At 71.9% G+C, this 43,109-nt stretch carries 37 protein-coding genes and 3 tRNA genes; 23 read left to right on the forward strand and 17 right to left on the reverse strand.

Annotated features, from left to right (window positions below; all coding sequences use genetic code 11):
• Positions 1-49: 49 nt before the first annotated feature.
• A tRNA-His gene (locus tag IE278_RS26620) sits at positions 50-122 on the forward strand.
• Positions 123-232: 110 nt separating this feature from the next.
• Here the strand turns inward: IE278_RS26620 and IE278_RS26625 are convergent.
• The gene (locus tag IE278_RS26625) at positions 233-1,288 is read right to left on the reverse strand and encodes a LacI family DNA-binding transcriptional regulator (protein WP_189775800.1); all 1,056 of its coding nucleotides are present in this window, start codon (positions 1,286-1,288) and stop codon (positions 233-235) included.
• 424 nt (positions 1,289-1,712) lie between these two features.
• On the opposite strand from IE278_RS26625, the gene IE278_RS26630 reads away from it, so the two are divergent.
• The 4 genes from IE278_RS26630 to IE278_RS26645 all read left to right on the forward strand — a co-directional run bounded on the left by IE278_RS26630 (position 1,713) and on the right by IE278_RS26645 (position 6,614).
• Positions 1,713-3,035 (forward strand): ABC transporter substrate-binding protein, encoded by a 1,323-nt coding sequence (locus IE278_RS26630; protein ID WP_189775801.1) that lies wholly within the window; start codon positions 1,713-1,715, stop codon positions 3,033-3,035.
• Positions 3,032-4,060: a carbohydrate ABC transporter permease gene (locus IE278_RS26635; RefSeq protein ID WP_189775802.1), complete on the forward strand. Its 1,029-nt coding sequence runs from the start codon at positions 3,032-3,034 to the stop codon at positions 4,058-4,060. The genes IE278_RS26630 and IE278_RS26635 overlap by 4 nt, the downstream gene beginning before the upstream one ends.
• Entirely contained in the window at positions 4,057-4,974 is a 918-nt protein-coding gene (locus IE278_RS26640) for a carbohydrate ABC transporter permease (RefSeq protein WP_189775803.1), read from the forward strand. Before IE278_RS26635 ends, IE278_RS26640 begins: the two co-directional genes overlap by 4 nt.
• Positions 4,975-5,183: 209 nt before the next feature.
• Positions 5,184-6,614 (forward strand): GH1 family beta-glucosidase, encoded by a 1,431-nt coding sequence (locus tag IE278_RS26645; RefSeq protein ID WP_189775804.1) that lies wholly within the window; start codon positions 5,184-5,186, stop codon positions 6,612-6,614.
• Between the two features lie 162 nt (positions 6,615-6,776).
• On the opposite strand, the gene IE278_RS26650 is transcribed toward IE278_RS26645, so the two are convergent.
• The 3 genes from IE278_RS26650 to IE278_RS26660 form a co-directional block, all read right to left on the reverse strand.
• Positions 6,777-8,264, reverse strand: coding sequence for a glycoside hydrolase family 18 protein (locus IE278_RS26650; protein WP_189775805.1), 1,488 nt, complete (start codon positions 8,262-8,264; stop codon positions 6,777-6,779).
• 134 nt (positions 8,265-8,398) lie between these two features.
• Complete coding sequence (locus tag IE278_RS26655; RefSeq protein ID WP_189775806.1) at positions 8,399-9,871, reverse strand: sensor histidine kinase; 1,473 nt, start codon at positions 9,869-9,871, stop codon at positions 8,399-8,401.
• On the reverse strand, positions 9,868-10,599 hold the full coding sequence (locus IE278_RS26660; RefSeq protein ID WP_189775807.1) for a response regulator transcription factor: 732 nt from the start codon (positions 10,597-10,599) through the stop codon (positions 9,868-9,870). The genes IE278_RS26655 and IE278_RS26660 overlap by 4 nt, the downstream gene beginning before the upstream one ends.
• 110 nt (positions 10,600-10,709) lie before the next feature.
• On the opposite strand from IE278_RS26660, the gene IE278_RS26665 reads away from it, so the two are divergent.
• Positions 10,710-11,273 (forward strand): hypothetical protein, encoded by a 564-nt coding sequence (locus tag IE278_RS26665; RefSeq protein ID WP_189775808.1) that lies wholly within the window; start codon positions 10,710-10,712, stop codon positions 11,271-11,273.
• Between the two features lie 126 nt (positions 11,274-11,399).
• On the opposite strand, the gene IE278_RS26670 is transcribed toward IE278_RS26665, so the two are convergent.
• A complete protein-coding gene (locus IE278_RS26670; protein ID WP_189775809.1) occupies positions 11,400-12,260 on the reverse strand; it encodes a spermidine synthase in 861 nt (286 codons plus the stop codon).
• Positions 12,261-12,498: 238 nt separating this feature from the next.
• Entirely contained in the window at positions 12,499-12,876 is a 378-nt protein-coding gene (locus tag IE278_RS26675; protein WP_189775839.1) for a hypothetical protein, read from the reverse strand.
• A 276-nt stretch (positions 12,877-13,152) separates the two neighbouring features.
• On the opposite strand from IE278_RS26675, the gene IE278_RS26680 reads away from it, so the two are divergent.
• Positions 13,153-14,655, forward strand: coding sequence for an NsdA family TPR-like regulatory protein (locus IE278_RS26680; RefSeq protein WP_189775810.1), 1,503 nt, complete (start codon positions 13,153-13,155; stop codon positions 14,653-14,655).
• Positions 14,656-14,686: 31 nt separating this feature from the next.
• Here IE278_RS26680 and IE278_RS26685 read toward each other — a convergent pair whose 3' ends face one another.
• A complete protein-coding gene (locus tag IE278_RS26685; protein ID WP_189775811.1) occupies positions 14,687-15,283 on the reverse strand; it encodes a histidine phosphatase family protein in 597 nt (198 codons plus the stop codon).
• A gap of 207 nt (positions 15,284-15,490) precedes the next feature.
• On the opposite strand from IE278_RS26685, the gene IE278_RS26690 reads away from it, so the two are divergent.
• From IE278_RS26690 to IE278_RS26720, 7 genes are all read left to right on the forward strand, one after another.
• A complete protein-coding gene (locus tag IE278_RS26690; RefSeq protein WP_189775812.1) occupies positions 15,491-16,486 on the forward strand; it encodes a phosphatase PAP2 family protein in 996 nt (331 codons plus the stop codon).
• Positions 16,410-17,735, forward strand: a complete 1,326-nt coding sequence (locus IE278_RS26695; RefSeq protein ID WP_246570701.1) for a hypothetical protein — start codon at positions 16,410-16,412, stop codon at positions 17,733-17,735. The genes IE278_RS26690 and IE278_RS26695 overlap by 77 nt, the downstream gene beginning before the upstream one ends.
• Positions 17,732-19,375: a hypothetical protein gene (locus IE278_RS26700; RefSeq protein ID WP_189775813.1), complete on the forward strand. Its 1,644-nt coding sequence runs from the start codon at positions 17,732-17,734 to the stop codon at positions 19,373-19,375. The genes IE278_RS26695 and IE278_RS26700 overlap by 4 nt, the downstream gene beginning before the upstream one ends.
• A gap of 8 nt (positions 19,376-19,383) precedes the next feature.
• Positions 19,384-20,718, forward strand: coding sequence for an AAA family ATPase (locus IE278_RS26705; RefSeq protein WP_189775840.1), 1,335 nt, complete (start codon positions 19,384-19,386; stop codon positions 20,716-20,718).
• 115 nt (positions 20,719-20,833) lie between these two features.
• Positions 20,834-21,199, forward strand: a complete 366-nt coding sequence (locus tag IE278_RS26710) for a DUF8844 domain-containing protein (protein ID WP_189775814.1) — start codon at positions 20,834-20,836, stop codon at positions 21,197-21,199.
• Positions 21,200-21,666: 467 nt separating this feature from the next.
• Entirely contained in the window at positions 21,667-22,365 is a 699-nt protein-coding gene (locus IE278_RS26715; protein WP_189775815.1) for a bifunctional DNA primase/polymerase, read from the forward strand.
• Positions 22,356-22,429: transfer RNA gene (locus tag IE278_RS26720), tRNA-Lys, on the forward strand. Before IE278_RS26715 ends, IE278_RS26720 begins: the two co-directional genes overlap by 10 nt.
• Before the next feature lie 55 nt (positions 22,430-22,484).
• Here the strand turns inward: IE278_RS26720 and IE278_RS26725 are convergent.
• On the reverse strand, positions 22,485-23,843 hold the full coding sequence (locus tag IE278_RS26725) for a M6 family metalloprotease domain-containing protein (protein ID WP_189775816.1): 1,359 nt from the start codon (positions 23,841-23,843) through the stop codon (positions 22,485-22,487).
• A 395-nt stretch (positions 23,844-24,238) separates the two neighbouring features.
• Here IE278_RS26725 and IE278_RS26730 point away from each other — a divergent pair, with 395 nt between their 5' ends.
• Entirely contained in the window at positions 24,239-26,296 is a 2,058-nt protein-coding gene (locus IE278_RS26730) for a putative bifunctional diguanylate cyclase/phosphodiesterase (protein ID WP_246570685.1), read from the forward strand.
• A gap of 26 nt (positions 26,297-26,322) precedes the next feature.
• Here the strand turns inward: IE278_RS26730 and IE278_RS26735 are convergent, their stop codons facing one another.
• The 3 genes from IE278_RS26735 to IE278_RS26745 form a co-directional block, all read right to left on the reverse strand.
• Positions 26,323-27,432 carry an LLM class flavin-dependent oxidoreductase gene (locus tag IE278_RS26735; protein ID WP_189775817.1) on the reverse strand — a complete coding sequence of 370 codons (1,110 nt, stop codon included), beginning with the start codon at positions 27,430-27,432 and terminating at the stop codon, positions 26,323-26,325.
• Between the two features lie 275 nt (positions 27,433-27,707).
• Positions 27,708-28,439: a maleate cis-trans isomerase family protein gene (locus IE278_RS26740; protein ID WP_189775818.1), complete on the reverse strand. Its 732-nt coding sequence runs from the start codon at positions 28,437-28,439 to the stop codon at positions 27,708-27,710.
• The gene (locus IE278_RS26745) at positions 28,436-29,257 is read right to left on the reverse strand and encodes a maleate cis-trans isomerase family protein (RefSeq protein WP_189775819.1); all 822 of its coding nucleotides are present in this window, start codon (positions 29,255-29,257) and stop codon (positions 28,436-28,438) included. Before IE278_RS26745 ends, IE278_RS26740 begins: the two co-directional genes overlap by 4 nt.
• Positions 29,258-29,535: 278 nt before the next feature.
• Between IE278_RS26745 and IE278_RS26750 the strand changes: the two genes are divergently transcribed.
• Entirely contained in the window at positions 29,536-30,522 is a 987-nt protein-coding gene (locus IE278_RS26750) for a D-2-hydroxyacid dehydrogenase (RefSeq protein ID WP_189775820.1), read from the forward strand.
• A 39-nt stretch (positions 30,523-30,561) separates the two neighbouring features.
• Positions 30,562-31,980, forward strand: a complete 1,419-nt coding sequence (locus IE278_RS26755) for an amidase (RefSeq protein ID WP_189775821.1) — start codon at positions 30,562-30,564, stop codon at positions 31,978-31,980.
• A gap of 198 nt (positions 31,981-32,178) precedes the next feature.
• Here IE278_RS26755 and IE278_RS26760 read toward each other — a convergent pair whose 3' ends face one another.
• Complete coding sequence (locus IE278_RS26760) at positions 32,179-32,679, reverse strand: DUF3830 family protein (RefSeq protein ID WP_189775822.1); 501 nt, start codon at positions 32,677-32,679, stop codon at positions 32,179-32,181.
• Positions 32,680-32,776: 97 nt separating this feature from the next.
• On the opposite strand from IE278_RS26760, the gene ehuB reads away from it, so the two are divergent.
• The 6 genes from ehuB to IE278_RS26790 all read left to right on the forward strand — a co-directional run bounded on the left by ehuB (position 32,777) and on the right by IE278_RS26790 (position 37,116).
• Complete coding sequence (gene ehuB, locus IE278_RS26765) at positions 32,777-33,703, forward strand: ectoine/hydroxyectoine ABC transporter substrate-binding protein EhuB (protein ID WP_189775823.1); 927 nt, start codon at positions 32,777-32,779, stop codon at positions 33,701-33,703.
• The gene (ehuC, locus tag IE278_RS26770) at positions 33,700-34,419 is read left to right on the forward strand and encodes an ectoine/hydroxyectoine ABC transporter permease subunit EhuC (RefSeq protein ID WP_189775824.1); all 720 of its coding nucleotides are present in this window, start codon (positions 33,700-33,702) and stop codon (positions 34,417-34,419) included. The genes ehuB and ehuC overlap by 4 nt, the downstream gene beginning before the upstream one ends.
• Positions 34,416-35,066 (forward strand): ectoine/hydroxyectoine ABC transporter permease subunit EhuD, encoded by a 651-nt coding sequence (gene ehuD / locus IE278_RS26775; RefSeq protein ID WP_189775825.1) that lies wholly within the window; start codon positions 34,416-34,418, stop codon positions 35,064-35,066. Before ehuC ends, ehuD begins: the two co-directional genes overlap by 4 nt.
• Positions 35,056-35,874 carry an ectoine/hydroxyectoine ABC transporter ATP-binding protein EhuA gene (gene ehuA / locus IE278_RS26780; protein WP_373312088.1) on the forward strand — a complete coding sequence of 273 codons (819 nt, stop codon included), beginning with the start codon at positions 35,056-35,058 and terminating at the stop codon, positions 35,872-35,874. Before ehuD ends, ehuA begins: the two co-directional genes overlap by 11 nt.
• Positions 35,875-36,186: 312 nt before the next feature.
• The gene (locus IE278_RS26785) at positions 36,187-36,945 is read left to right on the forward strand and encodes an IclR family transcriptional regulator (RefSeq protein ID WP_189775826.1); all 759 of its coding nucleotides are present in this window, start codon (positions 36,187-36,189) and stop codon (positions 36,943-36,945) included.
• A 97-nt stretch (positions 36,946-37,042) separates the two neighbouring features.
• Positions 37,043-37,116, forward strand: a tRNA-Lys gene (locus IE278_RS26790).
• 56 nt (positions 37,117-37,172) lie between these two features.
• Here IE278_RS26790 and IE278_RS26795 read toward each other — a convergent pair.
• The 5 genes from IE278_RS26795 to IE278_RS26815 all read right to left on the reverse strand — a co-directional run.
• On the reverse strand, positions 37,173-38,849 hold the full coding sequence (locus IE278_RS26795; RefSeq protein ID WP_189775827.1) for an AMP-binding protein: 1,677 nt from the start codon (positions 38,847-38,849) through the stop codon (positions 37,173-37,175).
• Positions 38,850-39,013: 164 nt separating this feature from the next.
• On the reverse strand, positions 39,014-39,658 hold the full coding sequence (locus IE278_RS26800; protein WP_189775828.1) for a lytic polysaccharide monooxygenase auxiliary activity family 9 protein: 645 nt from the start codon (positions 39,656-39,658) through the stop codon (positions 39,014-39,016).
• Positions 39,659-39,796: 138 nt separating this feature from the next.
• Positions 39,797-40,642, reverse strand: a complete 846-nt coding sequence (locus IE278_RS26805) for a nucleoside/nucleotide kinase family protein (RefSeq protein ID WP_246570697.1) — start codon at positions 40,640-40,642, stop codon at positions 39,797-39,799.
• Positions 40,629-41,852: an SPFH domain-containing protein gene (locus tag IE278_RS26810; RefSeq protein ID WP_189775829.1), complete on the reverse strand. Its 1,224-nt coding sequence runs from the start codon at positions 41,850-41,852 to the stop codon at positions 40,629-40,631. The genes IE278_RS26805 and IE278_RS26810 overlap by 14 nt, the downstream gene beginning before the upstream one ends.
• A 103-nt stretch (positions 41,853-41,955) precedes the next feature.
• Positions 41,956-43,109 (reverse strand): peptidoglycan-binding protein (locus IE278_RS26815; protein ID WP_189775830.1); only part of this gene is annotated, 1,154 nt, incomplete at its 5' end.

Raw genomic sequence — 43,109 nt, forward strand, 5'->3', positions numbered from 1 at the left:
CGGTCGGTGAACCACTTCAGGTGAACCACACGCAGGATTGCCGGTCATGGTGGGTGTAGCTCAGCTGGTAGAGCACCTGGTTGTGGTCCAGGATGCCGCGGGTTCAAGTCCCGTCACTCACCCTGAATGATCAGAGGCCCGAGCCGCGAAAGCGGTTCGGGCCTCTGATGTTTCCCGGGCGCTCTCCAGGCACGACGGACGACGGCCGTCACCCCCGCGTCCGCGTCCGCGGCTACGACGAGTGCCGGGCCACCAGCTCCGTGGGCAGGACCAGCTGCCGTCGCTCCAGGCCCCGGGAAACCGCCGGGCGGCGGTCCGCGATCTCGTCCATCAGCAGGCCGAGCATCGCGCGGCCCATGTCCTCGATCGGCTGGCGCACACTCGTCAGGGGCGGGTCCATGTGGCGGGCGATCGCCGAGTCGTCGTAGCCGACCAGGGCCACGTCGTCGGGTATGCGGCGCCCCACCTCGCGCAGGACCTGCCGGGCGCCGGCCGCCATCACGTCCGAGCCGGCGAAGACCGCGTCCAGGGTGGGGCAGACGGCGAGCAGTTCCGTCATCGCGCGACGGCCACCCTCCTCGGTGAAGTCCCCCGGCACGATGAGGCGTTCGTCGACCTCGTGGCCCGCGTCGCGCAGCGCGGCGCGGTAGCCGTCGACGCGGCGCTGGGCACCGAACACGTCGAGGCGTCCGGCCAGGTGGGCTATGGTGCGGCGGCCCTGGGCCAGCAGGTGCTCGACGGCGAACCGGCCGCCGCCGAAGTTGTCCGAGTCCACGGACGGCAGCGTCTCGTCCGCCGACCTGCGACCGCTGATCACGGCCGGGATCTCCAGCTGGGCCAGCAGGTCGGGCAGCGGGTCGTCCGCGTGGACCGAGACCAGCAGCACCCCGTCCACGCGGTGGGCCGCCAGGTACTGGGCCAGCCGGGCCCGCTCCCGGTCGCTGCCCGCGAAGATCAGCAGCAGCTGCATCTCGGTGTCGGAGAGGGCCGCGCCCACGCCCCGCAGCATGTCGGAGAAGTACGGCTCGGCGAAGAAGCGGGTCTCGGGCTCGGGGACGACCAGGGCGATCGCGTCGGTGCGGTTGGCCGCGAGGGCCCGGGCGGCCGTGTTCGGCACGTATCCCAGTTCCGCGACCGCCGCCTCGACGGCCGCCCGGGTGGCGTCGCTGACCCGCGGGGAGCCGTTGATCACGCGGGAGACCGTGCCGCGGCCCACCCCGGCGCGCGCGGCGACCTCTTCGAGGGTCGGCCTGCCGCCGCTCCGGCTCCGCGCTCCGTGGACTGCCATGGTCCGCCTCCCGTCCGACACGGTTGACACCGCGCTTGGCCTGGAATCTAACAGCCGTGATCGGGGCCGGGCTCGCGGAGACAGTGCCTCCACTTTCCGGACGCCCTCCCCCGGCATGCCCGGGGCCGCTCCGAAGCCGATCCGGAGCCTTCCCGAGGCCGTCCCGCAACCGTCGGAGACCTACTCTCGCCGTCTCCGCCGACGTTAGCTAACAGCCCGATAACTGAAGACACGTCTCTGCGTCCTCTCCCTTGACACCCCCGCGCCGAGCGACGAACCTTCAACACATCACCTGTGGGAGCGCTCCCACAGTACCTGACACATACACATCCCGCACGTTCCCCGCCCGAGCCGCAGCATGAACTAACGGGCCCAACAACGCAGTTGGCCGGGGGGTCGGCACGTCAGGCAACAGGAGGACGTAATGCGCACGAGTACCCGCGGATCCCGCAGGCTGATGGCCCTCGCGGCCGTGGCCGCGCTGACGACGGGGCTGCTCGCCGGCTGCGCCGAGGACTCTGACGACGGGTCGTCGGACTCGGACGGCGGCAGCGGCGGTGGCAAGACCACGCTGACCATCGGCACCTTCGGGGTATTCGGCTACAAGCAGGCCGGCCTCTACGACGAGTACATGAAGCAGAACCCCGACATCACGATCAAGGAGAACGTCACCACCCGTACGGACGTCTACTGGCCGAAGACGCTCACCCGTCTGCAGGCCGGCGCGGGTACCGACGACATCCAGGCGATCGAGGTCGGCAACGTCGCCGAGGCGGTCCAGACGCAGGGCGACAAGTTCGTCGACCTCGGCAAGGACGTCGACAAGTCCCAGTGGCTCGACTGGAAGACGGCCCAGGCCACCACCAAGGACGGCAAGACCATCGGCCTCGGCACCGACGTCGGCCCGATGGCGGTCTGCTACCGCAAGGACCTCTTCAAGGCGGCGGGTCTGGAGACGGACCGCGTCAAGCTCGCCGAGCAGTGGAAGGGCGACTGGTCGAAGTACGTCGATGTCGGCAAGCAGTACATGAAGAAGGCGCCCAAGGACACCAAGTTCGTGGACTCCGCCTCCTCGGTCTACAACGCGGCGCTCGGTGGCGAGAGCGAGCGGTACTACGACAAGGACGGCAACGTCATCTGGGACAAGTCCTCCGGGGTGGAGAAGGCCTGGGACACCTCGATGGAGGTGGCGACCAGCAACATGTCGGCGAAGCTGAAGCAGTTCGACAAGCCGTGGGACCAGGCCTTCGCCAACGGCGGCTTCGCGACGGTGGCCTGCCCCGCGTGGATGCTGGGCTACATCCAGGAGAAGTCCGGTGACGCCGGCAAGGGCAAGTGGGACGTGGCGGCGGCGCCCACCGCGGCCAACTGGGGCGGCTCGTTCATCGGTGTGCCCACGGCGGGCAAGCACCAGAAGGAGGCCATCAAGCTGGCGAAGTGGCTGACCGCCCCCGAGCAGCAGGCGAAGGTCTTCGCCAAGCAGGCGAGCTTCCCGTCGACCCCGTCGGCGTACGCGAGCCTGAAGCCGCAGGCCGCCACCACGGCGTTCTTCTCGAACGCGCCGATCACACAGATCTTCTCCGACTCGGCCAAGACCATCCCGACGCAGATCTTCGGCGTCAAGGACCAGCCGATCAACACCGCCATCTCGGACGTCGGCATCCTCCAGGTCGAGCAGAAGGGCAAGACCCCGGACCAGGGCTGGGACGCTGCCACCTCGGAGATCAAGGACGTGCTCGGCCAGTGACCAGCTCCAAGCAGGCTCTCGCGCGATCCGCGCCGAGCGCCGACGCCGCGCCCGGCTCCCAGCCGGGCGCGGCGCGCCGTGCTCACGGTCGCGGTACACCGCCCCCGGGCCCCGGGTCCTGGCGCAGCCGGATGTACCGCTGGGACATGAAGGCGTCGCCGTACGCGCTCATCGCCCCCTTCTTCATCTTCTTCGGTGCCTTCGGGCTCGTCCCGCTGCTGTACACGGCCTGGTACTCGCTGCACAACGTGCAGCTGTCGAACCTGGACCAGCAGACCTGGGTGGGCCTGGACAACTACAAGAACCTGCTGTCCTCGGAGTTCTTCTGGAACGCGCTGCAGAACACCTTCACCATCGGTGTGATCTCGACCGTGCCGCAGCTGGTCATGGCTCTCGGCATCGCGCACCTGCTCAACTACAAGCTGCGGGGCTCGACCCTGTGGCGCGTCGTGATGCTCACCCCGTACGCCACCTCGGTGGCGGCGGCGACGCTGGTGTTCGTCCTGCTGTACTCGTGGGACGGCGGCATGATCAACTGGCTGCTGGGTTTCATCGGGGTCGACCCGGTCAACTGGCGTGAGTCCACCTGGGGTTCGCAGTTCGCCGTCTCCTCGATCGTGATCTGGCGGTGGACCGGCTACAACGCGCTGATCTACCTCGCCGCGATGCAGGCGATCCCCGCCGACCTGTACGAGTCGGCGGCGCTTGACGGCGCGGGCCGCTGGCAGCAGTTCCGCCATGTGACGATCCCGATGCTGCGGCCCACCATCCTGTTCACGGTGGTCGTCTCCACGATCGGCGCGACGCAGCTGTTCGGCGAACCGCTCCTGTTCGGCGGGGTCAGCGGTTCCAAGGGCGGCTCCGACCACGACTACCAGACGCTCGGCCTGTACATGTACGACCAGGGCTGGATCATCGGCAACCTCGGCAAGGCGTCCGCGATCGCCTGGACGATGTTCCTGATCCTGCTGATCGTCGCCGCGGTCAACCTGCTGATCACCCGACGGCTGAGGAAGTCCCAATGACGACAAGTGAACTGACGCCCCCTCAGGCACAGGCAACCCCGGCGGAGAAGGACGGACGGAACGGCTCCGGACGGCGCCGGCTGATGGGCGCGGGCAAGCAGATGCACGCGGGTCCCGTCACCTATGCCGTGCTGGCGGTCTTCGCCCTCGTCTCGCTGGCACCGCTGCTGTGGACCGTGGTGGCGGCCTCGCGCACCAACCAGCGGCTGGCCCAGACACCGCCGCCGCTGTGGATCGGCGGCAACCTCTTCAAGAACCTCGAGGCCGCGTGGAACGAGGCCTCCCTCGGCACCGCGATGCTCAACAGCCTCATCGTCGCCGGGACCATCACCGTCGGCACCGTCCTGTTCTCGACACTCGCCGGGTTCGCCTTCGCCAAACTGCGCTTCAAGTTCTCGAACGTCCTGCTGCTGCTGACCATCGGCACGATGATGATCCCGCCGCAGCTGGCGATCGTCCCGCTGTATCTGTGGATGAGCGAGCTGGGCTGGTCCAACCAGCTGCAGACGGTCATCCTGCCGACCGTGGTCAGCGCCTTCGGTACGTTCTTCATGCGGCAGTACCTGGTACAGGCGCTGCCCGGCGAGCTGATCGAGGCGGCACGGGTCGACGGCGCGAGCAGTCTGCGTATCGTGTGGCACGTCGTCTTCCCGGCGGCGCGGCCGGCGATGGCCGTGCTCGGACTGCTGACGTTCGTGATGGCCTGGAACGACTTCCTGTGGCCGATCATCGCGCTCACCCAGCAGAACCCCACCGTGCAGGTCGCCCTCAACTCGCTCGGCACGGGCTACATCCCCGACCAGGCCGTGATCATGGCGGGCGCGCTCCTCGGCACCCTGCCGCTGCTCATCGCCTTCCTGCTGTTCGGCAAGCAGATCGTGGGCGGGATCATGCAGGGCGCGATCAAGGGCTGACCCGCCGCGCCCGCACCCGAGCCCGCCCGCGTACGCACACCCGCACGCGCACCCGCACCCGCACGCCCGCCCGACGGGGGCCGAGCCGCCGCCTCGCCCCCGTCCCGCACCCCGTACGCCCGGTACCTCCTGATCCGCAGGTACCGCACCGCACACCTCTGGTCTCATCACCCGGTCTCCTACGACCTTCCTCCCATGGGAGCGCTTCCATGCCCGAGCCCGAAACGCCCGTGACCTTCCCGCCCGCCTTCCTCTGGGGCGCGGCGACCTCCGCGTACCAGATCGAAGGGGCGGTGCGGGAGGACGGCCGTACGCCCTCGATCTGGGACACCTTCAGCCATACGCCAGGCAAGACGGCAGGCGGCGAGAACGGCGACATCGCCAACGACCACTACCACCGCTACCGCGACGACGTGGCGATGATGGCGGACCTGGGCCTGACCGCGTACCGCTTCTCGGTGTCCTGGTCCCGGGTGCAGCCGACGGGCCGCGGGCCCGCCGTGCAGCGCGGCCTCGACTTCTACCGGCGCCTGGTCGACGAGCTGCTCTCGCACGGCATCAAGCCCGCCGTCACCCTCTACCACTGGGACCTCCCGCAGGAGCTGGAGGACGCGGGCGGCTGGCCCGAGCGCGACACGGCCCTGCGCTTCGCCGAGTACGCGCAGATCGTCGGCGAGGCACTCGGGGACCGCGTCGAGCAGTGGATCACGCTCAACGAGCCCTGGTGCAGCGCGTTCCTCGGGTACGCGTCCGGTGTGCACGCCCCCGGCCGCACCGACCCGGAGGCCTCCCTGCGGGCGGCGCACCACCTCAACCTGGCGCACGGCCTGGGCACCAAGGCCCTGCGCACCGCGATGCCCGCCCGCAACACCATCGCCGTGAGCCTCAACTCCTCGGTGGTCAGGCCGCTCACCCAGGACCCGGCCGACCTGGCGGCGGTCCAGCGCATCGACGACCTGGCCAACGGCATCTTCCACGGCCCGATGCTGCACGGCGCGTACCCGCAGACCCTGCTCGCGGCGACGGCCTCGGTGACGGACTGGTCGTACGTGCGGGACGGCGACCTCGCCCTGATCAGGCAGCCGCTGGACGCGCTCGGTCTGAACTACTACACGCCGACGCTGGTGTCGGCCGCCCCGGCGGACGCGGCGGGCCCGCGCTCGGACGGCCACGGCGCGAGCGAGTTCTCCCCCTGGCCGGGCGCGGACGACGTGGCCTTCCACCAGACCCCCGGCGAGCGCACCGAGATGGGCTGGACGATCGACCCGTCGGGCCTTCAGGACCTGATCATGCGCTACACCCGCGAGGTGCCGGGCCTGCCGCTGTACATCACGGAGAACGGCGCCGCCTACGACGACAAGCCGGACCCGGACGGCCGCGTCCACGACCCGGAGCGCATCGCGTATCTGCACGGGCACCTGCGCGCGGTCCGCCGCGCGATCGCCGAGGGCGCGGACGTCCGCGGCTACTACCTCTGGTCCCTGATGGACAACTTCGAGTGGGCGTACGGCTACGGCAAGCGCTTCGGCGCGGTGTACGTGGACTACGCGACGCAGGCCCGTACGCCGAAGTCGAGCGCCCTGTGGTACCGCGAGGCCGCCCGCAGCGGCGAGCTGCCGCCGGTGAGCCCGGTCGAGTGAGGGCGTAGTCACCCACGTACACGCGCGCCCCGGCCGGGTGGGGGGAAGGCCGGCCGGGGCGCGCGACCCCCGCGCGGGCATGACCTCCTGCGGGGGCGTTCCGGGGGTCGAGCAGAGGTTGAGCAGGGGTCGTACAGGGGCTGAACGGGACTTGCAGGGGGCTTACTTGTAGGCGGCGAAGGCCTTCGAGAAGGCGTTCGCGTCCTGGAGGACCGAGCTGCACGTGGCGTCGGCGGCGGGCTTGGTGCCGCCCGCGCACTGCTTGTCGCGGGTCGCGGACCACAGGGAGAGCCAGCCGAGCCCCTTCGACTGGGCGAACTTCACGAGCTGGGTGGCGTCCTCGACCGTGAAGATCTCCGACACGACGTCGTTGACGCCGATCATCGGGGTGACGGCGACCGCCTTCCAGGCGGCGGAGTCGGAGAGGCCCAGCACCGCCTTGATCTGCGCCTGGGTCGCGGTGGCGGCCTGCTCGGCGTAGGTGCCCATGTCACCGCTGTAGGCCGGCCCGTAGTCCATCGCCATGATGTTGACCGTGTCGATGCCGACGCCGTTCGCCTTGGCGTCCGCGAGGAGGCTCACGCCGTCCTGGGTGAGGCCCTCCGGCATGACCGGCAGGGTGAACGAGACGTCCAGGCCCGGGTGTTCGCTCTGGAGCTTCGCGATCGCCTTGGCCCGGCGGGTGTTGGCCGCCTTGTCCGGGAGCGCGCCGCCCTCCACGTCGAAGTCGACCTTCGTCAGGTCGTACGCGTCCACGGCCTTGCCGTACGCCGCCGCGAGGGCGTCCGCCGAGGCGCAGTTCAGCGCCAGTTCGGAGCCCGCCGCGCCGCCGAACGAGACGCGTACGTCACCGCCCTTGGCCCGCAGTGCGCCGATCTGCGCGGCGACCGCGTCGCCGCCGAGGTCCGTCACCCCGCCCCACTTGGGGGTGCAGCCGCCGCCGTCCGTGACGAAGGCGAGGTTGTACTCCTTCACGCCGGTGGCCGCGGAGTGGGCGAGCAGGTCGAAGGCGGGGTAGAGCGAGGTGTCGACGTAGGGCGCGAAGCCGGCGCCGGCGGCCGTGCCGCTGCCGGTGGTCCCGGAGGGTGTCGGGGTGGCGCTCGGAGGCTTGGTCGTGGTGGCCGTGGGGGTCGGCGTGGCCGTCGGGGTCGCGGTGGACTTCGTCGGTTCCGGTGACGGGGACGAGGTCTGCGTGGGACGGCCGGTGGGTTCCGGTGTCGCGCCGTCGTCCACCGAGCACTTGGCGCCGTCGACAAGACAGCCGGTCGGGTCGCCGGCTCCCTTCACCACGAAGCCGACGGTCACCGCCTCGCCCTGCGCGAGCCCGTCCTTGTCCCAGGACGGCGGCTTCACGGTGACGTGCCGCCCGCTCACCTGGGACTCGGCGTTCCACAGCGAACTCAGCTCCGCGCCCGACGGCAGGTCGAACTCCAGCGTCCAGTCCTTCTTCGCACCGGCGCTGTCGTTGGCCACGACGTACTGCGCGGTGTAACCCGTCGACCAGTCGCTGGTCTTCGTGTACGCGGCACCGACGCCCGCCGCCTGGGCCGTACCGGAGAACAGGAACGCCCCGCCGCCGACCACGGCCGCGGCCACCACGCCGCCTATCGCCTTGTTCCTGCCACTGGCCATGCGCCGGTGCGTACTCATCGCGTGCCTGCCTTCGCTGTACGGGGCCCCGGTTTCCGCGAACGGACCGAGGGTGGGGGTGCGGCAGCACGCTAGCGAGCCAGAACCCGGCAAAACGCCTGATCCGGACGGGACTCGTGGTTCTTAGGGTGCGCTTAAGGAAGGGATCGGGGACGGTTAAAGGTCGAGACCAATTTGGCGGGTCTGCGCCGGCGCACCGAGCCCCGGTGACCGCGCCGCTCGGGCTCGCACCCGTCCAGCTGGATCCAGATCCTCACCTCGGTGCCGCCGAGTACGGAACGGCCGATCCGTACGTCACCGCCCGTCGACTCCGCGAGCCGGCGCACGATGTCCAGGCCGAGCCCGGTCGAGCCGTCGGCGCCCGAGCCGCGGCCACGGGCCATCGCGGCCTGCGGGTCGGCTATGCCCGGGCCCGCGTCCGAGACGAGGACGATCACCGCGTCCTCGCCGTTGTGCACGTCGACCGCGAAGGCCGTGCCCTCGGCCGTGTGCCGGAACACGTTCCCGAGCAGCGCGTCGAGCGCGGCGACCAGATCGGCGCGGGCCACCGGTATCCGTACGGGCCGGTCGACCCCGGCCACCCGCACCTTGCGTCCCTCGTCCTCCGCGAGCGCCGACCAGAAGTCCATGCGCTCCCGGACCACCTCGGCCGCGTCGCAGCCGACGCCGACGCCGACCGCCGCGGTCTGCGGCTTGGCGTCCCGGGCCGTGCGGATGATCGTGTCGACCTCGCGCTCCAACTGGGCGACGGCGGCCCGGGTCTGCTCGGCGGCCGGCCCGTCGCCGAGCGAGGCCGCGTTCAGCCGCAGCACCGTGAGCGGTGTACGCAGCCGGTGCGAGAGGTCGGCCGCCAGCTCCCGTTCGTTCGCCAGGAGTTGGACGACCTGGTCCGCCATGGAGTTGAAGGCGACCGCCGCGAGCCGCAGCTCGGTCGGCCCCTCCTCGGGCACGCGCGCACCCAGCTTCCCCTCCCCCAGTTCGTGCGCGCTCTCCACCAGGCGCTGCGCGGGCTGCACCATCCGGACACCGAGCCGGTCGGCCACCGCGACCGAGCCGACGACGAGCGCGACCCCGACCCCGGCGAGGACCGCCCAGGCCGTGCCCAGGCCGTTGGTGACCTCCGCCTCGGGGACGTACACCTCGACGACCGCGATCTCGCCCGAGCTGAGCGCGACGGGCTGCAACAGCGTGGACCCGCCCGGCACTTCGGTGGTGGAGGCGCGGCCCAGCTTCCGGGTCGTGGCGATGTCCTTGTCGGCGGCACGCTGCCGCCCGATGTCGACGGCCTGCTGCTCCCCACCGGTCCCGCCACCGTCCCCGTCACCGCCGCCAGCGTCACCGCTGTCCCCATCACCGCTGTCCCCGGCGCCGGCAGGTATGTGGACGGCCATTCCCGCGTCCGAGGCCGCCGAGGCGACGACCCGCTCCAGCTCGTCCCGGTCGGTGGTGATCGAGAGCGCGGGCGCGACGGCCGCCGCCTCCCGCTCGGCGTTCGAGAACGCCCGGTCCCTCGCCATCTCCCTGATCACCAGGCCCAGCGGGACCGCGAAGGCCACCACCACCATCGTCGTGACGGCCACACAGACCTTGACCAGCGCCCACCTCATCGCGCCGGCTCCGTGCCCGCCGGACCGCGCAGCCCGCCCTGCCCCGGCGGCTCCAGCTTCACGCCGACCCCGCGCAGGGTGTGCAGATAGCGCGGCCGGGCCGCCGTCTCACCCAGCTTCCGCCGCAGCCAGGACAGATGGACGTCGATGGTCTGGTCGTCCCCGTAGGACTGCTGCCACACCTCGGCCAGCAGCTCCTTGCGCGCCACGACGACACCGGGCCGCCCCGCGAGGAAGGCCAGCAGGTCGAACTCGCGCCGGGTCAGGTCCAGTCGTACGCCGTCCAGTTCGGCCTGGCGGCGCAGCGGGTCGATGGCGAGGCCGCCGACCCTGAGCTGCGGCGAGGGCGGCGGCTCCGAGGCGGAGGACCGGGCCCGGCGCAGGACCGCCGCCATCCTCGCGGACAGGTGCTCCACCGAGAACGGCTTCGTCAGATAGTCGTCCGCGCCGTCGTTCAACAGCCGGACGATCTCCGTCTCGTCGTCCCGCGCGGTCGCCACGATCACGGGCACGTCGGTGATGCCGCGCAGCATCTTCAGCGCCTCCGACCCGTCCAGGTCGGGCAGGCCGAGATCCAGGATCACGACGTCGAAACGGAAATGGGCGACCTCGCGCAACGCCTCAAGGGCCGTACCGACACTGCGCACCGTGTGCGCGGCCTCGGTCAGATGCCGGATGAGGGCGGAGCGTACGAACTGGTCGTCCTCGACCACGAGCACACTTGCCATGAGCCGCACCGTACGCCAATCAGGCGAACCGGGTCCTGGGCCTGTGGACAACTCCCGGGCCTGTGGACGGACGGGACACGGACGGGGCTCGTGGGGCAGGATGGCCCGCGATGCGCAGAGGACTCGTACACGTACTGGCTTGGTCGCTCGCCACGGGCGCGGCGGTCACGCTGTCGTGGTGGGGTGTGCACACGGTCATGACGGGGACGGCCTACGATCCGCCGCGGGCGCTGCCGATCGCCGCGGACGGGGCCGCGCGGGGGGCGAAGCCGCTGTCGTCCTCGACGAGTCGGCCGGAGTCGCCGACGGGGTCGGCGGCCTCGCCGTCGAAGAGCCGGTCGCCGCGGGCGAGCGCCTCGGCCTCGGCCGCGCCCTCGGCTTCGCCGTCATCGTCGCCGTCGCCGTCGCGTTCGAAGCCGGCGGGTGCCGCCTCGCCGGGCGCGGGGGCCTCCGGCGAGGTGAGGAGCTACGACACCGACGGCGGGCGGGTCGTCTTCGCTCTCGGGAAGACGTCCGCGTCGCTGGTGTCCGCGACGCCCGCGTCCGGGTGGTCGATGCAGGTGTGGAAGACGGAGACGTGGATCCGGGTGGAGTTCTCGTCCGGGGCGGACCGGGTGTCGGTGTTCTGTACGTGGCACGACTCGGCGCCGCGGGTCGAGGTCAACGACTACTGAGCGCCAGGGGCGCGCTCGGGGTCGTTGCGGTCCGCGGGTCCGGTGGGGGCTCTGGTCGCGCAGTTCCCCGCGCTCCTGAAAGCCGCGAGCCTGCTGTCACCCTGGCCGACGGGGCTGCGCGGTGTCCTAGCGGAACACTGACGGTGGGGGTGCCGGGGATGCCACCGCCGAGGCGTCCGTGACCGGGTTCGCGCCGCCGGTGAAGTCCCGTAGCGTCCGGCCGTGTTCGACCCTGGCCGGGTGGGGGTCGGAGGCCGCGCGGCGGGTCAGTTCCGCGACGGGCAGTGGCTGGTCGGAGGCCACCAGGACCGCGTTGCCGAAGCGTTTGCCGCGCAGGACCGTGGGGTCGGCGACGAGGGCGAGTTCGGGGAAGACGCCGGCCGCGGTGGCGATCTGGCCCCGCAGATGCGCCAGGGGCGGCCCGTCGGCGAGGTTGGCGGCGTACATCCCACCGGCCTTGACGACTCTGCGTACGTCGGCGAGGAACTCCTCGGACGTCAGATGCGCGGGCGTGCGCGCCCCGCTGAACACGTCCGCGACGACCAGGTCCGCCCAGCCGTCCGGCACCTTGGCGAGCCCTTCGCGGGCGTCGACGGACCGCACCCGGATCCGGGCGTTCGGGTCCAACGGCAGCCCGCGCCGCACCAGTTGGACGAGTGCCGCGTCCCGCTCGACGACCTGCTGGGTGGAGCGGGGGCGGGTGGCGGCCACGTAGCGGGCGAGGGTGAGGGCGCCACCGCCGAGGTGCACGGCGTGCACGGGCCTGCCGGGCGGGGCGACGAGGTCGATGACATGCCCGAGGCGGCGCTGGTACTCGAAGCTCAGATACGCCGGATCGTCGAGGTCGACATGCGACTGCGGGGCCCCGTCGATGAGCAGGGTCCAGCCCCGCGCCCGCTCCCGATCGGGCAGCAACTCGGCAAGCCCACCGTCCACACTCTCGACAACGGCCGCACTCGCCACCCGCCGACTCTTCCCCTTACCCATCCCTCCATTATCGACCAGGAGAAGGAACCCGCCTCAGCACCAGCCCACCAAAGGGGCGCGGGGAACGGTGCAGTCTTTTGTCTTTCGGGGGCGCAGCCCGCAAGGGGCGCGGGGAACTGCGCGACCTGGCCATTGCAGACCCGCACCCTCTGCCTTCAGGGGCGCGGGGAACTGCGCGACACCCCCACCGGGCCGGCAGACGGCGACGCCCCCAAGCCGGCACCCCCTCCCCCGCACCTCAACGGCAGTTGTCCGCCGCCTCGATCAGCCGCGCCGCCTCCCCCAACGCCGCCCGCAACACCGCAGGATCGGTCGCCAGGTCCGCGTCCCCCGGCGGAAGCAGCCAGTCCGACCCCTCGACGGGCGGCTCGGGCGCCAGCCGGACCCCCCGCCCGTCGGTCCGCGTACACGTACTGCCCGGCACGTCCCAGGCGGAAGCCGTACCCGGCGGCACGAGAAACCCGAGAGTGTCGCAGTTGTCGTCGTGCAGAACGGGCCCGACCGCCTCGGCGGGAGCGCCCCGTCGCAGGATGTCGACGGCCTCCAGCCCCTGCCGGGCGGGCACGGTGACGAGATCGCACACACCCTCGGGGCAGTTGCCCTGCCTGGTCTCCATCCTGGCCTCCACCACGGAACCCCTCCTCGATCGAGCACACCACATGGTTCAACGCTGTACCGCGTCAACGGCTACGGCGAAACTCGGCCGCAAAGGATGGCAGTTCATGGCGGATCAGGGATGAGATATCCGTTTTGTAGCCAAACCCAGCGTGGTGGACTCATCACAGCGGGTACGTTCGTGCCCGCCGGAAACACAGGTGCGGCCCGATCGGTCACATGATCAACTCGCTCCGTTTCCGGCATGGTTCGACGGTTCGCGAGAGAGGGCCCGGCCATGGCGTCGTCACCGACGACCTCGTCGTCCCAGTCACCTCGACCACCTCGGCCGCCACGGCCGAATCTCGCCTTCCGGCGCCTGCGCGGACAGCGCTCGCCGGGCGAGTTCGCCGCCGCCGTGCGGCGGGCTGCCCGGGAGATCGACGAACGGGTCAGCTGCGACGCGCGCTACATCGGGCGGGTCGAGGCGGGCGAGATCCGCTGTCCCAACTACGCGTACGAACGGGTTTTCCTGCACATGTTCCCCGGCCGGACACTGACCGACCTGGGGTTCGTGCCCCGTTCGGCGGTACGTGGACGGGGGGCGCGCACCGCCGAGGTGGCGCCCGCTCCACGCACCACGAGCCCGCTGTCCGCCCCGCATGAGACGGACGGGGCGTACGAGCCGTATGTCACGACACACGACCCGTACGCGTCGTACGACCCGCACGACCCGTACGACCCGCACGAGATCGACGATCAGAACCACGAGGAGAGCGACGTGCAACGTCGCGCATTCATGAGCGGCGGTACCGCCACGGTGGCGGCCGCCTCACTGGGCCCCTGGGGGCTCGCGTTCGGCGGCACGGCCGAGGCCGCGCCGCGTTCCGTGCGCCGCGCCGGCGAGGCCGAGGCGGGGGCGCTGGAAGAGGCCGTCCGCAAGATCCGCCTGCTGGACGACCGGCACGGCGCCGACGGGCTGTACCGGAGGGCGGCGGCTCCGCTGCGGGCCGCGTACGCCCTGCTGGACGCCGGTGCGGCGCGGCAGGCGACCACCGAGCGGCTGCACACGGGCGCCGGTGAACTGGCCATCTCGGTCGGCTGGCTGGCGCACGACTCGGGGCGGTTCGACGACGCCCGCTCGCACTACGCGGAGGCGCTCGCGACGGCACGGGTGGCGAGGGACCCGGCGCTGGAGGCGCACGCCTTCTGCAACACGTCCTTCCTCGCCCGGGACGCGGGACGGCCCCGCGAGGCGGTACGGGCGGCCCAGGCCGCGCAGTACGCGGCGCGCCCCCTGGGCTCGGCCCGGCTCCTGTCCCTGCTCGCGCTGCGCGAGGCGGGCGGCTGGGCGGGGCTGGCCGACCGGACGGGCTGCGAGCAGGCGCTGACCCGGGCGCAGGCCCTGTACGGGCGGGGCCCCTGTGACTCCGATCCGGAGTGGATGAGCTTCTACGGAGACGCCGAACTGGCGGGTCTTGAGGCGCAGTGCTGGTCGACGCTCGGCGACTGGCAGCGCGCCGCCCACCAGGCACGCCGCGCGACCCGGCTCCAGGACCCGCACTTCACCCGCAATCTCGCGCTGTACACGGCCGAGCTCGCCGACGACCTGGCCCGCGCCGGGCACCCCGACGAGGCCGCCGCGGCCGGGCTGCGCGTCCTGGACCTGCTGGACGAGGTCCAGTCGTCCCGGGTACAGACCATGCTGGCGGGGACGGCCAGGGTCCTGCTGCCCCACCGCCGCGCCTCGGGGGTGTCGGACTTCCTGGAACGGCACAGGGCCCTTCCGCGACCGGCCTAGAACCCGTCCGGCGAACGCCCCTGGGTGCCGGTCACGAGGTCAGATGGCCGCAGTCGTTCCAGGTCTCGATCGCGGGCTCTCCGTAGGCCCAGCCCAGGACCGAGAGGGACGTGGGGTTGAGGCGGACCCGGGCCGCGAAGTCGATGTCCAGGCCGAGCCAGCGGGCGCCGATCGAACGCAGGATGTGGCCGTGGGCGAAGACCAGCACGTCACGCTCCCCGGCGCGGACCCGCTCGACGACCTCGTCCGCGCGCGCGGAGACCTCCGCGAGGGTCTCCCCCTCGGGCACACCGTCCCGCCAGATCAGCCAGTCGGGGCGGTCGGCCCTGATCTCGTCGGGGGTCAGGCCCTCGTACGCGCCGTAGTCCCACTCCATGAGCGCGTCCCAGGGGGTCGCCCGGTCGCCGAAGCCGGCGATCTCGCACGTCTCACGCGCGCGTGCCAGCGGGCTGGTGAGGACCTCAGCTCCCGGGAGCCCGTCCAGCGGTGACCGGTACAGGCGCTCGCCGAGCAGTTTCGCGCCGCGTCTGCCCTCGTCCAGAAGCGGGATGTCGGTCCTGCCGGTGTGCTTGCCGGACAGCGACCATTGCGTCTGTCCGTGCCGGGCCAGCAGGATGCGCGGTGCCATGAAAGGACCTTTCGGGGAAACTCGGGCGGGTGAACCGCAGAAGAACGAGGGATGGATCACTTCAATCATCGCGCACCTGCCCGAGAGGCAACCCGGCGGGCGATCTCGGCGTCTTTGAGCACCGGGGGCGCCCCCACAGGGGAAGCGCACAGACCGTACATTGGTCCGCGGCACTGCGGGCGGGGGAGCAGGAGGGGGAGGAATCGGATGCTGCGGACCGATGCACCAGTCAGCGAGGCGGCACCACGACTCCGCCTCCGCTGGTGGACCGAGCTGCCCCTGATCCTGCTGGTGTACGGGGCGTACTCCGCGGGACGGCTCCTCGCGCGCGGGGATGTGACCCATGCCGTCGACCACGGCCTGGCGATCCTGCGGGTGGAGAAGTTCTTCTTCCTGAACGCCGAGCACCCGCTGAACCGCCTGTTCACGCGTGAGCCCTGGCTCGGCATCCCGGCGGACTTCTGGTACGCGTCACTGCACTACATGGTGACGCCCGCCGTCCTGGTCTGGCTGTTCCGGTCCCGCGCGGTGCGCTACCGGGCCGCCCGGACCTGGCTGATGACGTCCACGTTCATGGGCCTGATCGGTTTCACCCTGCTGCCGACGTGCCCGCCGCGCCTGCTGGCGGCGAGCCACGGATTCGTCGACACGATGGCCCAGTACAGCGACTACGGCTGGTGGGGCGGCGAGGCGAGCGCGCCCCGCGGCCTCGGCGGCATGACGAACCAGTACGCGGCGATGCCGAGCCTGCACTGCGGCTGGGCCCTGTGGTGCGGTGTGATGCTCTGGATGTACGGCGGCACGCGGCTCACCAAGATCGCGGGGGTCCTGTATCCGCTGATCACGACGATCGTGGTGATGGGCACCGCCAACCACTACTTCCTCGACGCGGTCGCGGGCTTCGCCGTCATGGGCGTCGGACTCCTGCTCACCCGGCCGGTGCTGCGGCTCGCGGACACCTTCCGGGCACGGTTCGGAATCCGCCCCTTCGCACCGGCCCTCGGGGGTCCCCCAGCCGCTCCCCCGGTCGCCCCGCACGACACAGGTTCCTCAATTGTCAGTGCAGGGTGCCAGACTTCGCCGGGTGAGCGACTTCCCCGACAGCGCAAGGTCCCAGCCACCCCGGGTGCCGCCGAGCCGGGAGCCGAACCGGCAGTCAGTCCCGTCGACTCGGGGGACGAGACTCCGGCAGCGGCTCGCTGAGCTGCGCGGCCCGGCCGTCCCACCGCAGCCGCTGGACGCGCGCGCCCTCGCGGCGCTCGCGGCGAACCCGGGGTGCCGCCGGCGCGCGATCCTCGACGGCGCGGGCGTGAACAAGGCGGTGCTGGCGAGTGCGCTCGGCTCGCCGTCGGCCTTCGGGCAGTCGCAGTTCGCGTTCATGCGGGGCAACGCCTTCGAGGCGCGGGTCAAGGCCGACGGGGGCGCGGAGCTGCTGCGGCTCGTGCACGAGAAGCTGGACCCGGGGGCCGAGCCACCCGCGGGCGGCGCCGTTCCCGATCTGAGTGCCGTCGGCCCCGAGGGGCGCACGGCGCGTACGGCGCTGGCGCTGCGCGAGGCCACCGCGGCCGGCGGCTGGACGCTGCTCGACCATCCGCTGCTCGCGCTGGAGGTGGCGGGCTCCCCCGCCTTCCTGGAGCCGGACGCGGTGGTCGTGCACCCCGACGGCGGCTGGACGGTCGTCGAGATCAAGTCCTTCCCGATGCTGGACGGTTCGGCGGACCCGGCCAAGGTCGGCGCGGCGGCCCGCCAGTCCGCGGTGTACGTCCTGGCTCTTGAGCAGGTCGCGGCCCGCCTCGACCCCGCGCCGGAGGTCCGGCCCACCGTGCTGCTGGTCTGCCCGAAGGACTTCTCCAACCTGCCGACCGCGTCGGCCGTGGACGTCCGCAAGCAGTGCTCGGTGACCCGCCGCCAGCTGGACCGCCTCACCCGCGTCGAGGACATCGCCGACGCGCTCCCCGAGGGCACCTGCTTCTCCCCCGACCTCCCCGCCGCCGAACTGACGGCCGCGGTGGAGTCGGTCCCGGCGACCTACGCCCCGGAGTGCCTCGCCGCCTGCGAACTGGCCTTCCACTGCCGAGCCCGCTCCCGCGCCGAGGGCGCGGTGACCTCCCTGGGCCGCTCCCTGCGGGCGGAACTGGGCGCCCTGACCACGGTCGACGACGTCCTGTCCGCGGCCCACGGCCACACCGGCGACCCGACGGACCCGACGGTCGACGCCCTGCGCAGAGCGGCAGCCCTCCGCACAGAGGCCCTGGCCACCCCAAGCCCCGCCAGCGGCGTGAGCAACGCCGCCCCCAGCCCCGCAAGGGGCGCGGGGAACTGCGCACCTAGCCACGACGGCGCGGCACCTGACAACGAACCCCAGCTACCCCGCCCCTCCAGGGGCGCGGGGAACGGCGCACCCAGCCACGACGGCGCGGCACCCGACGGCCAACCCCAGGGGTCGAAATGACCCTGATCACCACCCTCGCGAGGCTGGAAGCCGTGAGCACCGGCCGGGCCCAGCCCCTCACCACCGTCCGCCACCGCCACCTCACCGACCACCCGCTGGTCCTCGTCCCGCTCACCACCGCGGGAGAGGCGGGCGCCCCCCTGGGCGCACTGGTCGGCACGGACCGCGACGCGCCACGCCTCCTCGTCGTGCCGCAGCCCCGCGACCGCGACCTCCGCTTCGCGTTCCTCGCGGAGCTCGCGGACATCGTCCTGCCGTACATCGACGCCTACGCGGACGACGTCGAGGCGGCCGAGCGCAACGAGACCGACCCGGAGACCGGCAAGCGGGTCAAGGTCGAGGTCGAACTGTGCGCGGACGCACCCCAGTTGATCGTCCCGGGCCGGGCCGGCATCGAACTCGTACGGCTGCTGGGGCGTTCCATGCGGTTCAGGCGCACCGCCGAGCAGGACCCGGAGACCCCGTATCCCGCGCCGCCGCGCGTACCGCTGCTCGGACGGTGGCTCACGCACTACGGGGAGCGGGCCCGGGTGCCGGGTTCGTCGCTCCTGACGGCCCTCACCGATGTCCTGTCCCGGCACTGGGCCACCGGCCAGTCCTCCCTGGAGGACCAGCACCTCGGCGCGCTGCTCGCCTGGATCGACCCCCCGGAGGGCGAGTCCGGCGCCGAGGCGGCGCTGCGGGCCGAGCTGCTGCGGGACGCCCAGGGCCAGCTCGTCTGCCCGCCCGCCGGACCGGCCACCGACCCGGCCTTCGACAACAAGCTGCTCGCCCCCGCCATCGAGCGCTACGACCGCGCGCGTACGGCGCTCGCCGCCGCCGAGGACGGTGTCGAGGCGGACGACCGGCTCGGTGAACTCACCGCGGCCGAGCGGCACATCCACGAGCTGGTGGCCAGCCGTACCCGCCCCACCTGGGACGCGGTGTGGCACGGCCTCGACCTGCTGCGGACGCTGCCCGAGGGTCCGCGCGCGGCCGACCGCTGGACCCGCGACCGCTGGTCGTTCACCGGCCACCGGGACCGGGTCCTCGCCGGCGAGCCGCCGCAGCCGCGCCGCGACGACGCGGTCACGGCGGCGAACAAACTCGCCACGCGCGAGCGCGAGCAGGCCCGGCTGGAGGCGCAGGAGGCCCTCGACGACCCGCTGGTCATGGCCGGGCGCCGGCTCGGGGGTGAGGCCTTCGCGGGTGAGGTCACCGATGTCGTGATGGCGTACAGCGAGGGGAAGCGGGCCGCCCCGCGCCCGCTGGTGACCGTGCGCACGGACGACCGGCCGCATCTCGGCGAGCGTGTGAAGGTCTACCGCTCGCTCGGCGGCAAGCCGCAGTCGGCGGAGTTCGTGGGGTACGAGACGGACGGTTCGGCCGGTGTTCCCGACGGCGGCGGCGACGGTGGTGGCGGCGGCGGAACCCTCGTCGTGCTGCGCATCCTCGACAAGATGGGCCGCGGCAAGGAGCCCGAGCCCGGATCCGTACCGGAGAAGGGCGATCCGGTCTGCTTCACGCTCTTCGAGCACGAGCAGCGGGGCGGCGCGAAGCTGCCCGAGCCTGAGGACACGCCGTGGACGCACGGCGGACCGCCCGGAGAGACCGACGCCGCCCCGCGGCCCGACGCCGTGACCGAAGAGGACGTCCTGTGACCAGTGCGGTGAACGCCGTGTTCGACCCGGGGGCCGAGGCCGCCCGCGCCACCGACGCGATCCTGCGCGACACCCTGCACGGGACGCACCGCGGGGTCGTGGTCGACTCACCGCCCGGCGCGGGCAAGTCCACCCTCGTCGTACGGGCCGCGCTCGAACTGGCCGAGGCGGGGCGCCCGCTGATGGTCATCGCCCAGACGAACGCCCAGGTGGACGACCTGGTGCTGCGCCTCGCCGAGAAGAACCCCGAGCTGCCCGTGGGCCGGCTGCACAGCAGCGACTCCGACCCGTACGACAAGGCGCTCGACGAGCTGCCGAACGTCCGCAAGTCCGCGAAGGCGGGTGATCTCGCCGGGCTCGACGTGGTCATCTCGACGGCCGCGAAATGGGCGCACGTCAAGGGCGTCGAGCCGTGGCGGCACGCGATCGTCGACGAGGCGTACCAGATGCGGTCGGACGCGCTGCTCGCCGTGGCCGGGCTGTTCGAGCGGGCGCTGTTCGTGGGCGACCCGGGGCAGTTGGACCCGTTCGCGATCGTCGGTTCGGAGCAGTGGGCGGGCCTGTCGTACGACCCCTCGGCCTCGGCCGTGACGACCCTCCTCGCGCACAATCCGGGGCTGCCGCAGCACCGGCTGCCGGTCTCCTGGCGGCTCCCCGCCTCCGCGGCGCCGCTGGTGTCGGCCGCGTTCTACCCCTTCACACCGTTCCGCAGCGGCACGGGCCACGGCGACCGGCGGCTCGCCTTCGCGGTGCCGTCGGACGGGTCGAGCCCCGACCGCGTCATCGACGAGGCGGCCGAATCGGGCTGGGGCCTGCTGGAACTCCCGGCCCGGCACACCCCGCGCACGGACCCGGAGGCGATCGGGGCCCTCGCGCTGGTCGTACGCCGACTGCTGGACCGGGGCGGCGCGGCGACCTCGGAGCGGTCCCCCGACGCGGCCCCGCTGACGGCCGACCGGATCGCCGTCGGCACAGCCCACCGCGACCAGGCGGCGGCCGTGCGGGCGGCGCTGGCCGAACTGGGTGTCCCGGAGGTGACGGTCGACACGGCGAACCGGCTGCAGGGGCGGGAGTACGACGTGACCGTCGTCCTGCACCCCCTGTCGGGGCGTCCCGACGCGACGGCGTTCCATCTGGAGACGGGCCGCCTGTGCGTGCTGGCGTCGCGCCACCGGCACGCGTGCATCGTCGTGTGCCGTGCCGGTGTCACCGACCTGCTCGACGACCACCCGTCCACGGAGCCGGTGCAGCTGGGCGTCACGGTGAAGTTCCCCGACGGCTGGGAGGCGAATCACGCGGTGTTCTCGCAGCTGTCTGAACACCGGGTGGCGTGGACGTCGTAAAGGAGCGTGTGCGGGGGCGCGCGTCAGGGCCGATGGCCCTCTTGCGCGGTCAAGGGACAATGGACGGTGGCCCGCCCACACGGACGGGCTGACCGCTGTACGAGGAGGAGAAGTCATGGCGGAGCCCACGCCGCGTCGGAACGAGCCGCGGCTTCGCCCCGCGCCGCTGCTCTTCGAGCCCGCGGACGCGGCCACCGATCCGGAGCACTTCTTCGACCTGGAGTCGATCGACGATCCGCGGGCGCTGCTGGCCCGTTCCACGGAGCTGGCGCTCGCGTTCCGGGCGGCGACCGATCGGGCCGTCGAGTTCCAGGCGATGGCGGCGGCGCAGCTCGCGGATCCGCGGCGGTTCGACCGGCTCACCCCGGCGGAGGTCGCTGCGCGGGCTGAGTGGACCGAGGACTATGCGAAGAAGATGGTGGAGTTCGGGCGGGAGTTGTTGCGGGGGGCCGATGCGGAGGGGTATGCGGATCCGATCTGAGGATCGTCCGCGGGGTTGCGCCGTTCCTCGCGCCCCTGAAGACAGTTCGTGCGGGTCTGTAATGGCGAGGTTGCGCAGTTCCCCGCGCCCCTAAAGGCGTCTGGTTGCGCCGTTCCTCGCGCCCCTGAAGGCAGTCCGTGCGGGTCTGTCATGGCCAGGTTGCGCAGTTCCCCGCGCCCCTAAAAGGCGTCTGGTTGCGCCGTTCCCCGCGCCCCTGAAGGCGAAAGGCGTTTGGTTGCGCCGGTTCCCTGCGCCCCTGAAGGCGAAAGGCAACTGGTTGCGCCGTTCCTCGCGCCCGCGAGGGCGAAAGGCAACAGATTGCGCCGTTCCCCGCGCCCTTGAAAAGGGAAAGGCAACCGAGTTCTGGCATATGCCAGGTGGGCAAGATACTCCACGGTGTTCTCTTCTGTCCCGGGTTCTCGCAACTCTGTGGGAGTGGGTGATCACGGCGGGTAGACATGTGTGTCATGAGCATCGATCGGAACCTGGTAAGCATCGCCCCCCACTGCCCCGGAACCGTGAACGACGCCGGCCCGGAGGTCACCGAGGCCACCGGGGTCACCCCCGAGGGCGCGGCCTGGCTCGCCTCGGCAGGAACGTATCCGCGTAGTACCCGCGCCCTCTGGGACGACCGGCCCACCGCCCCCGTGGTCCTCGCCTGCGGCTCCGTCTTCGACGTCGTCAACGCTCCCGCCCTGTTCGGCCGCCACATGCTGGACCGGCTGTGGGACGAGGGTCCGGGCTCGGGTCCCGTGGCCGCCCACCGGGGCCGGATGCTCCTGTTCGCCGCCCCGGGCACGGCCCACCGCCTGCCCTCGCTGCTGGAGTGGGAGGAGTGGGGATCGGGCGGCGCCTCGGAGCGGGGCCGGGCCATCCCGCCGCTCCTGTGTCACGGCACGGGTGACGCGGTGACCGTCCCCGCCCCGACCCCCCTCGTACCGGCGGCGCCGACCGCCCCCGACCGTCTCGGATCCCGCTGGCTGGTCGCCCCCGACACCCGCGCCCCCTGGCTGCCGGGGCCGGAGATCATGCTGTGGGCGGCGGTACGAGCTGCCCGGTCAGCGGCCCGGCGGCAGCTGTCGGAGCCCTGCCCCACGGCATCGATATCGATTTTTCCTCCCGCCGATCAGGATGCTAAGGTCTACGACGTCAGCAGGCGCCGCTAGCTCAGTTGGTTAGAGCAGCTGACTCTTAATCAGCGGGTCCGGGGTTCGAGTCCCTGGCGGCGCACAGACGGTGGAAAGCCCCTCGCGGAAGCGGGGGGCTTTTCGCGTGCCCGCGCCGCTCAGTCGGCGTCCCGTCCGGTCGAGATCGTCACCGTCCACGCCCCCGACGCCGTCCGGTCCGCCACCTCGACCCGTACGCCCTCCCCGGGCACGGTGAAGCTCTCGCCGAGGCCGACCGGCGCGTCCGCGAGAGGGGCGTAGACCGAGTCGTCCCAGCAGGTCCCGGAACCGGGGTGCGCGTCGACCACCTCGATCGGCCCGCGGCCGGACTCCGTCCCGCCCTGCACCCGGTAGACGAGTACGCCCTGCGAACAGGCCTCCTCGTCGTTGCCGGCCGGCCCGCGCACCTCGAAGGCGATGGCGCTGTCCCGTGCGGTCCGCACCACCGCCAGCTTCGTCCCGCCCGCCGTCCCGAACCCCGCCCACCCGGGCTCGGACCCCGGCGCGCCCGCCGCGGTGCCGCCCGCCGCGGCCACACCGGACCCCGCCGCCAGCGGCTCGAGCGTCAGTCGCGTGCCCCGCCCGCCCGCGTCCCGTACGCACGCCACCTGACGTGGTTCCAGCCACCCGAGTTTCCATTTGTGCCAGCCGAAGAGGTCGGGGGCGAGTCCGAACTGGCTGCCCATGAGGTCCCAGTCGCCGACGTACGTGTCCCAGTCGCCCTTGCCGTCGACGGGCCGGTGGTAGAGGTCGGGCAGATCGAAGACGTGGCCGGTCTCGTGGGCCAGGACCAGCCGGTCCGGCGGGTGCTTCTCGAACACGGTGACGATCCGGCGGATGTCCGTGCCGTCGGCCCGCAGCGGCACGTCCATGTTCACCACCTTCGTCGCGTCCGAGTCGACGCCGGGAGCGTCGGGATCGGCGACGAAGTAGACGACGTCGTAGCGGGAGAAGTCGACGTGGCTGTCCGCCGCCGCGAGGGCGTCCCGCAGATACGCGGAGCGCGACGCGGCGTTCCAGTCGCGCTGTATGGCGTACGCGGTCGACGCCCGCGGCATCCGGATCCACTCACGCAGCGGGTGCGGGCGCAGCTGGAACTTTCCGTACGAGGCCCGTTCGAAGAAGCGGCTGGTGGCCGGGAAGTAGTCGGCCGTGAGTTCGGCGGGCCTGGTCAGCGGTGCGGCGTCCGGGAAGGAGAGGAAGACCATCACCGCGTCCAGGCGGCGGGCGGGCCGCGGATAGGCGGCGTTCCAGGTGTCCACACCCTCGGAGTGGTGGGCCGCGGTCCGTTTCAGCGCGCACGGCATCGAGAGCGGCACGGCGGCGGTGGGGACGGCCAGGGAGGTGGCCGCGAGCGCCGCCATGGAGGTGAACACGGCCGCGGGCATCCGCCATCCGTGACCGGTCCAGATCTGCCCGCGCAGGCGGGGTCGGACCCCGCCACGGGTGAGCCCCTTGAGGGGGAGCAGACGCGGCACGTCGACCTCCGGATGCGGAATTCGGGATACCGCAACCAGCCTGTGATGATTTGTTCCCCTACGCCCTGTTTATCTGATCCAAAGGAGTGAGCGGGCCGACATCCGACCGAGAACATCGGGGAGCACCAGGGGGGCGCCAGGACACGCCGACACCCCGACCACTCACGGAACGTCACAAGTGATCGGCCGATGAAGGAACCTGTCCAGGTGCGGGCAGAAACGATCTGTCAGAAAGGGGTGCCCGTCCGGGACACTGGACGGTAGCTGGAAGGCCTAACGGCCAGCCTCTATGATCGGCACACTTTCCTGCGCGGACACGGCTGGAGCGGCCGTCCACCACCGGCCGACCCCCGACGAGACCTGTACGACGAACGAGTGCACAGCGGGAGCGAACGGTGAGCGGAACGTCCGATGGACCGGCGCCCACGGCAGACCTCGTTCGGTCGGCCGTCACAGAGAGTCATGCCACGAGCTCTCTTCGTGCCGGGACCCTCTCTCATGAGGAACGGGCTCGACGGGTCGAGCCCCTGGTAGAGCCCCTGAGCGACACCCCCGTCGACCTGTCGGCCGGACTGCCGGTCGGCCTCTCGTCCAAGTTCCCGGTCGGTCTGGCCGCGGGACTTCCGGCGAGGCTGTCGGCCGCCGCCCCGGCCGGACTCCCCTCGCACACGGAGGCGGGGTCCGGGGCCGGTACGGGCGTCGAGGGGCGTACGTTTCGAGCCACGTTCGCCGCCGCGCCCCTCGCGATGGCCGTCGTGGACCGCGAGGGCCGGGTCGTCACGGCCAACGACACGCTGGCCGCGCTGCTCGGCATCGGCTCCGACGGGGACGGCCTCACCGGCCGCATCGCCGCCGACCTGGTGGACCTCGCCTCGGACGCCCGTACCTGGCACGCGTACCGCGAGGTGCTCCGCGGCCGGCAGGCCCGGCTGCGCTGCACCCGGCGCCTCAAACACCCCGACGGCCACTCCCTCTGGGCGCAGGTGACGGTCAGTCCGCTGCCCGAGGAGGAGCGGGCCGTGCTGATCTCGGTCTCCGACATCAGCGGTCGCCGGGAGCTCCAGGCGCGGCTTCGGCACCTCCAGATGCACGACCCGGTGACCCGGCTGCCCAACCGCACCCTGTTCTTCGAACGGCTGTCGGCCGCGCTGGAGGCCGAGGCGTACGAGGAGTCGGGCACCGGCCGGATCGGGCTCTGCTATCTGGACCTGGACGGATTCAAGGCGGTCAACGACACGCTCGGCCACCGCGTCGGCGACCGGCTGCTGGCGGCCGTCGCCGAACGGCTGACCCGCTGCGCGAACGAGGCCGGGTACGCGAGAACCGCCACCCCGCTGGTCGCCCGGCTCGGCGGCGACGAGTTCGCGCTGCTCGTCGAGGACTCGACGGGTACGGAACAGCTCGCGGACCTGGCCGATTCCGTGCTGAAGTCCCTCCAGGTGCCCTTCGACCTGTCCGGGCAGCGGCTGTCGGTCTCGGCCTCGATCGGAGTAGTGGAGCGGCACGCGGCGGGCACCACCGCGACCGGTCTGATGCAGGCCGCCGACACGACGCTGTACTGGGCGAAGGCCGACGGCAAGGCCCGCTGGACGCTCTTCGACCCGGAGCGCAACGCCCACCGCATGACCCGTCAGGCGCTCTCCTCCACACTGCGTCCCGCGGTCGAGCGCGGCGAGTTCGCCCTGGAGTACCAGCCGCTGGTCTGCATGGAGGACGGCGTCGTGCGCGGCGTCGAGGCGCTGGTGCGATGGAACCATCCTCAGTTCGGCACACTGACGCCGAATCGGTTCATCGGACTGGCCGAGGAGGACGGGTCGATCGTCCAGCTGGGCCGCTGGGTGCTGGCCACCGCCTGCTGGCAGGCCCGCCGCTGGCAGCTGGAGCACCCGGACGCCGAGCCGATCTTCGTCAGCGTGAACGTGGCGGTGCGGCAGGTCTGGGACTCCGACCTGGTGTCCGACGTGGCGGCGATCCTCGCGGAGACGGGGCTCGCCCCGCACCTGCTCCAGCTGGAGCTGACCGAGTCCGCGGTGATGGGCTCCGCGGACCGGCCGCTGCAGGCCCTCCAGGCGCTCAGCGACATGGGTGTGGGCATCGCCATCGACGACTTCGGCACGGGGTACTCGAACCTCGCCTACCTGAGCCGGCTGCCGGTCTCGGTGCTGAAGCTCGACGGGTCGTTCGTCCGGGGCTTCCAGTACGAGAGCGGGGACCACGAGGGCGCGGACGGCGTCGGAGCGCCGCCCAACCCCGCCGACGAGGTCGTCGTCGAGGCGATGATCCAGCTCGCGCACCGGCTCGGCCTCACCGTCACCGCCGAATGCGTGGAGACGGCGGGCCAGGCGACCCGCCTGCGGCGCATCGGCTGCGACACCGGCCAGGGATGGCTGTACTCCCGGCCGGTGGCGCCGGATCGTATCTCCGCGCTCCTGTCCGCGGCGGCCTGCCCGTAGGGCCTGACCGCGCGGGGACACAAGCCCTAGGCGGGCAGCCCGTACGCGTCCGCGATCAGCTCGTACGAGCGCAGGCGTACGGCTCCGCTGTGGGCGTTGGCGGTGAGCATCAGCTCGTCGGCGCCCGTGCGCTTCTGGAGGTCGTCGAGACCGGAGCGGACCTCGTCGGCGCCGCCGTGGATGACGTTCGTGTTCCAGGAGTCGACGAACTCCCGCTCCATCGGGCTGAAGTCGTACGCCTCCGCCTCCTCCGGAGTGGGGACCAGACCGGGGCGGCCGGTGCGCAGGCGGACCATGTTCAGCGCGGCGGCCATGATCTGGCGGCGGGCCTCCTTCTCGTCGTCCGTCGCGAGCGCGGAGACGCCGATGAGGGCGTACGGCTCGTCGAGCACGGCCGACGGCCGGAAGGACTCCCGGTAGAGGTCCAGCGCCGGGACGGTGTTCTGCGCCGAGAAGTGGTGCGCGAAGGCGAAGGGCAGCCCGAGGGTGCCGGCGAGGCGGGCGCTGAAGCCGGACGAGCCGAGGAGCCACACGGGCGGCCGGTGGGGGGACTGGACACCGCCGGGCGAGGTCGCCTGGACCGGTCCCGGGACCGCGTGGATACGCGCGTACGGGTGGCCGTCCGGGAAGTCGTCGTCCAGGAAACGGGTCAGCTCCGCGAGCTGCTGGGGGAAGTCGTCGGCGCCCTCGTTCAGGCGGTCCGAGCGGCGCAGGGCCGCGGCCGTGGCGCCGTCCGTGCCCGGGGCGCGGCCGAGGCCGAGGTCCACACGGCCCGGGGCCATCGCTTCGAGCGTGCCGAACTGCTCCGCGATGACCAGCGGGGCGTGGTTCGGCAGCATCACGCCGCCCGAGCCCAGGCGGATGCGGGTCGTGTGGGCGGCCAGGTGGGCGAGGATCACGGCCGGTGAGGAGGAGGCGACGCCCGGCATGGAGTGGTGCTCGGCCACCCAGTAGCGGTGGAAGCCGCGGGTCTCCGCGAGGCGGGACAGCTCCACGGCGGTCCGCAGGGACTCGGTCGCGGTGTGGCCTGCGCCTACCGTGACCAGGTCCAGGACGGAGAGGGGGGTGGGGGCGGTGCCCTTCGCCTCCGCTCGGATGTCGCTGGTCTCGGTGGGCGTGTGGTCCGGTGCCGCCACGGTGTTTCCTCCTGTTTGGTGCGCGCGATTTCCCGCGTTGCGACAACAGGAGGGGGGCTCCGGTTATTCCTCCGCCCCCGCCGCCCCTACCCTCCCCCATCGTCCACACATGGGGGCTGCGCCCCCTCGCCCCCGCAATCGCGCTGACGCGCTCGTCCTCAAACGCCGGACGGGCTAGATATAGCCCCTCCGGCGTTTGAGGAGCGGGGGTTCGGGGGCGGAGCCCCCGAGTACGTGACGGGAACGGGTAGGGGCGGCGGGGGCGAGGAAAAGCCCTACGCCTGTACGGGGCGTTGGCGGGTGAAGAGTGCGCCCAGTTCGGGGGCGTTCACCCGGCGGTCCGTGAGGCGTAGGGCCTCCCAGACCGTTACCTGGTTGGCGGTGAGGACCGGCTTGCCCAGCTCCGCCTCCAGGGCGGGGAGGCAGGACGCCGTGTGCAGCGCGGTGTCCGGCAGCAGCACCACCTCCGCCTCAGGGTGATCGGCCGCCCGGGCCAAGGCGAACACCTCCGCCTCCCCCCACCCCCCGACCTCCGCCGCGGTGACGATCCCGGCCCCCCGCACCGAGACGACCTCCAGCCCCCCGTCCGTCAGGAACGACGAGAACAGCGCCGCCACGTCGTCCGGATAGGTCGCGCCGATCGCCACCCGCTTCACCCCCAGCTCCCCCACCGCGTGGGCGAACGAGAAGGACGTCGAGGAGGCCGGCAGCCCCGCCGACAGGGCAAGCGCGCGGACCTGGTCCTGGGCGCCCTGCCAGCCGTACACGAAGCTGCCGCTGGTGCACGCCCAGACCACCGCCTCGGCCCCGGACAGCCGCAGCTCCTCGACACCGGCGGCGAGACGGGCGGCCGAGCCCATCTCCAGGAGCGCGTCCACACGGTGGGCGTCCTCGCCGATGTCCGTGTGGACGACCTGGAGGCGGATGTCGCTGCCGAGGAGCTGCTCGATGCGCGGGTAGTCGTCCTCGGCCGAATGGCCCGGGTAGAGGAATCCGAGAGCCGTCATGCCCAACCTTCCTGTTCTTCCGGTAGTGCGGGCGGTACGGGCCGCACTCGCGCCGACTCGTCGATCAGCGCCTGGTACGGCCCCACCGCCCGGGTACCCAGGTGACGCAGTGCGGCCCACATCGTGACCTGGTTGGCCGAGATCACCGGGATGCGCAGCTCGGCCTCCAGCTGCGGGATGACGTCGTACGTCGGAAGGTTGGTGCAGCTGATGAAGAGCGCGTCGGCGGCCCCGCGCACCGCGTCGCGGGCCATGTCGACGACATCGCGATACGGGACCTTCCAGATGTGCCTGGTCAGCCCCATGTAGGCGCGTCCGGTGACGGTGATGCCCGCCTCGGCGACGTACTCCTCCAGGGACTGGGTGACGGAGACGGTGTAGGGCGTGACCAGGGCGATCCGCCGTACGTTCAGTTCCTCCAGCGCCTCCAGGAGGGCGCCGGACGTGGTGACGGACGGCAGCTCGCCGGCCCGGGTCATGGCCTCGCACATGGCGCGCTCACCGGCGATCCCGCCGACGAAGCTGCCGGACGTGCAGGCGTAGGCGATGATCTCGGGCTGGACGGCGTTCAGCGCGCGTACTGCGTCGCCGAGTGTCTCGTGCTCGCTGACCAGCCGCGCCAGGTCGAGGCTGACCTCGACGGGCACGAACGGTGTACGGGTGAGGTGCAGCGACACCTCGTCGGGCACCCATCGCCACAGTTCGCGGTCGAGGGCGAAGTCGAAGGGAGCGACGACGCCGACACCCCGTTGAGGATGGGGGCCCCTCCCACGCCCTTCAGGCAGTGAGGGAGGTCCACCAAGGAAGGAGACGTCCATGAGCAGCCCCAAACTCGGATCGGGCGAGTGGTGGAGATCGGCCGCGAGGCCTGCCTGGCAGCCGGGGACAGAAGCCGGCGCGGGCCGGGACGTCGGGACAGGGACAGACGGCACCCCAGGAACCCCGGGGGGAATAGCCCGTGTTGACGAAGGTAGGTTCGGGTGCGAGCGTGGTCAATCCGCCCATCTCAGACGACTCGGCCCCTGACCCGCGGCAGTGCTTCAGACGCTTCAGGACTCAGAGAAGCGGACCCTCGTTGCGAAACGGTTTCTCCCCGATGACCACTCCCTCGCCCCCTCCCCTGTTCCCGAACATGGCCGAAAAGCCGACGCTGCTGGTACTGGGCTCCGATCCGCCGCCACGGCTGGGCCGGCTGACCGGGCGGGTGCGTGTCGAGTACGCGGACGACAGGACACTGGCCGCGCTGCTGCCCACCGCGGACGCCCTCCTGATCTGGGACTTCGCCTCGCGCGCGCTGCTGCGGGCGTGGCCGGGCGAGGGGCCGCGACCGCGCTGGGTGCACACCGCGAGCGCGGGTGTGGACCATCTGATGTGCCCCGAACTCGCCGACTCCGACACGGTGGTGACGAACGCGCGCGGCGTCTTCGACCAGCCGATCGCCGAGTACGTGGCCGCGCTCGTCCTCGCCATGGCGAAGGATCTGCCGCGCACGCTTGAGCTCCAGGGGGCGCGCGAGTGGCGGCACCGCGAATCGCGACGCGTCGCAGGTACGCGTGCGTGTGTGGTCGGTTCCGGGCCGATCGGGCGGGCCATCGAGCGCACTCTGGGGGCGCTCGGCATCACGACCGCGCTCGTGGGACGGACCGCGCGCGACGGCGTGCACGGTCCCGAGGAGCTGGACCGGCTGATGGTGCGGGCCGACTGGGTGGTGTCCGCGGCGCCGCTCACCGAGGAGACGTACGGGATGTTCGACGCGCGGCGGCTGGCTCTGCTGCAGCCGTCGGCGTACTTCGTGAACGTGGGCCGCGGGCAGCTCGTCGTGCAGGACGCGCTCGTCCGGGCCCTGCGGGAGCGGTGGATCGCGGGGGCGGCGCTCGATGTCTTCGAGCGTGAACCGCTGGGCCCCGACAGCCCGTTGTGGGAGGTCCCCGGCCTGATCGTGTCCCCGCACATGAGCGGCGACACGGTGGGCTGGCGGGACGAACTGGGTACGCAGTTCGTGGAGTTGTACGCGCTCTGGGAGGCGGGTGAACCCCTGCCGAACGTCGTCGACAAGCGGCGCGGATACGTACCTGGCCACTGACACCCGTCGGAGGCACACGTGGGAGGGGCGGATGACCGGATGACCGAGCTCACCGAACTGACGGCCGTACGACTCGTCGAGGGGTACCGCAAGGGTGAATTCAGCCCCGTGGACGTGGTGCGGGCCGCGCTGCGCAGGGCCGAGGAGATCCAGCCCGCGGTGAACGCGTTCGTACGTCCCGACCATCTCGACCATCCCGACGAGGAGGCGGTGCTCGCGCGGGCCCGGGAGTCCGCCGAGCGGTGGCGGCGCGGTGAGCCGGCCGGGCTTGTGGACGGCGTACCGGTGTCGGTGAAGGACATCCTGCTGACGCGGGGCGGGCCGACCCTGCGGGGTTCGCGGACCGTGTCCGAGTCCGGGCCCTGGGACGAGGACGCGCCGTCCGTGGCGCGGCTGCGCGAGCACGGGGCGGTGTTCCTGGGGAAGACGACGACCCCCGAGTTCGGCTGGAAGGGCGTCACCGACTCACCCGTGTCGGGGGTGACCCGCAACCCCTACGACCGCTCCCGCACCGCGGGCGGGTCGAGCGGTGGGAGCGCGGCGGCCGTGGCGCTGGGCGCGGGGCCGCTGTCCCTGGGCACGGACGGCGGCGGCAGTGTCCGTATCCCCGGCTCCTTCTGCGGGATCTTCGCGCTGAAGCCGACGTACGGGAGGGTGCCGCTGTATCCGGCGAGCGCGTTCGGGACGCTCGCGCATGTAGGGCCCATGGCGCGCGATGCCGCGGACGCGGCGCTGATGATGGACGTCATCAGCGGGCCTGACACCCGCGACTGGTCGGGACTGGGGCCGGTGGCCGGCTCGTACGTGGACGGCCTGGACGGAGGTGTGCGGGGGCTGCGGGTGGCGTACTCGCCCTCCCTCGGCGGGCAGGTCGCCGTACAGCCCGGGGTCGCGGCGGCCGTGCGGCGCGGGGTGGAGGGGCTGGCGGCCCTCGGTGCGTACGTCGAGGAGGCCGACCCCGATGTCACGGATCCCGTCGAGGCGTTCCACGTGCTGTGGTTCAGCGGGGCGGCGCGGGTGACGCAGCGGCTCGGCCCGCGGCAGCGGGAGCTGCTCGATCCGGGGCTGCGGGAGATCGTCGGGCTGGGTGAGCGGTTCAGCGCGCTGGACTATCTCGCGGCGGTGGACGTCCGGATGGAGCTGGGGCGGCGGATGGGGCGCTTCCATGACACGTACGACGTGCTGGTGACGCCCACTTTGCCGATCACCGCGTTCGAGGCGGGGGTGGAGGTGCCGGGTGGGTCGGGGTATCGCAGGTGGACGGGGTGGACGCCGTTCACGTACCCCTTCAACATGACGCAGCAGCCGGCCGCCACCGTCCCGGTGGGGGTGGATGAGAGGGGTCTGCCTGTGGGGCTGCAGGTCGTCGGAGCCCGTCACCAGGACGCGCTGGTCCTGCGGGTGGCTCACGCGTTGTACGCGGCGGGGGTCGGCGGGGTTGCGCGGCCGTCCCTCTAGCGGCCCGGTGGGGGCTGGCCGCGCAGTTCCCCCGCGCCCCTCAAAGCAACCGATTCCGCCGTTCCCCGCGCCCCTGAAAGGCAAAAGACTGCGCCGTTCCCCGCGCCCCTGATGGGGCGCCCCCCGCCCCTGTTTTCAGGGGCGCGGGGAACTGCGCAGCTCGCGCGCACCGGGCCCGCAGGGAGGCACGGGTCAGCCCTACGCCCGGCGGAAGTTCAGCGTCTCTTCCAGGGCCCCCGACCGCCACAGGTCGTTGCACGCCTCCGCCATCGTGTCGAGGCCTTCCACCACCTGGCCCCACACGATCCCCGGCACCCACCCCACATCCCCGTTGAGCAGCAGGTTGTTTCGTTCGTAGAAGAGTGCGAGGTCGATCACCGGTGTGCCCGCCCGGACGCCGGACGCGCCCCCGTACCCGTACGCCGTCGACCCCAGCTGCGTACCGGAGAAGGAGAAGTAGCAGAGGTCGCCCGGGATGGGCGTGACGGTCGGGTTCTCCAGGGGCGGCTCCGCCGGGGCGAACGCCGGCAGCAGGGTGTAGATCTCGTTGCGGGCGTACTTCGCGTGGAAGACGTCACCGCCGAGCGGCAACGCGTTCCAGACGGCTTCGCAGGTGATCGGGGCGCGGTCGTCGAGGAGCTTCGCCGTGCAGTGGACTCCGCGCTTGGACAGGGACACGTCGATGTAGCGGTCAGCCATGGGTTCCATGGTCCACCCGGGGTCAATACCGCCGTCGCGGGCATCGGGGCGCAAATTAATCCGAATAACTTGTATCGCGTGGGGTAGCCGCGCGCCCATGGCTCCACCAATTGGGAACGACTCTAAGGAAGCTTTGCCGGACGTCGGGCACCGCGGCACGAGCCGCCGGTCGCTGCTGGCGGGTGTCGCGGCGCTCGGCGCACTCGGTGCCGCCGGCTGCAGCCGGGTGGCCACCGCGTCGGGCAAGGACGGCGGTGACCTCCTGGACCGGCTGAAGGCGCAGGGCGTCGTACGCCTCGGTATCGCCGGTGAGATCCCCTTCGGTTACATCGACAAGGACGGTGAGCTGACCGGCGAGGCCCCGGAACTCGCGAAGGTCATCTTCAAGCGGCTGGGGGTGGACCGCGTACAGCCCGTGCCGACGGAGTTCGGCTCGCTCATCCCCGGTCTGAAGTCCCAGCAGTTCGACGTGGTCGCCGCCGGGATGTACATCAACGCCGAGCGCTGCGCCCAGGTGATCTTCTCCGACCCCGACTACCAGATGCTCGACGCCTTCATCGTCCGCAAGGGCAACCCGAAGAACCTGCGCGACTACAAGGACGTCGTGAAGTCGGGGGCGAAGTTCGCGACCGGCACGGGATACGCGGAGATCCAGTACGCGGTCGAGGCCGGGTACAAGGAGAGCGACATCCTGATCGTCCAGGACCAGGTCGCGGGCATGAACGCCGTCGAGGCGGGCCGTGTCGACGTCTTCGCCGGGACGGCGCTGACCACCCGCGAGGTCGTCAAGAAGTCCGGCAAGGTGGAGTCGACCGAGCCGTTCGCTCCCCTCGTGGACGGCAAGCCGCACACGGACGGCGGCGGCTTCGCGTTCCGCCCGACGGAGACGAAGCTGCGGGACGCCTTCAACGTGGAGCTCAAGAAGATGAAGGACAGCGGTGAGCTGCTGCGCATCCTGCGGCCCTTCGGCTTCACCAAGAACGAGATGACCGATCTGACCGCGAAGGAGTTGTGCGGCGGATGACATCGGGACTCTGGGAACTCGTCCTCAAGGGGATCTGGGTCACGGTCCAGCTGCTGGTCCTCAGCGCGCTGCTGGCCGCGGCCGTCTCCTTCGTGGTGGGCATCGCACGTGTCCACCGGCTGTGGATCGTCCGCTTCCTCGCGGGCTTCTACACCGAGGTGTTCCGCGGCACCTCGGCACTGATCATGATCTTCTGGGTGTTCTTCGTGCTGCCACTCGCCTTCGGCTGGCAGCTGGTCCCGCTGTGGGCCGGCACCCTGGCCCTGGGCCTCACCTACGGGGCGTACGGCTCCGAGATCGTGCGCGGCGCCCTGAACTCCGTCGACCCGGCGCAGGTGGAGGGCGGTATCGCGCTCAGCTTCACGCCCTGGCAGCGACTGCGGCTGATCCTGCTGCCGCAGGCCGTGCCGGAGATGATCCCGCCCTTCTCCAACCTGCTGATCGAGCTGCTCAAGGGCACCGCCCTGGTGTCCGTGATGGGCATGGGCGATCTGGCCTTCAGCGGGAACCTGGTGCGGCTCGCGCTGCAGGAGAGCGCGGAGATCTACACGTACATCCTGCTGATCTACTTCGTGATCGCCTTCCTGCTCACGCGGCTCATGCGCGGACTGGAGAAGCGGTTGAAGGCCGGAATCGGAGAGGTTCCTGAGAAGGGTGTGTCCCAGGCCGAGCTGCATCGCCCGGAGACCACCGGAGTCGGCGGAGGTGCCGCATGACATGGGACTGGAGTGCCGTCGGCGACTTCATGCCGCACTTCTGGGACGGACTGCTGGTCACCCTGCAGGCCCTGGTGCTCGGCTCGCTGATCTCCTTCGTCCTCGGGCTGGTGTGGGCGCTGCTGATGCGGGCGCCGACCCGCTGGGTGCGCTGGCCGGTCGGGGTCGTCACCGAGTTCATCCGCAACACCCCGCTGCTGGTGCAGCTGTTCTTCCTCTTCTACGTGCTGCCCGAGTGGGACATCACGTTCTCCGCGATGACCACCGGTGTCGTCGCCATCGGGCTGCACTACTCGACGTACACGATGCAGGTCTACCGGGCCAGCATCGAGGGCGTGCCGGCCGGCCAATGGGAAGCGGCCACGGCACTGAACCTGCCCCTGACCCGGACGTGGACCGCGGTGATCCTGCCGCAGGCGATCCGCCGGGTGGTGCCCGCACTGGGCAACTACGTCATCTCGATGCTCAAGGACACGCCGATGCTGATGGCGATCACCGTCCTCGACATGCTCGGTGAGGCGCGGCTCTTCGCGCAGCAGAACTTCCAGTTCACCGAGCCCCTGACGGTCATCGGCGTGGCCTTCATCCTCATTTCCTATCCCGCTTCCCTCCTCATGCGAGCCCTGGAGCGACGTCTTGTCCGCTGAAAACCCCCTGACAGAAGATTCCGGCGCCAACCCGGCGGTGGACGGCAGCGAGCTGATCCGGTTCGACAAGGTCACCAAGCGCTTCGGCGACAACACGGTCCTCGACGACCTCGACTTCTCCGTCGCGTCCGGCAAGCACGTCACGCTGATCGGCCCGTCCGGCTCCGGCAAGACGACGATCCTGCGGCTGCTGATGACCCTGACGAAGCCCGACGAGGGCACGATCAAGGTGGGTGGCGACTACCTCACCCACGAGGAGAAGAACGGCAAGCTGGTCCCGGCCGGCGAGAAGCACATCCGCGAGGTCCGCAAGAACATCGGGATGGTCTTCCAGCAGTTCAACCTCTTCCCCAACATGAAGGTGCTCCGCAACATCACCGAGGCGCCGGTCACCGTGCTCGGCATGTCCAAGGACGCGGCCGAGGAGCGGGCCCGCGAGCTGCTGGACCTGGTGGGGCTCGCCGAGCACATCGACAAGTACCCGAGCCAGCTCTCCGGCGGGCAGCAGCAGCGCGTCGCGATCGCGCGGGCGCTGGCGATGCGGCCGCAGGTGCTGCTCCTGGACGAGGTGACGTCCGCACTCGACCCCGAGCTGGTCGCGGGCGTCCTCGACGTGCTGCGGGACATCGCCCGCAGCACCGACATCACGATGCTGTGCGTGACCCACGAGATGAGCTTCGCCCGGGACATCTCCGACCAGGTGCTGATGTTCGACTCCGGGAGGGTCCTGGAGTCGGGCCCGCCGGAGAAGATCTTCGGTGACCCGGAGCACGACAGGACCAGGGAGTTCCTCGGCGCGGTGCTCTGAGCCCGGACCGGCCGCCCGGCCAGGCGGGCCGGTCGGCCGGGTGAACCGGTCGGCCCGGTGAGCCGGGTCGGGCGAGTCCGTCGGGGCGGCCAGATCGTCCGGGACGCCGGTGCATGCCTTCGGCATGTGCCGGACGGGTGCGCCACTGCTGAGGCGATCGGATCACGCCATCAATCCCGCCAACAGCCCCTCCGCGCGCCCGGCCCGACGGCTATCGTGGAGGAGGCCCGGCCGTCCGGGCTGCGTTGATGTGCGGGTCGATGCGCGTGACGTCGACCCGCGCGCCGGGCCGAAAAGCGCAGGGGGATCACCGTGGCGCTGAAGCGCGAGTCGACCGCGCCGTACCACTCGGCCCAGGACGCCCTGCGCGTCCTGGAGACCGTGGCACGGCACACCACCGGCATCACCGACGTCGAACTCGCCCGGCACACCGGCCTCGGCACCGAACGCCTCACCGCCCTCCTGCGCATGCTGCGCCGCGAGGGGTACGTGGAGCAGCTCGCGGACGGCGCGTACGCGACCGGGGAGGCCTTCGGCCGGCTGGGTTCCGTGCGCGACCGGGACGAGGCACTGCGCGTCCAGCTCCAGCGGAACCTCGACCGGCTGCGCGACTCGGTCGGCGCCGCCGTCTACATGAGCCGGTACGTGGACGGTGAGATCCACGTCACCCAGTGCGCGGAGGGCCCGGCCACCCCGGCGGTCAACGAATGGGTGGACTTCCGCTCCGCGGCGCACGCCAGCGCCATCGGCAAGAGCCTGCTCGGCCAGCTCGACCTCAACGGCCGGCGCGACCACCTCTCCCGCCACCGGATGGCCCGGCTCACCTCGCGCACCATCACCAACGAACGCGTGCTGCTGTCCCGGCTCGACGCCCAGGCACCCACCGTGCCCGTGCTCGACCTCCAGGAGTACGCGATCGGCACGGTCTGCGCGGCGGTCCCCATCACGGCCGGTTCGGCCGTGGGCTGCCTCGCCCTCTCCCTGCCGGTGGAGCACGCCCACCGGCTGCGCGAGGCCGCCGACACCCTCAACCGGGGCGCGGCGCCGGTACTGCTGTCCCTGGCGATCTGAGCAGCCGCCCGGCACCTCGCCGGTGGTCCGGAGCACCCCTGCGGAGCGGGTAGTATTTTCCCTGTCGCCAGCCGCGAGAGCGGTCGGCGGGAGTCACGCGCCGCTAGCTCAGTTGGTTAGAGCAGCTGACTCTTAATCAGCGGGTCCGGGGTTCGAGTCCCTGGCGGCGCACAAGAAGAGCACCACCGAAAGGCCTCCGCGCAAGCGGGGGCCTTTCGCGTTGCGCCTCACCTGAGCAGCAGTTCCTCGCGTCCCCGCGCCCGGTACCGCGCCACCAGCGCCTCGACGTCGGCCCCGCTCAGCAGCCGGTACCCGGCGCTCTCCGGCTCCCCCGTCGGCCGCCACCACACGGGGTCCGCGCACCGGAAGCCCTCGCGGCGCAGGCCCGCCCGGTGGATCTTGTTGGTGGCGGTGACCGGCATCCGGTCGAGGACCCGTACGAAACGGGGGGCCATCTTGGTGCCCAGGTCCGGCTGGGCGCGCAGGAAGGCCTCGAAGGCGGGCGGGTCGAAGGTGCCGGCCACGGCGGCCATGACCTGGTCGCCGGCCACCGGGTCGGGGACGGCGTACACGGCCACGGCGTCCGCGCCCTCGTAGCGGGCGAGGATGTTCTCGATCACCGCGGCGGCCAGGTTCTCGCTGTCGACGCGGAGCCGGTCGTCGGTGCGGCCCGCGAAGTACAGGTAGCCGTCGGCGTCCCGGTAGAAGAGGTCGCCGGTCCAGTACCAGCCGCCCCTGCCGCGCGCCGCGTCCGCCGCCGGGTTGCGCCAGTAGCCCTCGAAGGGGTTGGGGCCGCGGTTCACCAGCTCGCCGATGGCCTCGTGCCCGTTGAGCAGCAGGCCGTCGGCTCCGAAGAGCGCCGCGGGGCACTCGGCGCCGGTCTCGGGGTCGATCACCGCGAGGTCGTCGCCGGGGGCCGCCCGTCCGGTCGCGCCCTTCGGTGTCCCCGGCGACCACTGGATCGCCGCCCCGCCCTCCGACGACCCGTAGCCCTCCACCAGGCGCACCCCGAACCGTTCCTCGAAGGCCGCCGCGTCCACCGCCCCCGCCTCCGTCCCGAAGCCCGTGCGCAGCGGGTTGTCGCGGTCGTCTGCGCGGGGCGGGGTCTGCAGGATGTACTGGACCGCGCGTCCCACGTAGGTGAAGTACGTGGCCCCGTAGGCCCGTACGTCCGGCAGGAAGCCCGAGGCGGAGAAGCGGCGCCGCAGCGCCACGCCCGCGCCGGCCGCGAGGGCGGGCGCCCAGTCGGCGATCACGGCGTTGCCGTGGAACATCGGCATGCAGATGTAGTGCACGTCGTCCGCGCGCACCCCGAAGTGACCGACCAGCGACCGCCCGGCCGCCGCGAGCCGTCCCTGGGAGCAGATCGCCGCCTTGGGCGCACCGGTCGAGCCGGAGGTGAAGTAGAGGAGGAAGCGGCTGCGCGGGGTCGCCCGCCCCTGTCCCGGTTCCGGGCGCGCGTCCGCGTAGGGCGCGAGCAGGTCCTCGTACGCCTGCGTGTCGGTCACCAGGACGCGTACGCCGGGGAGTTCGAGTCCGTCGAGGAGGGGGAGGTGGGTCCGCTCGGTGACCAGGACGCGGCACTCGGTGTGGAGGATGTCGCGGGCGAGTTCGGGGCCGCGGCGGGTCGGGTTGATCCCGGCGACGGCCGCGCCCGCGAGGGCCGCGGCGCCCAGCCAGAGGGGGAACTCGGGGGTGTTGTCGAGCAGCACGCCCACATGCGGCTGCGCGCGGGACGGCAGCAGGTCGGTGAGCAGCGCGGCCCGCGCCGCCGCACCCGCGGCCACCTCGTGGTGCGTCAGGGTCCGCTCCTCGAACCACAGCCCGGGCCGGTGGTCACCCCACCGCTCCTGTACGAGTTCGGCGACGGTACGCCGTTCGGCCGCCGTGCTCCTGGCTCCCATGGGGGCGCACCATAATTGACGGAGCGTCAGATGGGGAGGGTCGTGGCAGCGGTTCCTGCCGTGGCCCGGCGTGGTGTCCGGTACAGCTCCACGCACGCCGTCACGGCCATGCCGACGTGCGTGGAACCTACCCGTGGGGGGTGGCGGAGATCCTCAGGCGCCGATCAGAACGTGACGTCCGAGCAGGCGTAGAACGCGTTGCCCGTGTCGGCGATCGTCCACACCGCGAGGATGACGTGGTGTCCGCTCTTGCCGGACGGCAGGGTGCCGCTGTGCGAGAGCGTAGCCGGGGGCTGACCGCTGTAGGGGACGGTCAGGAACGGGGTGGTGTCCAGCGCGGACCGGGTCAGCGGAGCGTTCTGGTTCCAGCCGTTCTTGGTGATGTAGTACTTGAAGTCGGTCGTGGAGTGCCGTGCCGTGAACTGCCAGCGGAAGGTGTAGCTCTGACCGCCGCTGACCCTCGTCGTCGGCCAGGCGCCGCCCGAGGGCGTCGTCGCCTTGTCGAGCGCACCGAAGTTGGTGTGGTTCGCGGAACAGATCTGACCGTCCGAGGGCCCGCCCGCCGGGAAGCCCTTGGGCCCCTCGACGCTCTGCGGTTCCCACTGGATGGCACCGCAGTTGGCCACGGTGCCGTTCTGGCAGACCTTCTGCCTGCTGACGGGAAGATCGGTGTAGCCGTGGCCGGTGGCCCCGCCGCTGGAGAGGACGATCGCTCCGGTGGTGGCGAGTCCGACGGCGGCGGCGTACCACTTCAGTCGCTTTCGGGGCGGGGGAGTTGGCCGGAGGGTGGGCTGGGGAGTCTCTCGCATGCTGCCGCTCCTGGAGAACGTGGGGGAAGTTCCGTGAGCCGTGCGTGCGCGTCGCGATGCGTCAAGCGATGATTCTTCAGGTCTAGACCAAGTACCAGATTATTGCCAGGACTTGGCTGTGTCCATATCAAGTCCACCTCAAAAGCGGGATGGGTCCATACCAATCCCGGACGGGCCGAGGGGGAGGCCGAGAGGAAGGCCGGTCGTGGAGAGGATGCGGTGGCACCGGTCCCGCGACTTCTCCACCAGCTGTCCGTTCGGGTCGTCGTTGGTGGCCACCCAGTCACGCGCCTGCGCCTCGTCCCTCCCACCCGCCAACTGCCGCTCCATCAGCCTCTCCTGCCGCACGCCCCCCGGCGCCTCGACGTACCAGCACTCCCCCATGAGCACATACGCGTCCCGCCATCCCGGCAGATCGCAGGCGAGATAGTTCCCCTCGGTGACGACGAGCTGGGCGGCCGGAGGCACGAGGTGCCGCGCGGCGACGGGCTCGTGGAGGGTGCGGTCGTAGTCCGGTACGTAGATGTCGCGGACGGTCTCGTCGAGGACCCGGCGCAGCAGATCGACGTAGCCCCACACGTCGAAGCTCGGCTCGGAGCCCTTGCGGGCGGTCAGGCCGAGGCGTTCCAGCTGGGCGTTGGAGAGGTGGAAGCCGTCGAGCGGCAGATAGGCGGCGCCCTCACCGAGGTGCGCGACCAGGGCGCGGGCGAGGGTGGACTTGCCGGCCCCGGGCGGTCCCGCCAGGCCCAGCACGGCCCGCGGGGTGTCCTCCGTCAGACTCCAGGCGTCCGCGGCGAGCCCGGCGAGGGTGAGGGCGCTCCCGGCGAACTCGGTACCGGGGCCGGGGCCGGTGCGAGGGGCCTGCGGGTCGGGGCCGGCTGGAGTGGCTTGCGGGTCGGAGGAGGCGGAAGTGGCCTGCGGGTCGGAGGCGGTGGGGGTGGTGCGGGGGCCGGTGGTGGGGGTGCGGGGGTCATCGATCTCCATGCCCCGTATAGAACGCCACCGTCAGGTCCTTCACCAGGGCCTTGCGCTCGTAGTCGTCCAGCTCGACGAGACCGCGCAGGGTCAGCCGGGTCACCGTGTCCTCCACGGAGTCGACGACCGAGGTGAGGACCGTGTCGCGGTGCTGGGCGTCCAGGGCCGCGATCCGGCGGCGCTGCATCACGGCGGCGATCTCGGGCGCGTACTCCACCCCGAGCGGCTGCGCCGAGTACACCTGAAGGCCGACCGCCGCCGCCTCCGCCGCCACCAGCCGGGTCAGCGAGTCGCTGACGGCCTCCGTGTTGCGCAGGGTCGCGGAGTCCGCCGCGCCCGACGGACCCGGCCCGTAGGACGCGTTCGGCGAGAGGTCGGCCGGCAGCTGGGCGAGCACCCGGGCGAGCGCCGCCTCCACGCACTCGCGCAGATACAGCTGGTGGTCCTCGACGCCGAGCGCGGCGCGGGCGGTGTCCCGCACCCGCCAGACGACGAGCACGACGACACGCAGCGCGACCCCGTTCGCGTCGACCGCGGGCATCGCCTCGCTCCGCCAGTGCCGCAGCCGTACGTCGATACGGCGGCGCAGCACAAGCGGGTTCACCCACATGAGCCCGGTGCGCCGGACCGTGCCCCGGTAGCGGCCGAAGAGGCCGAGCACCCAGGCGCGTCCGGTACGGCCGCGCGCCAGCCCGCCGAACCCGAACAGGGCGAGCGCCCCGCAGCCCGCGAGCGCCGCCCACTGCGGTCCGCCGAGCCCGGCGCCGGTGTGCGCGGGCAGCCCCAGCGCGTCCACGGCCAGCGGCGGCAGGACGCCCGCCCACCAGGACGCCAGGACGCAGCCGGTCGTACCGACCGCGCCGGCCAGCACCCCGGCCATGCCCGGCAGCACCCGTGCGGGCCGCTCGACGAGGTCGGGGTCGACCTCCGGTGTGGGCCTCGGCCGCAGCGGGGCGGGGGGACGCCGGGTGATCCGCGGCTGCTCCCCCGTGCCGCGCCGGCGGTTCACCACCGCGGGTGCCAGCGCCACGGACACCGGTTCGGGCTCGTCGCGGAAGAGCAGGTGGACCGGGATCTCGGTGGTCGCCTCGTTGTGGATGATCCGCGCCCCGCGGCCACCTGTGTCACGACCTCCCGTGTCCCGGCCGCCCGCCTCTCGGCCGCCCGTCTCGGGCGGCCCCTCGGACTCCGGGGAGTGTGAAGTGGTCGTCGTACTCATACGTGCCTCCGTGCCTCCGCGCCTCCGCGCCGGGAAGAACAGTCATGTCCGGTGGAAGGACCGCGGGTCCGGTGGGTGAACCGCGGCCGGGTGGAAGAACCGCCTAGGAGAAGAGCCGCCGCCAGGTCTCCGGGCCCGGGTAGCCGTCCGCCGCCCCGCCGCGCCACCCCTGCGCGCGCTGGAACGCCTCGACGTTGCGCCGGTCGCCCTCGCCCCAGCGCGGTCCCGGGCCCCGCGTGTAGTGCGTACCGAATCCCTTCTTCACCAGTTGCCTCCCCAGCCGGGTGACGTGCTCGCTGTCGGCGCCGGGCCGGAACGCCGCCCGGCCGGGATAACCGGGGACGCCGTGCGAGGCGACACCGCCGGCCGGGGGCTTCGCGGGAGTGCCGGGGCTGCCGGCGCTCGCGGCCCGGACGTCCCGGCCCTTCCCGTTCACCAGATACGACCAGGTCGTCGGCCCCGGCAGCCCGTCGGCGTCGGCCCCGGTCCAGCCCTGCGCCTGCTGGAACGCCCGGGTCGCCCGCCGGTCCGCCTCCGACCAGCGCGGCCCCGGCCCCGAGAGGTAGAAGCTCCCCGCGCCCCGCGCGACGAGCATCCGCCCGAGCCGGGTGACGTACGCGTTGTTCGCGCCGGGCCCGAAGGCGGCGGCGCCGGGATAGCGGGCCGTGGCCGGAGAGGTGGCGGACGTGCCGGTACCGGTGCCCGTGCCGCCCTTGCCCGGCTCCGCCCTGAGCCCCTTGTACCGATAGGCGAGATAGCGGTCCGAATTGCTCCAGTAGGCGTACGGAGTGGCCTGCCTGCGGGCGCGCGGGCGCGTCAGCTCGTACGCGATGTAATGGCTCCGCGTGTAATCCGTCCAGCCGCCGAAAATCACGACGTGGGACCCTTTCTCGGGGTCCGACGGATTGTGGAAGAGCAGCATGTCCCCCGGCTGGAGATCGTCCCGGCCGACTCTGACGCCGTACTTGTCGAGGCTGCCCGTCCATTCGTTCCCGCCGAGGTTCCAGGCCATCGAGACGAACCCGGAACAGTCCTGGCGGTAACCGTCGGACCAGTACGCGCCCATGTTGTAGGGCACCTGCGCGACGACCCACTGCCTGGCCCGGTTGATGATCTCGGCCCGGGTCGTCGGGGACACCTTGGCCTTGGCCGGTACGCCGGCCGGGCCGTGCAGCGGGGTCGCGCCGCCCTGCGGTGTGCCGGGATCGTCGGCCGCGGGGGCGCCGGGCCGCTGCGGGGCGTGCGCGGCGGCGACGG

Origin of the sequence: Streptomyces tauricus (assembly GCF_014650955.1) — a bacterium.
Taxonomy (GTDB): Bacteria; Actinomycetota; Actinomycetes; order Streptomycetales; family Streptomycetaceae; genus Streptomyces; species Streptomyces tauricus.

Coding starts and splice junctions, on each gene's coding strand:
- IE278_RS26795 (WP_189775827.1), bottom strand. CDS start 38,849: ATGGGAGCCAGGAGCACGGCGGCCGAACGGCGTACCGTCGCCGAACTC.
- IE278_RS26710 (WP_189775814.1), top strand. CDS start 20,834: ATGGCGGAGCCCACGCCGCGTCGGAACGAGCCGCGGCTTCGCCCCGCG.
- IE278_RS26805 (WP_246570697.1), bottom strand. CDS start 40,642: ATGGAGATCGATGACCCCCGCACCCCCACCACCGGCCCCCGCACCACC.
- IE278_RS26690 (WP_189775812.1), top strand. CDS start 15,491: ATGCTGCGGACCGATGCACCAGTCAGCGAGGCGGCACCACGACTCCGC.
- ehuC (WP_189775824.1), top strand. CDS start 33,700: ATGACATCGGGACTCTGGGAACTCGTCCTCAAGGGGATCTGGGTCACG.
- IE278_RS26655 (WP_189775806.1), bottom strand. CDS start 9,871: ATGAGGTGGGCGCTGGTCAAGGTCTGTGTGGCCGTCACGACGATGGTG.
- IE278_RS26740 (WP_189775818.1), bottom strand. CDS start 28,439: ATGACGGCTCTCGGATTCCTCTACCCGGGCCATTCGGCCGAGGACGAC.
- IE278_RS26745 (WP_189775819.1), bottom strand. CDS start 29,257: ATGGACGTCTCCTTCCTTGGTGGACCTCCCTCACTGCCTGAAGGGCGT.
- IE278_RS26700 (WP_189775813.1), top strand. CDS start 17,732: ATGACCCTGATCACCACCCTCGCGAGGCTGGAAGCCGTGAGCACCGGC.
- IE278_RS26630 (WP_189775801.1), top strand. CDS start 1,713: ATGCGCACGAGTACCCGCGGATCCCGCAGGCTGATGGCCCTCGCGGCC.
- IE278_RS26650 (WP_189775805.1), bottom strand. CDS start 8,264: ATGAGTACGCACCGGCGCATGGCCAGTGGCAGGAACAAGGCGATAGGC.
- IE278_RS26750 (WP_189775820.1), top strand. CDS start 29,536: ATGACCACTCCCTCGCCCCCTCCCCTGTTCCCGAACATGGCCGAAAAG.
- IE278_RS26755 (WP_189775821.1), top strand. CDS start 30,562: ATGACCGAGCTCACCGAACTGACGGCCGTACGACTCGTCGAGGGGTAC.
- IE278_RS26660 (WP_189775807.1), bottom strand. CDS start 10,599: ATGGCAAGTGTGCTCGTGGTCGAGGACGACCAGTTCGTACGCTCCGCC.
- IE278_RS26670 (WP_189775809.1), bottom strand. CDS start 12,260: ATGGGTAAGGGGAAGAGTCGGCGGGTGGCGAGTGCGGCCGTTGTCGAG.
- IE278_RS26625 (WP_189775800.1), bottom strand. CDS start 1,288: ATGGCAGTCCACGGAGCGCGGAGCCGGAGCGGCGGCAGGCCGACCCTC.
- ehuB (WP_189775823.1), top strand. CDS start 32,777: ATGGCTCCACCAATTGGGAACGACTCTAAGGAAGCTTTGCCGGACGTC.
- IE278_RS26645 (WP_189775804.1), top strand. CDS start 5,184: ATGCCCGAGCCCGAAACGCCCGTGACCTTCCCGCCCGCCTTCCTCTGG.
- IE278_RS26715 (WP_189775815.1), top strand. CDS start 21,667: ATGAGCATCGATCGGAACCTGGTAAGCATCGCCCCCCACTGCCCCGGA.
- IE278_RS26800 (WP_189775828.1), bottom strand. CDS start 39,658: ATGCGAGAGACTCCCCAGCCCACCCTCCGGCCAACTCCCCCGCCCCGA.
- ehuD (WP_189775825.1), top strand. CDS start 34,416: ATGACATGGGACTGGAGTGCCGTCGGCGACTTCATGCCGCACTTCTGG.
- IE278_RS26685 (WP_189775811.1), bottom strand. CDS start 15,283: ATGGCACCGCGCATCCTGCTGGCCCGGCACGGACAGACGCAATGGTCG.
- IE278_RS26680 (WP_189775810.1), top strand. CDS start 13,153: ATGGCGTCGTCACCGACGACCTCGTCGTCCCAGTCACCTCGACCACCT.
- IE278_RS26810 (WP_189775829.1), bottom strand. CDS start 41,852: ATGAGTACGACGACCACTTCACACTCCCCGGAGTCCGAGGGGCCGCCC.
- IE278_RS26675 (WP_189775839.1), bottom strand. CDS start 12,876: ATGGAGACCAGGCAGGGCAACTGCCCCGAGGGTGTGTGCGATCTCGTC.
- IE278_RS26665 (WP_189775808.1), top strand. CDS start 10,710: ATGCGCAGAGGACTCGTACACGTACTGGCTTGGTCGCTCGCCACGGGC.
- IE278_RS26640 (WP_189775803.1), top strand. CDS start 4,057: ATGACGACAAGTGAACTGACGCCCCCTCAGGCACAGGCAACCCCGGCG.
- IE278_RS26760 (WP_189775822.1), bottom strand. CDS start 32,679: ATGGCTGACCGCTACATCGACGTGTCCCTGTCCAAGCGCGGAGTCCAC.